We start from the raw sequence: 55,073 nt of genomic DNA, 5'->3' as shown, positions 1-55,073 counted from the left end.
GGCTGAGGGTTTCGACGCGCCCGGCGATCGTCGCGGGCGGCGGTGCGCGCCGCGGTCGCGCCGAGGCATCCCTGCTCTCCCTCGCCGAGAAGCTCGGCGCCCCCGTGGTCTGCTCACCCGGCGGCAACGGCGCGTTCCCCTGGACGCACGAGCTGTCCCTGCAGTCGTGGGTGGAGGACCGTCACGTGACCGAGGTGCTCGAGGACGCGGACGTGCTCCTGGTCGTCGGGTCCTCCCTCGGCGAGGTCACCTCCAACTACTTCACCATGGAGCCGCGCGGGCGGATCATCCAGATCGACGCCGAACCGCGCGTGCTCGAGTCGAACCGGCCTGCCCTCGGCATCCGGGCGGACGCGGGCCAGGCGCTCGCGGCCCTCGACGAGGCGCTGCAACCCCTGGCGCGGAATCGCGAGCCCGGGTACGACGCCGTCGCCCTGGTCGCGGAGACTCTCGCGAAGGTCGCGGCGCGGCTGGAAGGCCAGGACCTCGGCAAGGAGCTCGCCTTCATGCGGGACCTCCGTGAGGCGGTCCCCGCAGGCATGCAGACCTTCTGGGACATGACCATCTCCGCCTACTGGGCGTGGAGTTGCTGGGATGCGCGCGAGGGCCAGTTCCACTCCGCACAGGGCGCCGGCGGGCTCGGCTTCGGTTTCCCCGGGGCCATCGGCGGATCGGTGGGCCTCGCCTCCCACGGCCTGCCGGACCGCGTACTCGCGGTCTCGGGCGACGGCTCGGCGATGTACTCCATCGCGGAACTCGCCACGGCGCGGCAGCACGATCTCCCGGTAACCTGGCTGATCGTCGACGACGGCGGCTACGGCATCCTCCGCGAGTACATGGAGGGGGCCTTCGGCAAGGCGACGGCGACGGAACTCGCGAGGCCCGACTTCGTGGCGCTCGCCGAGTCCTTCGGCGTACCCGCACGGCGGGTGGCGCCCGAGGACGTCGGCGCAGCGCTCCGGGAGAGCCTCGCGGGGGAGGGGCCGAACGTCGTCGTCGTGGAGACGCTCATGCGGTTGTTCGCCCCGACCCATCTTGATCAGTAGGCTTCCTTTTTCAGCCGGGGAGTGGCAGGGTCGTAAAGCACTGTTCGAACCGCGGACCCGAGGAAGGATCACCATGACATTCAAGAAGGGCGACAAGGTCACCTGGAACACGTCGCAGGGCGAGACCGAGGGCAAGGTCGTGGAGAAGCACGACAAGGAGTTCACGTTCGACGACCAGAAGTTCAAGGCGTCGAAGGACGAGCCGTACTACACGGTCGAGAGTTCGAAGTCGGGCAAGCAGGCTGCCCACAAGGAGAGCGCGCTCTCGAAGAAGTAGCCGATCCGGCGCTGAGAACGCCGAACGGGGCTCCGCATCAGCGGGGCCCCGTCCTGCGTTCAGGGGGGCTCGCTCCAGCGAACCATCCTCAAGCGGATCACTTCAGGGGGTCGTGGCCCCAGTTCATGAGCGAGTAGCGCCACTTCGAGGACTCGATGTCCTCCTTGGTCGGCTTCTGGGCGAGATGCCGGTGCACGTACCCGACCACCGTGTGCATGTGCTTGACGTCGTCGTCCGTGAGGTCGTCCCGCTTGGTGTTCAGGATCACGATGATGCGTCTGCCGGACTTGTGGCCCACCGATTCGCCCTCGCCCGATTCCTTGTAGCCGACGGCCTTGGATTCCTCGGTGTCGAGCCACGTCTCCAGCTGGGAGGCGCTCATGTTCACGGACTCCTTCCACTTCGGCCAGACGTCGTCGAGATCCTCTGAGTGGTCGGTCATGGTGGCGGACCTTTCGTAGCACTTGCACGGACATGTTCACAACCGGACGTCATGCCGGGATTGGCAATAGCGTAATCCTAAGCAGGCTGATAGATGTAGAGGGTAGGTCGAACCAACGTCTAAGGAGCTCTACATCATGGCAGGAAACCTTTTGGCACGATCCGCGCACGATCTCGGCGCTGCAGCCTGGTTCGGTGGCACCTTGATGGGCGCTGTCGGACTGAACGGTGCCACCGGTAAGGCGAAGGACCCCAAGGAGCGCACGCGCCTCTCCGCGCTCGGCTGGGCCAAGTGGACCCCCGTTCAGATCGCAGCCTTCGCCGTTCACGGCCTCGGCGGGGTTGCCCTCATCGGAGCGAACAAGGGTCGCGTCGCGGCCCAGGATTCCGTCGGCTCCAACACGGTGTGGAAGTCCCTCGTGACCGTCCTGGGCATGGCCCTCTCGCTCTACTCGGGCATCCTCGGCAAGAAGGTCGGCGAACTCGCCGAGCAGGGTGGCGAGGGCGCGACCGAACCCCGTCCCGGCGCGAGCGATGAGCTCGCGAAGGCGCAGTCGCAGCTCAAGGCCACGCAGTGGCTGCTCCCCCTCATCAGTGGCATCGTCATCGTGATGGGCGCGAAGCAGGGCGAGATGCAGCGCCCCGAGAACGTCAAGAAGGGCCTGCTGAAGAAGTAGTCACATCCAGCAGCGTTCCCCGGGACCCCTGCCGATCGTCACCGAACCGGTGTCGGACGGCGGGGGTCCCTGTCGTTGTGATCGCGCAGCGTCGTGGACGCTGCGTGCCCATCGGGATCACTGCATCGTGAAGGCCCGCGCCACCGAGCCGTGCACGGCATCGTTGCGGATGAGCGCCGCGAGGAAGGCGTTGCGGGAGCGCATCAGGGGCCCGGGCAGCGGCCGCCCGAGCGCCATGTTGAGGTGGGCCTTCCGCCGTGCGACGATCGCCTCCGCCTTCCGCTCCTTCTCGTAGCGTGCGAGCGGCCCAGCGACGTCCTCGCCGTCACGGAGCGACGCCGTGATGATGGGCACCAGCCGCTCCGCGTCGAGCCAGCCGAGGTTCATGCCCTGCCCGCCGATGGGACTGACCTCGTGGGCGGCGTCGCCCACGAGAACCGTACGGCCCGCCACGAAGCGTTCCGCGAGTCGTGACTGCACCTCGAAGGCGCTGAGCATCGAGGTGGTCGACGGGTCCACGGACACGCCCGTCCGGTCGTGGATGAGGCTGGTCAGCGCCTCCGCCGTCGGCCGCTCCTGCGGGCAGCCCATGCGGACCACCCAACGCCGGATCCCGCCGGGCAACGGGAAGGATTCCACGATCCCGCCGGTCTCGAGGTAGAGCACCGCGTCGTCGCCGTCGGCGGTGTCGTCCTGGAAGTCGCCCATCACGTAGCAGTCCGGATACCTGCGCGAGGGGGCCCGGATGCCGGCGTCGTCCCTCACCGAGCTGCGCGCGCCGTCGGCGGCGATCACGAGGCGTGCCTCGAGCACGTGGTTCTCGCCCTGCACGCGCGTCACCACCAGCACGTGGTCTCCGGTGTCACGCGTCGTCGCAACCGAGGTACCCCGCTGGAGCGTGCCCGGGAAGTGCTTCTCGAGGTGCAGTTCGAGGACCTCCTCGGTGACCGCCTGCGGTACCGCGAGCACGTACTTCTCCTCCCCGGGGAGCATCGAGAAGGACACCGTGCCCACGTGGCGGCCCGCGCTGCGTGCCACGCCGTCGCGGATCAGGACACCGCGCCGCCGTAGCTCGTCGGCTATCCCGCCGCTCTCGAGCGCCCGCAATGCCGGCGGGTGGATCCCGATGGCGCGCGAGTGGCTGCTGCGCTCGGTCCGGCGCTCCAGGACGACGGCGTCCAGGCCCGCCTGGCGGAGCAGCACCGCGGTGTACAGGCCCACCGGGCCACCGCCGACCACGACGACGTCATGCATGGGGAGCCCCCTCGGATCGCTTGTCGAGGACGAGGAGGTTGATGAACGGCCTGGCCGTCCGGACCTCCCAGCCGCGCCGGGCCGTGACTGCACTGCGCAGTTCACCGGGCGTGTAGCTCCGGCGGATCGAGGTGAGGCCGTCCTCGCGGATGTAGGAGCCGGGCAGCGGCAGCGTCCCGGCGGAGAAGAGCGCGTATCCGACGGGGTGGCGGGCGATGTCGCTGTGCACCGCGATGTGCCGCGTGAGCTGCTCGGTGTCTTCGAGGAGGCCGTCGAGTTCCGCTGCGTCGAGGTGGTGCAGCACGTGGTTGGACACCACGGCGTCGAACACCGCGTGGTCGGCCACGAGCTCGGAACTCAGCGCGCGGCGGAACGTGACGCCGGGCAGTGGTGGCAGCGCCGCGGCGTAGGCATGGGCCCGTTCGTCGGGATCGACGGCGGTGATCTCCAGCCGCAGGCCGTCGAGCTGTGCCCAGCGCGCCAGGGTCCTCGGCAGGTCGCCGCCGCCCGACCCGATGTCGAGCAGCGTGTTGACGCCGCTGGGGGAGAAGGCGGGCCGCAGCAGGGTGGTGTACGTGCGGCGCCACCCTGAGACGACGGCGTTGACGAGACCGAACTGGGCGTAGGTGCGGTCGAGTTTCCCCGGGTCGCAGTCGGGCCGGTCCATCTGCTCGGTGGCGTGCGTGTCACGCCGGGCGAGGAAGCCGCGTGGGCTCATGCGCCGGCTCTGCTGAGCACGGCCCCGAGATCGTCCGGCACCACGACGTCCTCCGCCGCAACGTCCGTGCGAGCGGTCGGGCTGCCCGTGACCGGCGCACCGATCCGCGTGAACAGGGCGGTCTCCACGGTGAGGCCCGGGCCGAACGCCATGGAGCACACGCGGTTGTTCCCGTCCGTGGTGGGCTGGTCGAGGATGTTCCTGAGGACGAACATCACGGTGGCGCTGCTCATGTTGCCGTAGTCGCGCAGGGTCTCGCGGGCCGGCACGAGCTGCTGCTCCGTGAGCCCGAGCTTCGCCTCCACCTTGTCGAGGATGCTGCGGCCGCCGGGATGGATGGCCCAGTGCTCGATGTCCGTGTAGTCGAGCCCCGTCAGCGTCTCGTCACGGGCGAGCAGCGGCGCGAGGGCTCCGACGATGTGCTCGTCGATGATGTGGGGCACGTAGGTCCCGAGGACCATCTCGAAGCCCTCGTCCCCGATGTTCCAGGCCATGGACTCCTCGCCCACCGGGGTGAGGACGGTCTCGAAGTGGTCGAGGCTGAGCGCGGGTGTGGTCAGGGGCAGGTCGCGTGCCGTCACGATCGCGGCAGCGGCGCCGTCGGCGAACAGGGAGGACCCCACTATGGTGTCCGGGTTGTTGGAGGACCGCACGTGGAGCGAGCAGAGCTCGGCGGACACCACCAGGACGACGGCGTCGGGGTCCGCCTCGCAGAACGCCTTGGCGGAGCGGAGCGCCGGGAAGGCCGCGTAGCAGCCCATGAAGCCCAGGTGGTAGCGCTGGACGGACGGCGCGAGATCGAGTGCGCGGACGATCTTGTAGTCCGGGCCGGGGGCGAAGAAGCCCGTGCAGGAGACGGTGACGACGTGCGTGACGTCGGCGGCCTCGATGCCTTCCGCGGCGTCGAGGGCCTTCCGGGCGGCCTCGACGAACAGCTTGGTGCCCTCCTCCGCGTACACCTCGTTGCGTACCTTGGTGCTGGGCGTGAGGATTCGCATGTTCTTCTGGTCGAAGAACACCGGCTCCTCGGACGCGGTCTCGACCGTGAGTTCCTTGACAGCGGTGTAGCGCGTCTCGATTCCCGAGCTGTCGAAGGCCGCTCCCACGAGCCGCCGGCCGAGCCGCGTGAGGTCCGGTTGTGCCGCGAAGACGTCGCGTACCTGGGGCTGCACCATCGCGGTCTCGGGTACGGCTGTTTCTAGGGACCTCAGGATCACTGTCATAGGTCCATTACTAGAGGACTCACGGCGCAAACACAACGACAGTAGGCACGGCGCAAACACAACGACAGTAGGCTTAGTACCTCCGGCCCCACCCACCAGGAGCATCATGGACAACGAGCCCAGCGGCACCCTCGACCAGGACGATCCGAGAGGCCCCGCAGTGGACGCCTCCACGGAGCTTCAGGAGTACCCCGGCTTCACCGAGCGGATGGATCCGCGCCCCGACCACGGCGAGGACAGCTACACGGGGAGCGGACGGCTCGCCGGTCGGCGGGCGTTCATCACCGGCGGCGATTCAGGCATCGGGAGGGCGGTTGCCCTCGCCTTCGCGCGCGAGGGCGCCGACGTCGCCATCGGGTACCTCCCCGAGGAGGAGGAGGACGGCGCCAGCTGCCTCGAACTCGTCCGCGCGGAGGGGCGCACCGCGCTCGCCGTCCCGGGGGACCTGCGCGACGAGGCCTACGCGCCGTCGGCGATCCGGGCGGTCCTCGACGGACTCGGCGGGCTCGACATCCTCGTCAACAACGCCGGCTTCCACATCGCCCAGCCGAACGGACTGCCGGACGTGGATGCCGACCAGCTGCGCCGCACGTTCGAGACGAACGTCTACGGGACCATCTGGCTCACGCAGGCCGCCCTGCCGCACCTCGAGGCCGGGGCGTCGATCATCACCACCACCTCCGTTCAGGGCTACCACCCGACCACGAGCCTCATGGACTACGCCGCCACGAAGGCCGCATTGAACAACCTGACCGTCAGCCTCGCCGAACTGCTCGGCGAGCGTGGTATCCGCGTGAACGCCGTCGCGCCCGGTCCCATCTGGACCCCCCTGCAGCCCGCGACCACCACGAGCGAGAAGCTGGACTCCTTCGGGGAGGACACCCCGCTGGGGCGCATGGGGCAGCCGGCCGAACTGGCAGGTGCCTACGTGTTCCTCGCCTCGAACGACGCCCGCTACGTCTCCGGGGAGATCCTCGGCGTCACGGGAGGCAAGCCCCTGGGCTGAGTGCTGCAGTTCGGACGGAGGAGCCACCAAGCCGGAAGGGCCTGTGCCACGAATCACAGCCATCATCACAGCCAGCAGCGCCGGAGGTCCGTCCGGTGCGGTCCACCGACGATGGGTCGAGCGTTGACACTCCCACAAGCACTCACGAGAACACCGGAGCGTGCCCTGACCGTCCGGCGCCGGGGTTCCACCGCCGCTCTCGGGCTCGTGGCCCTCCTCGCGCTCGCCGGTTGCGGATCGGTCGAGGAGAATCCGCTCGGGGTCAACACGGACAATGCACCGCAGGTGCAACCCGCCGGGCCCGCGACGGCCGACGGCGGTGCGGCTGCGGCGCCCATCGGCGCCGACCTCGGTGAGGATCCGCTCAACGTCGGGATCGACGGGGCGGACCTCTGCGGCGTACAGCCCGATGACAGCCGGTTGCGCTACACCGTGATGCTCCACAACCCCACGCTCGAGACGTTCACGTTCGGTGAGATGGCGCTCGGCAATCCCGAGGGGCTGAACGTCATCTCCTCGATGGTCCAGACGGCCAATCGCGAGGGCCACAACCACCCGGACGCCCCGGGCAGTGCCCACGAGGAGCACACAGCCGCGCCGACTCCCACGGCGGCACCGGAGCCCATCGGCCCGCCGGTCCCCGCCGCGGGGTACCAGATGAAGCCCGATGCGCACGTGAACATCATCGTGACCGTCGAGCTGGCCGAGGGAGTCACGCATGGCAGCGCCGACAACATCGTGGTGGCGTACTCCACACCGGACCGCGACTACGCGGTGCCGCACAACCTGGGGATCGACGTCGACGCGACCTCCTGCAGCTGACGCCGAGTCGGCCGACGCGGAGTCGGCTGACGCGGAGTCACCTCAGCCGGCGCCCACGACCAGCATGGTGACGGCGAACACGAGGCCCGAAACGATCAGCGTCACCATCGTGTAGCCGAGGATGTCCCGCATCTTCAGCCCGGCGATCGCCAACAGGGGAAGCGCCCAGAAGGGCTGGATCATGTTGGTCCACTGATCGCCGTAGGACACAGCCATGATCGCCACGGCGGGATCCACGCCCAGACGACTGGCGGCGTCGAGCATGATCGGGGCCTGGACGGCGAACTGACCGCCGCCGGAGGGGACGAAGAAGTTGACGAGCCCGGCGGACAGCAGCGCCAGCAGGCCGAAGCTCCCAGGCGTCGCGATGCCGACGATCCCGTCCGAGAGGATCCCGATGAGTCCGGTGGAGCCCATGATGCCCATGATGCCGGCGTAGAGGGGGAACTGCAGGAGGATCTCCCCGACGTTCGCAGCGGCGTTCTTCGTGAGTGCGATCAGTTCGAACGGGCTGCGCACCAGGAGGAACAACAGGGCGAGGAACGTCCAGTTGACGATGTCCAGCGTCGCCGTCCCGCCCTGTACGTAGTGGATCACCAGATACGCGACCAGCGCGAGACCTACGAGGCTGGTCAGGATGCGGCTGGCGTCGAGACGGTCGGCGGGCGTGAGCACCTCGTCCTCGAGGTGGACGTCGTCCGTGGTCCGGGCGTCGAACGGCAGCTCCGTGACGGCGTCGGTGCCCTTGGGTGCGACGAGCGCCAGCGCTCCGGCGACGAGCACGATCGTGGCGACTGCGGCGGTGATGTTCCACCAGGAGAAGGTGGTCTCGGAGACGGGAACGGTGCGGCCCACCTGTTCCGCGATGAAGGAGCCCTCGGTGGCCGCGGTCAGCGGGCCGGAGCCGGAGTAGCCCATGTGCCACACCACGAACCCGGAGAAGCCCGAGGCCACCAGCAGGGGGAAGTGCAGGCGAAGGCCCTTCTCCCGGGCCTGCGCAGCGACCTCCTTGGCGAGCAGTCCACCGATGACCAGTCCGAGCCCCCACGTGATGAGGGACGCGACGGCCGCGACGACGAACACGAACACGTAGGCCTGCACCGCTGTCCGCGGGACGGCGCCCAGGCGCGTGAGCAATCTGCGCACGGGTCCGGTGTGCGCGAGTGCGTGGCCGAGCAGCAGGATCAACGCCATCTGCGTCATGAAGGCCAGGAGGCCGGCCAGGCCGTCACCCCACCCGTCGATCACCTCGACGGGTCCGGCATCCGTGAGCAGGAGGGCGGCGATCGCCACCACGAACGTCAGGACGACGGCGAAGACCAGAGCGCTGGGGATGAACCGCTCCACCAGGGTGTTGACCGGGCGCATCACGGCCGACACCGTGGATCGGCGCGGGGCGGAGGGGGACTTCATGGCGGGCATCGTGGAGACTCCTCGAGTGACGTCGTCGTCTGTCGGCATCGCCGGGACGCCGATGCCGCGCTCCACTGTAGTGCTAGGGCCCTCAACGCAGAACGCGGCACCCGGCCTCGAGGAACATGCCTCGTCGGCCGGATGCCGCGTGGTGACCCTCAGCGCCGTCGGCGCTTCGGGTCAGGAGGAGCGCGAGCTCACAAGCCTCGGATCAGGCCGGGAGCTGCAGGACCGCACCGGTGAAGATGAGGTCCTGGTGGATCACGGTGTCGGCGTTGGCGGCGAACAGGGCCTGCCAGCCACCCTCGACGCCGAGCTTCGTGGCGATCGAGCTGAGCGTGTCGCCGGACTGGATGGTGTAGGTCTCGCCGCTCAGGGCGACGGGAGCCTGGGCCACCGGTGCCTGGACGACCGGTGCCTGGACGACGGGAGCCTGCTGGACCTGCTGCACCTGGACGGGTGCCTGCTGGACCTGCTGGACCTGAACGGGAGCCTGCGCGGCTGCACCCTGCGAGCCGCCGACGGCGGTGGACGACCCGGAGGTCAGACCGAGCTTGGCGGAGCAGGCGGGCCAGGCGCCCCAGCCCTGCATCTGCTGGAGGTTCGCGGCGACGCGCTTCTGCTCGGCGACGCTCGCGGCGGCGGGCGAGCCCGTACCGCCGGCTGCGTTCCAGCTGGACTGCGAGAACTGCAGGCCACCGAGGTAGCCGTTACCCGTGTTGATGCTCCAGTTCCCGCCGCTCTCGCACTGCGCGAGCTGGTCCCAGGTGTCTGCGTTGGCTGCACCGGCTGCTGCGCCGAGGCCGAGGCCGGTGAGGGCCACTGCTGCGAGTCCGCGACGGGCGCCTGTGCTGAAAGAGGTTGTTTTCATGGGGTTACGATGCTCCGAAAGGCCACCCGCACTAGGTCCGTCCCCGGACTTCTTCGCGCCGCTGCTCACCTTGACGTTCTAGAGGTCATGGTTCGGCAGCCGCCGGTTGAGCAACGAGCGGTGGAGGGCGGTGCCGGGCATTCATCGCTGCCTGATTTTCTGCAGCTCATTCGCTTCCCCGGACGGGGAACTCGTCCCACCGTAAAGCAATTCTGATTTGATGCCAAACCGGTACGGCGCGCCGCTTGACATCGCTCGAAGATGAGGGAAAAGAGCTGGCGAATATGAACTTCGTCTGCCACACTGACGCTTCTCCGAGCGCCAGAGCCGAGATGAACGCGCGGAAAAGGCCCGGATCCTGCGGATCCGGGCCCTCTCGGAGCTCCCTCCCGCGGTCGCGCTCGGGGGCGGTCAGGTCGTGGTCAGGCCGCTACGTAGCCGTGCGGATCGAGGACGTACTTGGTGGCCGCTCCGGCGTCGAACTCCTCGTAGCCGCGCGGCGCCTCGTCGAGCCCGATCGACTTTGCGTTGACCGCTTTCGCGATATGAACGCGGTCGTGGAGGATCGCCATCATCAGACCGCGGTTGTACTTCATCACCGGGCACTGACCGGTGGTGAAGGAGAGCGACTTCGCCCACCCCGTCCCGAGGCTGATCGAGAGCGAGCCCACCTTCGCGGCGTCGTCCACTGCTCCCGGGTCCCCGGTGACGTAGAGCCCGGGTATGCCGAGTGCCCCGCCCGCCGCCGTCACGTCCATGAGCGAGTTCAGCACCGTCGCGGGAGCCTCCGTGCCCGAGCCGGACCCGTGTCCGCGCGCTTCGAAGCCCACGGCGTCCACGCCGCAGTCCACCTCCGGCACGCCGAGCAACTGCTCGATCTGGTCGCGTGGATCGCCCTTCGAGACGTCCACGGTCTCGCAGCCGAAGCTCCGGGCCTGCGCCAGGCGGTCCTCGTTGAGGTCGCCGACGATCACCACGGCGGCGCCGAGCAGCTGTGCCGACACGGCGGCGGCCAGGCCCACGGGCCCCGCACCCGCCACGTACACGGTGGACCCGACGCCGACACCGGCGGTGACGGCGCCGTGGAAGCCCGTGGGGAAGATGTCGGACAGCATGGTGAGGTCGAGGATCTTCTCGAGCGCCTGGTCCCGGTCCGGGAACTTCAGCAGGTTCCAGTCGGCGTAGGGGACCAGCACGTACTCGGCCTGCCCGCCGACCCAGCCGCCCATGTCCACGTAGCCGTACGCGCTGCCCGGCCGGTCCGGGTTCACGTTGAGGCAGATGCCCGTCTTGCGTTCCTTGCAGTTGCGGCACCGGCCGCACGCGATGTTGAACGGCACGGAGCAGATGTCACCCACCTTGATGAATTCGACGTCGCGCCCCACCTCGACCACTTCACCCGTGATCTCGTGGCCGAGCACGAGGTCCGCGGGCGCCGTGGTGCGTCCTCGGACCATGTGCTGGTCCGAGCCGCAGATGTTGGTGGTCACCGTCTTCAGGATCACGCCGTGGTGGACCGAGCGGCCCACGTTGGCCGGGTTCACCCCCGGCCCGTCCTTGAGTTCGAACGTGGGGTAGTCGATGTCGATGACCTCGACCTTCCCCGGTCCCTTGTACGCAACAGCTCTGTTACCGCTCATGGAACTCGCCTTTCGTGGTGCGTCGAACCGCCCGGTGGACCCGGGCGTCGGAACCCGCGGGCTTCGCCGTCGTGCCTGCTGTGCCCGCCGATGGGGCCAACGTACAGGCTGGCGAGCCACGGCGATACGGCCCTCGGCGAGGCGGTCGTCTTGTGCGCCGGACGGGCGGGGAAGAGTATGGGCTCATGACACGGACCGCGCTCGTCACGGGTGGCACCTCGGGCATCGGGGCCGAGTTCGCCCGCCGGCTCGCCGCGGACGGGCATGCGCTCGTCCTCGTGGCGCGCACGGACGAACGCCTGCGCAACGTGGCGGAAGAGCTGCGCGAGCGCTTTGGTGTCGACGTCGAGACGATCACCGCGGACCTGCTCGACGACGCCGGACGGGCCCGGGTGCAGGAGCGCCTGGCCCGCACGGACCGTCCGGTGACGGTGCTCGTGAACAACGCGGGCTACGGGGTGGCCCTCCCGTTCGCGGACAACACGCTCGACGACGAGATCCGGCACCTCAGGATCCACGTCGAGGTCCCCCTGGCGCTGGCGCACACGGCGCTGGCGACCATGAGGGCGCACGGCTCGGGCACGATCATCAACGTCGCGAGCGTGGCGGGCTTCACCCCGCGGGGCACCTACGGTGCGGCGAAGGCCGCGATGATCAGCTTCAGCCGGTGGGCGAACATCACCTACCGGGCCGACGGCGTCCGGGTGACGGCACTGTGTCCGGGCTTCGTCCGCACCGAGTTCCACCAGAGGATGGGCGTGGAGACGTCGTCCATCCCGTCCTTTCTGTGGCTCGGGGCGGCCCAGGTGGTCGCCGAAGGGCTTCGCGATGCCGCGGCCGGCAAGGCGGTCTCGATCCCCAGTGCGCGGTACCGGGTCCTCGTGGCGCTCGCCCGCGTGGTGCCGGCGTCGATCGTGGCGCGCCTCGCGCAGCGGGGTCGCTGAGGAGCGCCGCTGATCCGGGTCGCCGAGGAGCGTCGCTGGGCCGCATCGCTGAGCCGCACCGCGTCGTCGGGCCGCGTCCGCTGATACACGGCGCCGCTCCGCGCCACCGTGTCCCGCCCGCTCAGGAGCGGTGCGCTGCGCTGTCCCAGCCGTCGGGCTCCTGCGACTCCTCCGGGCGGGACTGCCCGCCGTCGTCGTCCGCGCCGGTACCGGTACCGGTGGCGTCCTCCGCGGGGGAGTCGGCCCCGGTGAAGGCGGCGGGAACAGCTCCGGCCTCGTGGGTGGACTGCTCGTCGCGGATGGTGGCAGAGCCGTGGCCGGCGGCGCCCGCCGACGGATCGAGGACGTGCTCCCGCCGGTCGGCAGCGGGGTGGCCGTCGCTCGGACGGGCGTCGGTGGGCTCGGTCATGGTGCTCCTTCGGGTCCCGGTGGGGCCGGCCGGTGCCGGGCGGCCCACCGCACGTGCCGCCCGGAAATGGGGGTGGCGTGGGCAACACTGTGGAACAGGTTCCCATGTTCCTGATCTTCCCGGACGCACGGCGTGTTTCAAGCCCTGATCCGCGCCGGATCCGAGGCGGTCAGTGTGCTTATGATGGGGGACCGCAGATGAAGAAGCCCCTTACAAGGAGGTAGGACGATGGCTGGATACTTCAAACTGGTGGACGCTCACGACGACGGTTTCCGGGTGAAGCTGACCGCCCCCGACGGAACCCTCGTGGCGGTCTCCACCTTCTATGCCTCGAAGCAGGAAGCGATCGCCGGGATCGAGATGATCCGCGAGATCGCAGGCACCGGCCCGATCGTCGACCACAGCCGCCAGGTCTCCCCGGAGCAGGACGAGTTGCTGTTCGGCGCGGATGCCCTTCCCGAGGAGTCGATCGCCGTCCAGTCCCGGAGGTGACGCGCCGTACGCTCGGTGTACGACTGTATACAGTGCGGGTAGGCGTGGCTTAGTATGAAGGTATTCCACAACCTCTGAAGGGAGCCAACGTCATGTCGACTGCGGACTCATTCGGTGCGAAAGGCGTCCTCGACGTCGCCGGTGCCGAGTACGAAATTTTCCGACTGGGCGCGGTTGACGGCGCCGACAATCTTCCGTTCAGCCTCAAGGTACTGCTGGAGAACCTGCTGCGCACCGAAGACGGTGCCAACATCACGGCCGACCACGTGCGCGCCCTCGCCCAGTGGGACGCGGACGCCGAGCCGGACACCGAGATCCAGTTCACGCCGGCCCGCGTGATCATGCAGGACTTCACGGGCGTCCCCTGCATCGTGGACCTCGCCACCATGCGTGAGGCCGTCGCCGACCTCGGCGGCGACCCGACGCGCGTCAACCCGCTTGCGCCCGCCGAGATGGTCATCGACCACTCCGTGCAGATCGACGCCTTCGGCAACGCCGGTGCGCTCGAGCGGAACATGGAGATCGAGTACCAGCGCAACGGCGAGCGCTACCAGTTCCTCCGGTGGGGCCAGACGGCGTTCGACGACTTCAAGGTCGTTCCCCCGGGGATGGGTATCGTCCACCAGGTCAACCTCGAGTACCTGGCGCGCACCGTCATGACCCGCGAGGTGGACGGCGTGCTCCGTGCCTACCCCGACACCTGCGTGGGTACCGACTCGCACACCACCATGGTCAACGGCCTCGGCGTGCTCGGCTGGGGCGTGGGCGGCATCGAGGCCGAGGCGGCCATGCTCGGCCAGCCCGTCTCCATGCTCATCCCGCGCGTCGTCGGCTTCAAGCTCACCGGAGAGATCCCCGCGGGAGCCACGGCCACGGACGTGGTGCTCACCATCACCCAGATCCTGCGCAAGCACGGCGTGGTCGGCAAGTTCGTCGAGTTCTACGGCCAGGGCGTGGCGTCCGTGCCGCTCGCGAACCGCGCCACGATCGGCAACATGAGCCCGGAGTTCGGATCCACGGCCGCCATGTTCCCGATCGACGACGTCACCCTCGACTACCTGCGCCTCACCGGCCGGCCCGCCGAGAACGTGGCGCTGGTCGAGGCCTACGCCAAGGAGCAGGGCCTCTGGCACGACCCCTCCCGCGAGATCCGCTTCTCCGAGTACCTCGAGCTGGACCTCTCGACCGTCGTGCCCTCGATCGCCGGCCCGAAGCGCCCGCAGGACCGCGTGGAGCTCACGAAGGCCAAGAGCCAGTTCCGCGAGGACCTGCGCAACTACTCGGACGACCCCGACCTGACGTTCGCGCCGGGCGGCACCGTCGACGAGTCCTCGCAGGAGAGCTTCCCCGCGTCCGACTCCCCGAGCTTCACCCCGGGTACCACCGCATCCGTCACGGACGAGAACTCGGAGCCACGGGAGACCGTCGGCGCCGGTGCAGGTGGTTCACGCCCGTCGAAGAAGGTAGCCGTCAGCATGAAGGACGGCCGCGAGTTCGAGCTCGACCACGGGATCGTCAGCATCGCGTCGATCACCTCGTGCACCAACACGTCCAACCCGTCCGTCATGCTCGCCGCCGCCGTGCTGGCACGCAACGCGGTCGAGAAGGGCCTCGTGTCCAAGCCGTGGGTCAAGACCTCCGTGGCGCCGGGCTCGAAGGTCGTCACCGACTACTACGAGAAGTCGGGCCTGATCCCGTACCTCGAGAAGCTCGGCTTCTTCACCGTGGGTTACGGCTGCGCCACCTGCATCGGCAACTCGGGTCCGCTCGAGGACGAGATCTCGCAGGCCATCCAGGACAACGACCTCGCGGTCACGGCCGTCCTGTCCGGCAACCGGAACTTCGAGGGCCGCATCAACCCGGACGTCAAGATGAACTACCTGGCCTCACCGCCACTGGTGGTCGCCTACGCCCTGGCCGGCACCATGGACTTCGACTTCGACAACGAGCCCCTCGGCCAGGACGAGTCGGGCACGGACGTGTTCCTGAAGGACATCTGGCCGAACCCGGTCGAGGTGCAGAAGGTCATCGACGAGTCCATCGACGAGGACATGTTCACCTCTAGCTACGCGACCATCTTCGAGGGCGACGACCGCTGGAAGTCGCTGCCGACGCCCGCCGGCGACACCTTCGCCTGGGATCCCGAGTCCACGTACGTGCGGAAGCCCCCGTACTTCGAGGGCCTGCAGCGCGAGGCGAGCCCGGTCGAGGACATCGACGGCGCGCGTGTCCTGCTGAAGCTCGGCGACTCGGTCACCACCGACCACATCTCGCCCGCGGGTTCGTTCAAGTCCGACACCCCGGCCGGCCGGTACCTCACCGAGAAGGGTGTGGAGCGCAAGGACTTCAACTCCTACGGCTCACGCCGTGGCAACCACGAGGTCATGATCCGCGGCACCTTCGCGAACATCCGGATCAAGAACCAGCTGCTCGACGGCGTCGAGGGCGGGTTCACGCGGGACTTCTCGCAGGCCGACGCACCGCAGGCCGCGGTGTACGACGCCGCGGAGAACTACCGCGCGGCGGGCACCCCGCTCGTGGTCCTCGCGGGCAAGGAGTACGGCTCCGGGTCCTCGCGTGACTGGGCTGCGAAGGGCACCGCCCTGCTGGGTGTGAAGGCCGTCGTCGCCGAGAGCTACGAGCGCATCCACCGCTCCAACCTCATCGGCATGGGCGTGCTGCCGCTGCAGTACCCCGCGGGCCAGAACGCCGAGTCCCTCGGACTCACGGGTACCGAGACGTTCTCGGTCAGCGGTGTCACGGAGCTCAACGAGGGCCGCACGCCCCGCACCGTGCATGTGACCGCGGCGCCCGCCGACGGCGGCACGCCGGTGGAATTCGACGCCGTGCTGCGCATCGACACCCCGGGCGAAGCGGACTACTACCGCAACGGCGGCATCCTGCAGTACGTGCTGCGCCAGCTCGCCAGCTGACGTCCGGTTGTACCTGCGCGTTCCGGGCCGGGAGGGAAACCTCCCGGCCCGGCCCGTCTGACGGGCCACCGGCACCACTCCCATCCGTTCCGTCCCCACTGCGAGGAAATCCATGGTCGAGTCGACAGAGGCGTCACCGCGCGTCGACGGCGAGTCGATCTTCCGCGTGCTCCGCAGCGAGATCCTCGCCGGGGTGCACCCGCCGGGCACAGCGCTGCGGGAGGTGGTGATCTCCGAGCGGTTCGGGGTCTCCCGCACGCCCGTCCGGGAGGCTCTCAGCCGGCTGCAGCACGAACGCCTGCTCGAGCGCGCCGCACGGGGTCTGCAGGTACCGCAGATCGACCCTCAGGAGGTCATCCAGATCTACGACCTCCGCGTCATGCTCGAGGAGGAGGCCGCGGGCCAGGCAGCCCTGAACCGGGGCACGGCCGATCTCATGCGGCTCGAGGCGCTGCTGGAGCGTGACCGCGCCGTCGTCGATCCCGATGACACCGTGAGGGTCACCAACAACCTCGAGTTCCACACCACGCTCTGGGCCTCCGCGCGGAACCCGATCCTGATGGACCTGCTGCAGCGGTTGTCCACGCACCTCATCCACACGCCGCGGTCCACGCTGTCCGTGGGGGACAGGTGGCAGGAGGTCCTCGTGGAGCACGAGGAGCTCATCAGCGCCATCGCGGAGCGTCGCAGTGATGACGCCCGGACCATCGCCCGGCGGCACCTGGAGACCGCTCGGACCCTCCGCCTCGAGCTGTTGCGCACCACCGCGGCGGACCGGCCGTGACGGAGGGGCGCCCGGAGCGCAGCCGCCTCCTGCTCGACGTCGACACCGGCATCGACGACGCCGTCGCGCTCCTGTACCTCCTGGCGACCCCCGGGGTGAGCATCGAGGCGATCACCTGCACGGCGGGGAACGTGGGCGCCCGTCAGGTGGCACTCAACAACCTCGCCCTCCTCGAGTTGTGCGGAAAGGCGGGCGTCGAGGTGGCGATCGGTAGCGAGGTACCCCTCGAGGTGCCGCTCGTGACCACGGAGGAGACGCACGGCGACCAGGGCATCGGGTACGCCGTGCTGCCGGAACCCCGCGGCCGTGTCTCCGGCAGGCATGCCGTGGACGTGTGGGTGGAGGCCGTGCGCTGCCATCCTGGTCTGATCACCGGGGTGGTGACCGGACCGCTGACCAACCTCGCGCTGGCCCTGCGGGCCGAGCCCGAGCTGCCCCACCTCCTCAGGGGCCTCGTCATCATGGGCGGGGCCTTCCACCACCCCGGGAACACCACCCCGGTGGCGGAGTGGAACATTCACGTGGACCCGCACGCGGCCCGGGAGGTCTTCGCCGCCTACGAGGGCCTGCCGGTCGAGAAGCTCCCGATCGTCTGCGCGCTCGAGACCACCGAGCGGATCGAGTGCACGCCCGCGCACATCGACGCCCTCGCGCGCGCTGCCGGTGCGGGACCGGAGCTGCTCTCACCCGAGGACCCGCCGGGGCTCCGCAGCGGGAGCGACAACGACGTCGTCGCCTGTGTGTCCGATGCCCTCCGCTTCTACATGGAGTTCCACCGCGCGTACGACCAGGGGTACATCGCGCACCTCCACGACCTCTTCGCCGTCATGGTCGCCACGGGCGAGGCCTCCTTCGAGGAGAGGCTCGCGACGGTGGACGTCGAGACGTCCTCGCCACTGACCATCGGCCAGACCGTCGCGGACACCGTGGGCATGTGGAAGCGCAGACCGAACGCGAGGATCGTCACGGGGAACCAGCCTGCCCCGGTGTTCGAGCTCATGGTGCAGCGACTCGCGGACCTCGCGCGCATGCACGGCTGACCCGGCCCGACCCCGCTTCCACCCCGACGCGAGCCAGTCTCTGCCCGTCTCCGCCCTGTCCCTACCTGCCTCCGCCCCGCCACCGCGCGGCTGCGCCGGGTGAGCGGCCGGTACACTGGGGCTGCCCGCGTAGCTGCCGGCCGGCACCGAGGTGACATGAGGTGCGCTGACCTCACCCCGACGCGCCCTAGGACCACCGTGACACCCCTGACCCTCGCAGCCGATCCCGCGACACAGCGGCCGCGCCGACTGCTGATCATCCTCGGTGCCGTTCTCATCGCGGCCACCTACCTCTTCCTCGTCACCGTTCAGCCCGCGGAGATCGCCGGCGGCATGGGCAGCACCGCCTCCCTCGTGGTGCTCTTCGGATTCCTCGGCGGCGGCGCCCTCCTCGTCGCGGGCATCCTGCCGACGCTGAGCACCAGCTCGCTCGTCGTCATGCCCATCGGCATCGCCCTGAACATCGCGATCGGTCAGATCGCCGGCTCGCTCGGCATGCAGATCTACCTGGATGCCATCGGGACGGTGCTCGTGGCCGTCCTCGCAGGGCCCGCAGCCGGAGCCGCGACGGGCGCCATCAGCAACGCACTGTGGGGGCTCTTCAACCCCTTCGCCCTGCCCTTCGCGGCCGGCGCGGCGCTGATCGGCGTCCTCGCAGGGCTCGCCGCGAAGTACGGAGCCTTTCGCCACGTGTACCTGGCGCCCGTGGCCGGGCTCGTCGTCGGCGCGGTGGGCGGGCTCATCGCCGCCCCGGTGGCCGCGTTCATGTTCGGCGGGGGCGGCACGGTGGGAACCAACGCGATCATCGCCGTCTTCCGGTCCATGGGTGACAAGCTGCTCGTCGCCGCCACCAAGCAGGGCCTGCTCTCGGACTCCGTGGACAAGATCGTCGTGTTCGTCGTCGTCGCCCTGATCGTCTATGCCCTGCCCCGCCGCGCCGTCCGCCAGTTCCCCTTCGCGAGGACCCACCGCGTCCTCGGCGTCCGGAGCGGTGACCGCGCGGTCGGGCACGACGCCGGAAGCCCCGCGACCTGACGCATGCCACGACGAAGGAGCTACAACCCGCTCACGGAACTGCTCGCCGCAGCTCTGGTGGTGGTGCTCGTCCTCGTCGTGAACCGCTGGCAGTTCTCCCTGGCGGTGCTGCTGCTCGTCGTCCTCCCCGCGATCCTGCTCTCCGGCCGACCTCGGCAGATCGGCGTGGCCGTCGCCGTCGTCGCCGGTCCGCTCCTGATCTCGACGCTGCTGCTGCACGGCCTGTTCTTCCCCGAGGGCACTGACGTGCTCCTCGATCTCGGCGTGGCCCGGGTCACCGGTGAGGGTCTCACGTTCGCCGCCCTCATGGGTCTGCGCATGAGCGTCTTCGCGGGGATCTTCCTGACGGTCGCCATGACGCTCGACGTCCCGCAGCTCCTGGCCACCATGACCCACCGGGGCGTCAGCCGGAAGCTCGTCTTCATCATCGGGTCCGCCGTCGGGCTCATCCCGCACGTCGCCCTCCGCGCAGGGCAGATCACGCGCGCGCAGCAGGCACGCGGTCTCGTGGTGGGGCGCGGGCCGCTGACCCGCGCCCGCGCCCTCCTGGCCGTCACCACGCCGCTGGTGATCGGGCTGCTCGTCGACGCCTCGGAGCGTAACCGCATGCTCGCTGCGCGCGGTTTCTCCTCACCCGGGGTCCGCACGAGCTACGTCGCTGACACCGACTCGCGGCGTCAGCGGATGGCACGCCGGGTGATGCTCGTCGCGGTCGGGCTGTTCTCCGTGCTCTGGCTCGGACGCGAGGTCATCGGATGATTTCCCTCGTCAGCGAGTCCTTCGCCTACGACGACGGCGTGCCGCTCCTCGTGGACCTCGGGCTCTCCGTGCAGGCGGGGGAGTACGTGGTGATCGCCGGTGCGTCCTCCTCCGGGAAGACGACGCTCGCCCGCCTCCTCGCGGGTCAGGCGGGGTCCGAGGCCGGCTGCACGTTCCGTGGGAGCCTCACGCTCGACGGCGAGACCATCCGATTCACCGGCAGCCCCGGGGATCCGCGGATCGACCCCGCCGCCTGGAGTGCGCGCGTGGGGTTCGTGGCCCAGGGCTCCTGGGGGCAACTGTCCATGATGTCGGCCACCGTCGCCGAGGAGATCGCCTTCGGATCCGCCAACCGTGGAGTGGCTCCGGAGGACCTGAGGACCCTCGTCGCGGAGATCGCTGCGGCCATGAACCTCACGGAGCTCCTCGACCGGGATCCGCGCCGGCTCTCCGGAGGCCAGCTCCAGCGCACCATCATCGCGGCGGCCGTGGCCCAGCGCCCGCGGGTGCTGATCCTCGACGAGCCCTTCCAGGGGCTCGACGGCGCCGCCGCGGCCGGAGTCGCCGAGGCCCTCGAGATGCTGCGCGCCGGGGGCACCGCCGTCGTCGTCTGCGAACCGACCCTGCCCCGGACGGCGCCCTCGGACATCCGGGTGGTGGCCCTCGCCGACGGCCGCGCCGTGTTCACCGGACCCCTTGCCGAGACGCGCTGGGCGGGACTGCGCCGGTACGGCATCGGGACGGCGGGGGAGCCACCGCGCCTCCCCGCCCGTCCGCTCACCCGTCCGGCTGTCCTTTCCTCACAGGCCGGGTCCGCGGATCCGCAGACCGTGCCCGACGGATCGGCGCCGGGAGAGGTGGCGGTGGCGATGCGGTCCGTCAGCTTCACCTACCCCTCCGAGCGCGGACGGCTGCTCCGACCCGAGCGACGCAGAGCGGCCGGGTCCGACAGGGCGGTGGAGTCCGACAGGGCGGCGGGGTCCGACAGGGCAGGCGGGTCCGGAGGAGCGGCCGGGCTCCGCGACGTCGATCTCTCGGTCCGCACGGGCGAGGTCGTGGCGGTGCTCGGCGCCAACGGATCCGGCAAGTCCACGCTGCTGCAGCACCTCAACGGGCTGTGCAGGGCGGACGCCGGGACCGTCGTCGTGGACGGCGTCACCATCGCCCGGCAGCCGACCGGCATCCTGGCCCGGCACGTGGGGTACCTCATCCAGGACACCGACCAGCAGCTGTTCGAGCGCACCGTGCTGCGCGAGGTCTCCTACGGTCCGCTGCTCGCGGGCGAGCGCCGCGCTGCTGCCTCACTCCGGGCGTCAGCAGCGCTCGAGCGGGTGGGGCTGGCTGCGCTGGAGCAGGTACACCCCTACGAGCTCGGGTTCGTCCAGCGGCGCCTCGTGGCCCTCGCCTCCATCATGGCCACCGGCCCGCGCGTGTGGGCGCTCGACGAACCGACCGCGGGCCTCGACGATCCCACCCGCACCCTCATGGCGGAACTCGTCCTCGAGCATGCGTCGACGGGCGGCGCCGTGGTCATGGCCACGCACGACGACGCCTTCGCAGACACCGTCGCCGGCCGCAGCATCCAGCTGGAGCGCGGGCGGGTCATGCCGTCCACGGCGACCGCCGACCTCCCGTGGGAGGCACGGGGCACCTAGGGTTGGGGCATGGACACGCTGAGGGAGAGATTCCGCATCATCCGCTCGGCGGGCGCTGATCTCGTCGTCTTCGAGTACGGCGTGGAGCCCGAACCGGGCACACCGAGCCTGCTGTTGGTGCACGGCTACCCCGACGACCACCGCGTCTTCCTGCCCGTGATCCGTGAACTCGCGTCGACGCATCATCTGATCACCTTCGACACGCGGAACGCCGGCCGGTCCAGGACGCTGGGCGGCTCGGGCTTCACCCTGCCGGAGCTCCTCGACGACCTCTTCACGGTGCTCGACGCCGTGGGCGCGCCCGACGGCGTCCGGCTCGTGGGGCACGACTGGGGCTCCATCCAGGGATGGGCCGTGGTGCAGGACGAGCGGGCCGACGGGCTGGTCGTAGAGTTCACGAGCATCTCCGGTCCGGACCTCCGGCACTTCTCGCAGTGGCTACGGGCACGCCTCCGTACTCCGCGCCTCGTGCCCGAGGGCGTCGGTCAGGTGCTCCGGAGCTGGTACGTCGCGGCCTTCCAGCTGCCGGTGCTGCCCGAGCTGTTCTGGCGCGCGGTGATGACCCGCCGCTACGAGTTCGCCGCACGGCGCAACGTCGGCAAGGATCCCATCCGGGGGCTGGCCCTCTACCGCGCGAACCTGGGCGGCGCCGTCAGGCTCCCACGGCGTCGGCGCGTGACGCTGCCCGTCCACGTGATCGTGCCGCTGAAGGACCCGTTCCTCTCGCCCCGGCTCGTGGACGGGCTCGAGGACTGGGTGCCCGACCTCACGGTCACCACCGTTCCGGGGGGCCACTGGTGGATCGCGTCGAGGCCGCGGGCGTTCGCCGAACTGCTGGATCCGGCACTCATCGGACGCGACGACGACTGAGCCCGCGTCGACGACGACCGCCTGCCCTGCGACGAGCGGTCCGGGCTGGCAGCAGGCCGTCTGGAGGCGGCCGGGCGCGCCTAGACGTCGAGCAGGCCTCGGATGTCCTCCGCGGTCAGCGCCGAGCTGAAGACGGCGTCGTCGTCCATCACCGAGGTGAACAGCTTCGCCTTCTGCTCCTTCAGCTTCATGACCTTCTCCTCGATGGTGCCCTTGGACACCATGCGGTAGACCATGACGTTCTTGGTCTGGCCGATGCGGTGGGTCCGGTCCACTGCCTGGGCCTCGGACGCAGGGTTCCACCAGGGGTCCAGCAGGAAGCAGTAGTCCGCCTCCGTGAGGTTCAGCCCGAATCCACCGGCCTTGAGGCTGATGAGGAAGACGGGCGCGTCGCCCTCCTTGAAGGAGTCGATCACGTCACCGCGGCTGCGGGTGGATCCGTCGAGGTAGGCGTACGGGATGCCGCGGGCGTCGAGCTGCTCGGCGGCCTTCTTCAGGTAGGACGTGAACTGACTGAACACGAGCGCCCGGTGGCCCTCGGCGATGATGCCCTCCAGGTTCTCGAAGAGCACTTCGAGTTTGGCGGAGGGAACGCCCTCGTGCTCGGGGTCGACGAGCGAGGCGTCGAGGCTGAGCATCCGCAGCAGCGTCAGGGACCGGAAGACGATCATCCGGTTGCGGTTCATGTCCTCGATCAGGCCGAGGAGCTTCTGCCGTTCGCGCTGCAGGTAGGTCTCGTAGATGTGCCGGTGCTCCGGGTGCAGCTCCACCTCGAGGACCTGCTCCTGCTTCGGCGGGAGGTCCGAGGCCACGGCCTCCTTGGTGCGGCGCATCATGAGCGGGCGGATGCGCTTGCGGAGCCGGACGAGCGGCCGGTTGTCGCCGATCTTCTCGATGGGCGTGCGGTAGTCCTCGGTGAACTTGCGGGCCGAGGGGAAGAGGCCCGGCGCCACGATGTCGAACATGGACCACAGCTCCATGAGGTTGTTCTCCATGGGCGTGCCGGTGATCGCGAGCTTGAACGGGGCATCGAAGTCCTTGGCCGCCTGGTGCACCTTGGACGCGCGGTTCTTCACGAACTGGGCCTCGTCGAGCACCAGACCGGACCACGTGGGCTCCTGGTAGGCCGGGAAGTCGAGCCGGAACAGCGTGTAGGAGGTGATGACGACGTCGGCGCCCCTCACCTGCTCCCGTACGGGCACGCCCGAGGCGCCCTGGGTGTCGGTGACGGTCACCACCTTCAGGCCGGGCGCGAACCGCCGGGCCTCGTTGCCCCAGTTGGGTACCACCGAGGTGGGCGCGACGACGAGGAACGGGGCGTCGATCCCGGTGGTCTCCTGCGCGTGGACCATGAGTGCCAGGGCCTGCAGGGTCTTGCCGAGCCCCATGTCGTCGGCGAGGACCCCGCCGAGCTGGTGCCGCCACAGGAAGGCGAGCCAGCTGAAGCCGTCCGCCTGGTAGGGCCGCATCTCTGCCTGGAGCCCGGCGGGCGCCGGTGTTGCCTCGACGTCGGAGAGTTCCAGGAGACCGCTGACGGCGTCGCGCCAGGACTGCGCCTGCTCCGTCTCCTCGGCGAGGTCCTCGAAGTCCGCCCAGAGCCCCGCCTGGTAGCGGCTGATCTGCAGGCCCGACTCGGGATCCCACTCCGCCAGGGAGCGGGCTTCCTCGATCAGTTCACGGAGCTGGTCGAACACGGGCTGCTCGAGCGAGAGGTACGTGTTGTCCACGAGCTTCAGCTTCTTGCGGCCCTGCGCGAGCGCCCGGAAGATCGAGTCGAAGGGGATGGTGCGGCCACTGACCGTGACCATGACCCCGAGGTCGAACCAGTCCCGGTTGTCCGTCTCGACGGTGCTGACCCGCAGGGTCGGCATCTCCGTCAGCTCCCGGTAGTCGGGTTTCTCGCCGACCACTTCGATGGAGATACCCGGGAGCGCGGCGAGCTCGGGCAGCACCTCCTCCGCGAACTCGACGGCCTGCATGTCCTGGAGCGTGGCCTGCCGGAGCGGCATGCTCCCGAGTACCCGGCGCGCGGCGACGGAGAGGGCGTCCTCGGCGTCGGCGTCGCGGTAGCCGTCATCGCTGCCCGGCCCGCCCCTGCGCAGGGGCCGGCGCTGCACGGCGTCGCCGAGCGGGTAGTCGAAGTGCCAGTCGAGCGACACCGAGCCCTCAAGGCCGTAGGCCGTGACGAGCACGAGGGACGGCGGCTGGATCTCGGGGAGCTCCACGCTGCCGTCACTGCTGTCCACGTCGATCGACTGCCGCAGCTTCGGGTAGTAGTCCTGCAGGAAGAGCGACTTCTCCTCCTCCGGCACCACCACGGGCCGCCCACGCTGCAGCAACTCGATGTCCTTCGCCGTCAGTCGGCGGGACGTCGGCGCGAGCGTGATCGTGTCATCCGGCGCCACGGTGTAGATGCCGTGCGTGCTGATCACGTGGGCGGTGTCGGAGGGGTGCGGCTGCCCGTCGATGTCCAGCGCAGGGCACAGCTGCAGCGACCCGTCCTCGGTCTCCGTCGCGTCCAGCTTGAGGATCGCGCGACCGGCGAGCGCGATGGTGACGGACTTCTTCGATCCGACGAACGCGATGCCGAGGCGCTCCGCCTCCTCGAGCAGTTGCCAGAGGAGGGGGTTGCTGAAGTCGTCGAGGTAGAGCCAGGAGTCGTTGTTGCCGAAGTAGTTGACGCCGGTGCCGCGGTGCAGCGCCGGGAACTGGGAGAACCAGCGGTGCTGGTCGGCGTCCAGTTTCAGCCCGTACGTCTGGTAGCTGATGCTGCCCCAGGACAGGTTGTTCTTGATCCACTTGCCCTTGCCGTTCTGGCTCACGGGCCGTACGCCGAGGCGCGTGTTGAGCGTGCGCTGCCCCTGGCGCTCGGCGGCCGACCCCCACCGCTGGACGGCGACCTCCGGGGTCCGGAGTTCAAACTGCAGTCCCAGCGGTGTCAGGGCCGCCGGCGCGGCCGGCTCGAGGTCCCCCTCCAGCAGATCGAGGAGGGACGCCTGCCAGCCGGCGGGCGCCGTCGTGCGTGGTGCGGGGTTGGCCCCGAGCTCCTGCTCGTGCTTCGCGAGGACGTTCTCGGTGTTGCTCTGCAGGGCTGTGGCCGCCACGTGCTTGCAGTCCGCGCCGATGGGGCAGCTGCAGAAGTTCTCGAGGGGGCGGAAGCGGCCGTCACCCTTCACGCCGAGGCGGAGCTTGGTGCGGTACTCGGAAGGGGCGGAACCGCGGACCTTGCCGGTGAGGATCTTGGAGTCGGCGTCCCAGGCGAGCGAGCTGACCGCGCCGTCCTTCGCGTAGGTCTGCCCGCGCTGGAACGCCGCACCGCCCACGATCCTGATGATGTCGGTGACATCGACCATGGGGTGAGGCGAAATGGGCATAATTTCATACTCTCACGCGGGGGAGACGCCGCGCCCCGGCCGTGCCCCTGCCCGCGGTATCCGTGGGAGGGTTGTTTTACCCTGGATCGGGCACCCCGCCCGCGGCCCGGGACGCGGGATGACAACGGAAGAGGTACGGCGTGTTCGAAGCTCCGAGCATCATCTTCGCGGCAGCCGGCCTCGCCGTCTTCGCCGCAGCCCTGCTGCCCCGACTGCTGCAGCGCGCGCCGGTGTCCATGCCGATGGTGTTCCTCGCCGCGGGGATCCTCATCTTCAGCTTCGCTCCCGACCTCCCGGATCCGGACCCGCTGGCCTACGGCGACGTCACCCTCCACCTCAGCGAGGTGTGCGTCATCATCTCGCTGATGGGTGCCGGTCTCGCCCTGGACAGGCCCGTGGGGTGGCACCGCTGGTCCACCACGTGGCGCCTGCTCGGCATCGCCATGCCGCTGTGCATCGTCGCGCTCACGCTGATGGGGATGTGGATCCTCGGGCTCGGCGTCGCGTCCGCCCTCCTCATCGCCGCCGCACTGGCTCCCACCGACCCGGTGCTCGCCTCCGAGGTGCAGGTGGGGGAGCCCTCGGAGTCGGAGGAGGAACTCGACGGCGAGGACGAGGTGCGTTTCGGTCTGACCTCCGAAGCGGGCCTGAACGACGGGCTCGCCTTCCCGTTCGTGTACCTGGCGATCCTCCTCAGCACCGTGGGTCTCAGCCCGTCCGCGTGGTTCCCCGAGTGGATCCTGCTCGACGTCCTCTGGCGCATGATCATCGGCTGCGCCTTCGGGTTCGGCATGGGGAAGCTGCTCGGGCGGGTCTTCTTCCGGACGCCGCTGAAGAGCATCCGCCTCGCCAACTACTCGGAGGGCTTCGTGGCGCTCGCCGCGACGTTCCTGACCTACGGCCTCACCGAGGCGGTGGAGGGCTACGGCTTCATCGCGGTGTTCGTCTGCGCCGTCACGATCCGCATGGGAGAACAGACCAACGGCTACCACGGCGTGCTGCACAGCTACATCGAACAGCTCGAGCGGCTCCTGACCGTCGTCGTGCTGGTGCTCCTCGGGGGAGCGGTGGCGCGTGGCCTGTTCGAGGGCCTTCAGATGCTGGAGATCGTGGTGGCCGTCGCGTTCATCCTCCTGGTGAGGCCTCTGACGGCCTGGATCAGCCTGGCCCGCGGCAAGACCGGTCCGCGGGAGCGCGGCGTGCTCGCGTTCTTCGGGGTACGCGGCATCGGTTCGATCTACTACCTGAGCTACGCGCTCTCGAAGGGCGAGTTCGCCGCCGACGAGTCCGCGCTGTGGCGCATCGGCGGGCTCGTGATCGTGCTGTCCATCGTGATCCACGGCATCACCGCGGCTCCCGTGATCAACGCGCTCGACCGTGCACGCGAGAAGCGGGCGCGCGAGCAGGGTGACGAGGCGCAGGCGCCGAACACCGCCGTCTGACACGCTGGACGGACATCGCCGTGGCTCCGGCGATGAACGGGAGTTCCACCGCGGGTGCCGTCAGTGCCGCCGAGCCGCTTCCCGCTCGAGCACGGCGCGAACCGCCAGCCCGCCGACGAGCGCCCAAAACGCGCCGCCGATCCCACCGATCGACAGGCCCGAGGCTGCGAGGAGGAACGTGACGGCCCCGCTCATGCGGCCCTCGGCCTCGCGGAAGGCGGAGGTCACCGCCGTCGCCATGGTGCCGATGAGCGCCAGGCCGGCAACGGCCTCCACGAGCCCCGGGGGCGCCGCGCCCACGACGACGACGAGCGCCCCCGAGCCCGCTGCCAGCACCAGGTAGGTCAACCCCGCCGTGAGCGCGGCTACCCACCGGCGGTCCTTGTCCGCTCCTGCCCCCTCGCCCGCGGAGAGGGCCGCGGACAGGGCGGCGAGGTTCACCGCGTGCCCGCCGAAGGGCGCGGCCGCGGCCGTCCCGAGGCCCGTGACGGTGAGCGCGGCCCGCCACGGCGCGCGGTAGCCGAAGGAGGACAGGACGGCGACGCCGGGAAGGTTCTGTGACGCCATCGTCACGACGTAGAGCGGCAGGGCTATGCCGATGACGGCACCCAGCTCGAACGTCGGCAGGGTGACGGAGAGCGAGGGCGCCAGGGACGCCGGGTCGATCACCGCTCCGGTGCGGAGGAGATCGACGGCGATGATCACTAACGCTGCGACGAGCGCCAGCGGTACCGCCCAGCGGGGGACCACGGCGGAGGCGACGAGCCAGACCAGGATCACCGGCAGGACCAGCAGCGGGATGGTGCCGAGCGAGCGGAAGGGTGCGAGGCAGAGGGGCAGCAGGACGCCCGCGAGCATGGCCTGCGCGAGGTGCTGGGGAATCCGCGCGACGAGGCGTCCGAGCCAGGGCACCGCCCCGGTCAGCAGGATCAGGAGCGCCGTGACGAGGAAGGCCCCCACCGCGGCGGCCCAGCCGCCGTCGGGCACGGTGGCGCCGGCGAGCAGCGCCGCCCCGGGGGTGGACCACGAGAGCGTCACGGGGATCCGGTAGCGCAGCGCCAGCAGGACGATCCCCAGGCCGACGACGGCGGTGAGCGCGAGCAGCCCCGACGCGGCCTGCTCGGCTGTGGCCCCGGTGGCCCGTAGCCCCGCGAGGACCACCGCGAACGACGACGTGAAGCCGACGAGCGCCGTCACCATGCCGGCGAGGACCGGTTCCTGCAGCGGACGCCCGGCGTGGCCGGGATGCACGGATGACGTCATGCGGGGGATCTCATGCCGGAGGCCTCACTCCGGCGGCCCCACGGGGTCGACGTCGGTCCATCAGGTCCATCAGGTCCATCAGGTCCATCAGGTCTGTCAGGTCCCGCGGACCTGCTCGAGGCGACGCTGGACGGCCTCGAGCTCGTCGCTCAGGGCCTGGAGCCGCGCGGTGTTCTGCTCGACGGCGAGGAGCCGGACGAGGTGGTCCTGGCGCTCGCGGAGCTCTGGTTCGGTGGTCGGAAGGTCGTGAGTGGCCATGGGGCCAGTCTGTCAGAAGGGCCATGACAGGCCGCTGCCCGGGAACGACCGCCGGGAAATAGAAGCTCCGGTGGCGTCGTTCCCCCCAGAGGCGTGCGGCGTGCCCGTGCGCGCACCGATGTCGAGAGGTTCCCCCATGACTCTTCCCCTGTCCATCCTCGATCTCGCGCAGGTCGCCGAGGGTTCAACGCCCGCGGAGACGTTCGCCGCGAGTGTCACCCTGGCCCAGCACGCGGAGGCGTGGGGCTACCGGCGCATCTGGTACGCGGAGCACCACAACATGGGCAGCATCGCCTCGTCGGCCACGAGCGTGCTGATCGCGCACGTCGCCGCGAGGACGTCGAGCATCCGCCTCGGCTCCGGGGGCGTGATGCTGCCGAACCACTCGCCGCTGACCATCGCCGAGCAGTTCGGCACGCTGGAGAGCCTGTACCCGAAACGGATTGACCTGGGGCTCGGCCGCGCGCCGGGGAGTGACCAGACCACCGCGCGTGCTCTCCGCCGCGATCCCATGGCCGCCGAGAGCTTCCCCCAGGACGTCCTCGAGCTGCAGGGCTACCTCACGGGAGACTCCCGCGTGCCGGGCGTCCAGGCCACGCCGGGACGCGGGACGAACGTGCCGCTGTACATCCTCGGCTCCTCCCTGTTCGGCGCGCGTCTCGCCGCCGCGCTCGGTCTCCCGTTCGCCTTCGCGTCCCACTTCGCGCCGCAGGCCCTGCACGACGCCGCCAGCATCTACCGCCGCGAGTTCACCCCGTCGGCCCAGAACGACACACCACACTTCATCGCGGGCGTCAACGTGATTGCCGCGGACGACGCGGGCGAGGCGCACCACGAGTTCCACGAGGCGATGCTCCGGCGCGTCACGCTGCTCCTCGGGCGCGGGCAGACGTTCACCCGTGAGGAGCAGGAGGCGATCCTGGCCTCGCCCGGCGGTCAGCACATGGCGGAGATGGCGCGCTACAGCGCCGTGGGGACGCCCGACGTGGTCCGCGACTACCTCGAACGCTTCGCGGCGCAGGTGGGGGCGGACGAGCTGATCGTCGCCACGCAGGCGGGCAGCACGGCCACCTGGCTCCGCTCCTTCGAGCTGCTCTCGGACGCCATGCTGCTCACGGCAGGGGCCCGAACGGCGGCGTGAGCCGACCCGGACGGGACGATCACATGGGCTCTCGGCGAACAAGTTGTGGTCTCTGCTTGCCATGACCCACCTTCGTTTGGTTAAGTGGGGCGTGGTTGTAGTGTTGCGCATTTGTATTTCACGCTGTCCAGCCCTTAGGGGCCGGATGCGTCTCTGAAAAAGCGGACAAGCACGCCGCGACTGGGGCGTTCCGAAAGTCGGATCGCGTCTGAATTTCAGAAGGATAAACAAAAATGGCAACAGGTACCGTGAAGTGGTTCAACGCTGAAAAGGGCTTTGGATTCATTGCTCCCGACGACGGAAGCGCAGACGTGTTCGCACACTTCTCCGCCATCAACGCAAGCGGCTACCGCTCGCTTGATGAGAACCAGAAGGTCAGCTTCGACACCGAGCAGGGCCCCAAGGGTCCTCAGGCGTCGAACATCCAGCCCCTCTAAGGCTCGGATCTTCTCCTAGATTCTTTTCGCGGAAACAGGTCGGACTTCGGTCCGGCCTGTTTTTGCGTTAACCGGCGCCAGTGTGATGGCCCGGGGTGCCCCGGTGTCAGTTCAGGCGCCCGCGCTCGCACAACCCGATGAACGCGCCGAGTTCGGCCAGTGCCGCCGGGGTGGTCGGCAGGTGGTGCGTGAGCCACGGTGACCTGATGATGACGGCCCGCCACTGCCCACGCGACACCGCGACGTTGACCCGGTTCCTGTTGAGCAGGAACCCGATGCCGCGAGGGGCCTCCGCCGCGGAGGACGTCGCCATCGTGACGAGCACGACGGCGGCCTGCTGACCCTGGAACCGGTCCACGGTTCCCACGCGCACCTTCCGCAGGCCGGCCGCCGCGAGTGCACGCTGCACCAGGTGCACCTGCGCGTTGTAGGCGGCGACCACCAGGATGTCCTCCTCGCCGAGGGGCCGCGGCGACGACGCTCCGCCGGTTGCCCCGCCGGTTGCGTCGGTCGCATCCCCGGACGTCCACGGCAACCCGAGGTGTCGGCGCACCTGCCGCACCACTTCCGCGGCCTCCTCGGGCGAAGAGGTGGTGTTGGACGCGTGCTCCACCTCGACCAGGGCGATCCCCGGGCCCACGCCGTCCAGGTGCCGGCCGCGCGCCGCGGAGGCCGTGGTCAGCCGCCCGTCGTAGGCGAAGGTCGAGACGGCGTCGCACAGCGCGGGGTGCAGGCGCCACGTGTCGGCGAGGAAGTACCCGAGTGTGGGCGGCAGCGTGGCGTGGCCGTCGGACAGCCAGCTCAGGGCCGACTGATCCACCGGTTCGGGATGCGTGCCCTGCGAGACCTGGGGGAGCTGTTGCGGGTCCCCGAGGAGCAGGAGCCTGGTGGTGGCCTGCGCGACGGCCAGGGTGTTCGCGAGCGAGAACTGCCCCGCCTCGTCGATGACGAGCAGGTCGAGCGAGGCCGGCGGGATGCTCGAGCCCGTCATCGTCCAGGCCGTCCCACCCACGAGGCAGCCTCCCTCGGAGGCGAGGAGGTGGACGATGTCGGCGTCCGCCCTGCGCGTCCACGGCACCTCCTCCGCGCCCTTGAGCTTCTTCGCGACGACGTGCTCGGGGACGCCCGCCTCCAGCGCGCGGCAGAGCAGGTTGTCGACCACGGCGTGGGACTGCGCCACCACGCCGACCTTCCAGCCGTGGCGGACGAGACGCGCGATGACGTCGGCTCCCACGTGGGTCTTGCCGGTACCGGGGGGCCCCTGCACGGCGAGGTAGGAATCCCGGAGTGTCAGCAGGGCCGACGTGATGGCCTGCGCGTAGCCGTCCGGTCCGGGTGGCACCTCGGGGAGCGGGGCGCCGTCGGCGAGCCGGGGAGGCAGCCGGCGGAGGAGATCGAGAGCAGGGCCGTCAGGAACCCCGGGCAACGTCTGACCCACCCGGTCCGCGAGGGCGATCAGTGCCTTCTCGAGGGAGCCCGTCGGGAGGGGCCGGTCGGGCGCCAGGGCCACGGGGAACTCACCGCGTGGCTCGCCGCCCTTCCGCAACTTCTCACGGATCAGGAGCCGGAGGGCACCGCGCTCCTCGGTGAGCCCGGTGACCGCCACGTCGTACCACCCACCGCGGCCCACACCGCTGCTGTCCTCGTCATCGGTGCCCGGGGGCGTGGGCGCATCGTAGATCGCGAAGTGGGTGGACCCAACCTGGGCCTCCACCCCGGGCTGCAGGCGCGTACGTGCGGCGAGCACGCGTACGGGGTTGGACCGCGGGGTGGGTCGCTCCCAGTCCTGCTCCACGCGGACCTCGTCGAGGACCAGGACGTCCCGCGATTCCTCCCAGTCGTGCGGCGGCGCTGCGAGGCGGTCGTAGTGGGACCACCAGAACTGCTTCCGTTCGCGCCGGTGGTAGCCCACCGCGGCGGCGACCATGGCCACCGCCCGCCGGTCGGCCTGCAGCGCCTGCTCGGCGGGGAGTCCGGCGAGGTGGTCGAGCAGGCGGGCCTCCTCCGCCCTGGGCCCGTACGTCGAGGCGTCCTCCTCGGCGAGCGACGTATCGGCGTCGTCGACCTCCCCGGAGACCGGGGAGAGCCGGCCGGACCCGGGGACCAGCGCCAGCAGCCAGTCGCGCAGCCGAAGGGTGGAGAGGCAGTCGTAGCGGTTGTAGTCGCTGATACCCGCCAGCACCCGCGCGGCCAGTGGTTCCTCACCGGCATCGCGCGCAGCGCAGTAGGCGGCGTACGCGACGACGGAGGCGCCTGCGTCTGTGACGTCACCCGACCGCAGCCGGTCACCCATGTAGAGGGGTTCGAGCTTCTTGATGCTGTAGGAGCGTTCGCTGATACGCAGGCTGTGCCGGACTGTCTCGTACAAGTCCACCAGCACGCCCTCGCGCAGCAGGGTGTTCACGGCGTCCTCCCCGATGACGTGCACCAGGGACAGGCGCCGCAGGGCGCTCTTCTCGTACGCGGCGTAGTGGTAGACGTGCAGGTCCGGGTACCGCTGCCGGCGGGCCGCCACGTACTCGAGGAAGTCGACGAGCGCCGCGCGTTCCTCGGAGCGGCTGTGCGCCCAGAACGGACGGAACGGTGGTTCCGCGTCGCGGTCCTCGGGCTGTTCGACGACCCCGAAGAGGTATTCGAGCCCCCAGGTGCCGTCCACCGGGTCCTGCCACAGCGGGTCCCCCTCGAAGTCGAAGAAGATGTCCCCGTGGCTGGGCGCGGGCAACGAGGCCACGGTGGCGCCGGGCAGCAGACGGTAGGAGACGGTGTGCTCCACGGCGTCGGCGTCCTGGTAGGTCACGGCGCCGTCCACCTCCCCGAGGCCCACCTGCAGGCGCGCCTGCTCGTGGAGGCGCTGCAGGGGAGCGTACTCCGGGCGGGGGTCCATGGCGGCGAGCGCGTCGATGGTGCTGATGCCCTGACCCCTCAGCTTCGCGCGGCGGTCACCCGTCATGCCCGCGACCAGCAGGAGGTCGCGCGTCGCCGTGACCTGCTCGGAGCAGTAGTCGCAGCGGCCGCAGGCACCGACGTCGGGGCTGTTCCATGCCACGCGGTGCGGCTGCTGCCGGTGTCGGGTGACCAGGTCGAGGAAGCGTGACCGCCGTTGCCGGAACACGGGCAGCAGGTCCGTGAGGCTGTGCATGCCGCGGGAGCGGTCGCCGAGTACCAGCGTGACCTCCGGTGACGTGGGGATGCCGGCGGTGATCAGCTGATCGCCGTACGCGGCGAGCTGGAGCAAGGCACCCACCTTCGCGTGCCGGGCCAGCTTCGTGTCCCAGACCGCGTAGGAGGAGTCCGGTTCGCGGACGAGGAAGTCGGAGCGGCCGTGGAACGTGCCGTCGAAGAATGCCGCCTGGAACACCACTGAGGCTCCGGAGCGGAGGGCGCCGAGGGATTCCTCGTGCTTGGCGGTGAGCGTGGCACGGTCCATCGAGACAGCAGTCTCGACCTCGTACACGCCGCCGCTGGTGCCGGCCGACCAGGAGCCGTGCTCGGCGACGAGCTCCTCGAGGACACGGTGCTCGTGCACGTCGCCGAGGGAGGCCGCGCGCTGCAGCATCTCGTCCGGCGCGAACACCGCCTTCGGCGCACGGCCCAGTTTCTCGTCCAGGACGCGCAGCAGCCGGTACCCGCACTCGGACGCCGTGACGAGGTCCGTCGCCGAGAACACGAGATCGGCGTGCGCGGGCGCGGCACCGGCGGCCGGTACGGCCGGTTCGAGGAGGAACATGCGGGCGGGCCCTTCAGCAGTGCGGGAGGTAGGAGACATGGGGGAGGTGCGGACGCTACGGGACCACTGAACCACGGGACGCCGACCTTCCTGTGACCAGCGTCTCAGGGATTCACCGTGCGCTTTGCCCCGCGGGCGACGACTTACCCGTGTACGACGCATTCAGTCCCATCGACAGAGAAGGAAACGCATCATGGCCGAGACAGTGACCGCCCAGAAGTCCACCCCGAGCACGGAGTCCGCCGCCGTCCGCAAGGGCCCGCTGCAGACCGAGAAGGGCGACACCACCATCGCGGAGACCGTCGTCCAGAAGCTCGCCGGTGTCGCCACCCGCGAGGTACCCGGCGTCTTCGCCATGGGCAACGCGGCACGCCGCGCCTTCAACCAGATCACCGAGCGCATCCCGGGCTCGCAGACCAACGTCAGCGGTGGCGTGAGCGTCGAGAAGGGCGAGCGCCAGACGGCGATCGACGTCAGCATCGTCGTGGACTACGGCAGCTCGATCGTCGAGGTGAGCGAGAACATCCGCCGCAACGTCGTGAACTCCGTGGAGCGCGCCACGGGGCTCGAGGTCATCGAGGTGAACGTCAACGTCACCGACGTGCACCTGCCGGGTGACGAGGACGACGCCGAGACCTCGGGTCGCGGCACCGAGCTCGAGTAGCACCTCCGTGCGGCGGGCGCTCCGTCCGCCGCACCTTCCTTCCCCTCTCCCATCAGACAGGACAGCATCATGTCGCGCAGCACCATCGGATTGTTCGTAGGTCTCCTCCTGGGGATCGTCGCCGTGTTCGGCGGGTTCCTCCAGTTCATCGCCGTCGTCTTCTTCGGCGCGGTGGGCCTCGCCATCGGCCGCTACCTCGAGGGCAAGCTGGACGTGCAGGACCTCCTGAACCGCCGCAGCTCGAACGGGTGAGCGCCATGAGGACCACCACCGATCCGCAGGCGCCGGATGCGGCGCAGCGCGGACACCTCGTCATGAAGGAGAAGGTGCTGCGGAAGATCGCCAGCCAGGCCGCCTCCGAGCTGCCGTTCATCGGCGGCAGGTCCGGCGGGGTCCTGGGGCTCGGAGCCTCCGGTGACCTGGACGCCAGGCCCAGTGCCGACGTCGAACTCAACGGCACCATCGCGTACGTCTCCCTGACGGTCGCGATGCAGTACCCGGCGCCGCTCCGTGCGGGGTCCGAGGCGCTCCGCCGCCACGTCACGGACGTCCTCGAACGCACGACGGCGGTGCACGTGGGACGCATCGACGTCACCATCGCCTCGCTCGAGAACGGTTCCGCCGGCAAGGGAAGGACGCTCGCATGAGTACCGCATCGGCACACAAGCTGCCCCGCCGGCCCAGCCGGACGCTCCCGGCCACGCTCACAGCCATCGTGCTCGTCGCCGCCGGGGCAGGCCTCGTCTGGCTCGGGGTGTCCGCGCTCACGGGGGACACCTCTCTTGCCGAAGGCGCCCTCTCGACCACCACGGCCGTGACGTGGGGCTCCACCGCCCTCTACGCCGCCGCGGCGGTGGCCGCGGTGATCGGCCTGGTACTCCTGCTGGCGGCGTTGCTGCCGGGGCGGCGCACCGCGCTCACAGCGGGAACCACCTGGCACGGTATGGACGGCACCACGACGGTCATGGGACGCTCCGCCGTCGAGCGCCTCGCGACGGCCCGCGCCGAGCGGGTGGACGGCGTCTCGGCCGCCCGCGCCCAGCTCCGGGGCGGAAGACTGAAGCTCTCCCTGTCCACGTACCTCGTGTCCACAGGTGAACTCCAGGCCACGGTCAGGGACGTCGTCCAGTCTTCGGTGGACGATCTCGGCCTGAAGCCCGCGCCCAGGGTCAGGGTGCGCGCCAGGACGGAGCACCATGACTGACCTGACCCCGGACCCCACCACCGCGCATCCCGGTACGCCGGACATCATCCCCAGGCACACCCTCGGAAGGAGACGATCATGAGGCAATCACCCGCACGGCTCAACAGGTTCTGGCTCGCCGTCATCGGCCTCGTGCTCCTCATCGGAGCGGCAGCACTCCTCGCAGCCACGCTGGGCCTCCTCGGCTCGGTGGTCCAGGGCGCGCCGACCCCCTCGAGCGGCACGCCAGTGATCGGGTTCGACCCCGTGGCCACGGCAGCCGCACCCGCACTGCAGGGTGGGCTGGTCGCCGCAGGCGTGATCCTCGCGGTCCTCGGACTGGCGTGGCTCGCCGCACAGGTGCCCCGCCGCCGTCGTGCCCGGGTGTACCGGCTGCACGCCGCCGATGACAACGGCCTCGTGACGCTGAACCCGGCCCTCCTCGAGGGGACCCTGAACGCCGATGTGGAGCAGCTGCCGGACGTACAGAAGGCGAGGAGCGTGCTCCGGGGAAGTGCCGGGGCGCCGGACATCACCATCCGCGCCACGCTGAACCACAGGGCCGAGATCGCGGAGACCGTGGCCTCGATCCGTGGAGGCGCCGTGGAGCGCCTCGCGTCGTCGCTCGAAGCCGTGCCGCGCACGGTGGCCATCATCATCGACGTCTCCACGGCGTCGAGAACCAGGAACGTTACGCAGTAACGCATCGCCGGGGATCCCCCCGGGGACGAGAACGGAACAGGGAAGGACGCATCATGAGCTTCATCGACAAGGCGAAGAACAAGGCCGAGGAACTCGCGGGCAAGGCCAAGGAGGCCGCCGGCGACGCCACGAACAACCAGGACCTCAAGGCGGAGGGCCAGGCCGACCAGGCCTCGGCCACCACCAAGCAGGCCGGCGAGAACGTCAAGGACGCCGCGTCCGACGTGAAAACCGCCTTCAAGGGCAAGTAGTCCCGCGGAAAGGGCCCCGGAGCATCGGCTCCGGGGCCCTCTTCATGTCCGGCTCCGTAGCCTTCTCCGTGCCCGCTCTGTTCCCGGCTCTCTTCCCGGCGATCAGGAGGCGGGGCGGCTGATGGGAGGATGGAACCACCATGCAGAGCCGACCAGGAGGACCGATGAACCCCCGCACCCTGTTCAGGACCGTTGCCGTCGCGGAAGCGATCACGTGGGCGTTCCTGCTGCTGGGCATGTTCTTCAAGTACGTCACGCGCACCACCGAGGCGCTGGTGCCACCCGCCGGTGCGGTGCACGGCTTCGTCTTCCTCTGCTTCGTCCTGACGGTCGCATTCGTCTGGATCAACCAGCGCTGGTCCCCGGTGACGGGCCTGCTCGGCCTCGCCTCCGCCGTCGTCCCCTTCGCCACCATCCCCTACGAGCGCTGGATCGAACGGAAGGGCCGGCTCGCCGGTTCCTGGCGCCTCGCCCCCGGCGGTGAGCACCCCCGCAACCTCCTGGAGCAGCTGCAGGCATGGGTGCTCCGAGCGCCCCTGACGGCCGTGTTCGTGGCGATCGTCGGGGTCTCCGTGGTGTTCACGGTCCTGCTGCTCATCGGCCCGCCCGGGTCCGCGAGCTGACCGCCGTGAGTGATCTCGCAGGCAGCTCCGACGACGAGCGCTTCTTCCTGCACAGCGGCCGCCGCTGGCGGAAGACCGACCCCTCCCTGCCCGACGACGTGAAGGCGCGCCTGATGTCCCACCTCGGGCGCGGACGCTCGGGAGTGCGCAACAGTGCGAAGGGCGACGACGGCGCGGCACTGCCACGGGCACGCCGCACGGTGCAGCTCGCGAAGGAGGGGCTGGGGGAGCGCGGCACGCCGTGGTGGGAGCAGACCGCCGCCCAGCGGAGAGCCCGGTGGACGGGCGCCCTGGAGCAGCTCGAGGCCCTGCAGGCGAGGAACCAGGCGCCGCAACCGCCCGCGGAGCAGGTGCAGGACGACGGCGATGCCTGACCGTCCCTCGGACGAGGATCTGCGCGCGGAGATCCTGCGCATCGCCGAGCAGCGGGGCTGTGATAGGACGCTCTGCCCGTCCGATGCGGCACGCAGCATCGGGGGAGACGCCTGGCGCGACCTCATGCCGGCGGCTCGGCGGATCGCCTTCGGGCTCGCGGACGAGGGCCTCGTCGACGTCACGCAGAAGGGTGAGCCGGTGGAGGCCGACGTGCGCGGGCCCATCCGCATCCGCTGGATCGACGGCGGAACCGTGCCGTGACCCCCGTTCCTCCTCCGCTGGGTCTCGCGGCCGTGCCCTACGCCTACGCGTCCACCGTTGCGCCGTCGTCGAGCCTTGTCTTCTGCGCTGGTGCCTGTCCGCTCACAGATGCCGGCGACGTGGAGGGTGATTCCTTCGCGGAGCAGGCCGTGCTGGCGCTTCGGAACCTCGAGCGTGTTCTGCAGCTGTCGGGTGGTGGGCTCGCGGACGTGGTTCAGTTGCGGGTGCTCGTCGCCTCGGCGGATCGACAAGGACTCGTCGAGGCCTGGGACGCGTTGGTCGGTGTGATGGGGGCAATGCCGCCGAGCACGCTCATGGGTGTCACCGTGCTGGGCTATCCCCGTCAGAAGGTGGAGCTCGAAGCCGTGGCGGTGGTTCGAGGCTTTACGCCGGATTGCCGGCCCGCCTCCGATTGCTCGACGCCGAGCGTCTCGGGGACTCGCAGCTGGTAAGGCTGCACTACGCGTTCGACGGCAGTACCGGCGCGTGACCTCGTGTCCTCGGGCGAGGGTGGGCAGAGTGAAGCGACGGCAGGTGTCCGGATCGACGGGATCAGGCGCGCGACGGGCGCTCCCGATAGGCGGGGTCAGCGCTCCTGATGCGCGTCGACGAGGTCGAGCTCCGATTCGCTCGATGAGTCGATGGGAGCCGGTCGGTAGCGGTAGGTGATGTTCTCATCCTGGACGATGAAGGTCTCCATGCCGCTGCGGGACCAGTGCAGCACGAGCAGGCCGTAGCGTTCGGCAAGTTTCGCCAGTGTCGGGAAGGTGGTGACATCGATGACCGGCCGCCCCTGCGGTGCCGGCATGGGATGCACGCGCACCAGCAACGCGGCATAGCGGCGCCGGATTGCTGCGGCTTCGTCCTCCGGAGTGATCCGGCGGGCCAGGACCGTGAGGATAGTTCCGGTGATGATGGCTGCGGCCAGCAGTACTGCCGAAAGAACGCGAGCTGCTGCAGCGCTGATGCCGACCCCGTTGACGCCGACCGTCCGGGACACGAGCGCCGTCTGCTGCGCGCCGGCGGTGTCCGTGACGGACAGGCTGTCTGCGCCCCCGGGGAGGGTGAGCGCCAGGGGCGCCAGGTCGAGGTTCAGCGCGGGCCGGAACGTTGCTCCCGTTTCGGTGGCCACTTCGGGCACCAGGGCGACCGAGACGGGGCCCATCGGCAGGCCCGCGGCAACCGCACCAGCCTCGGCCCTCGCCTCGAGTGCGTCGAGGTCCAGTTGGATGGTTCCTTCGTGCTCGCTGCCGGTGAAGGTGGCGGGCTCGGAGAGGGGCACGGTCGACTGCCAACCACCCTGCATCGACAGCTCGGCGAGCACGGTCACGGTTCCGGCATCGCCGGAGTAGCTGTAGCGGACATCGACGGTATCGGCACGCGTCCGGAAGATCGGGTCCGGTGACGTTGCGGTGGTGGCATCGTAGGCCGGGCTCTCGCCGACAGCGGCGGTGTAGGAAAAATCCATGCGCGTGCCGGCTTCGACCAGCGCTGTGGACGGGACCTGCAGGGGGGCTGACCAGCCCAGCGCGCCGAGGGTGACGCCGACGACGGCGGACGCGGCGCAGAGGGCGGCAGGAACGCGTAGCGGTGCAGGAAGCATTCCCAGGGGCTGGTACGCGGTTGATGGGCTGGCGGAGTGCTGGGCCATGGCTGCTTTCCTTCGCTTGCGCTGTTTCCGTGTGGTCACGGCGCTGCCGGCGGTCACGAGGCCGAAGGCCACCAGGCCGAGGACCGGAGGGCTCGTGAGGGTCCGGAGCCACACGCCGCCCTGGGGGATGTGGAGGACGGCCCGGCCCACGAGGTCTTCACCGCTCGGTTGGATCGGGTCGATGGACTGGTTGTTGTCGCCCTGGAAGATGAACGCGCTGCTGTCGCCGTCGATGATCCGGTGAAGGGCCACCTCATCCTTGTCAGGGAGGTCGTAGGCGGCGATGTCACCCACGCCGTACGAGGCTGCCCGGGCGACGACGACGAGATCGCCCTCGTGGTAGACCGGGTTCATGCTGACGCCGTGCGTGATGACCACTGCGGCTTGACCACTGACCAGCACAAGCGCTGCGCATGTCGCCACGGCAGCGAGCAGTACCAGCCCTACATTGCTCATTCTCTGGATCAAGGGTGAAGCCACTGCTAACCCCCAGGGGCTCGGCCAGTTCGTTCTGCAGGTCACGACCTGGGGGCAACGGAATGGGCGACCGGCCCTCGGAGCCGGCCACCCAGTGGACCGCTACTAGCTGACGGTGACGGAAGCGCTCTCGACCCCGGTCTGGCTCGTACCCGCGGCTGCGTCACAGACTGACTTGTTGCTGGTTGCGTCCACCGCCGAGCACGTGAAGACTGCGGCGGTGCCGCCGGTCAGAGCGAGCGTGACTGCCTTGGTATCGGCGCCTTCAGCGAAGGTCAGCGTCACCTTATTGACGGCCGTCTTCGTGGTGTCATCGACGAATCCGTACTGCAGATTGGTGAGGGTTGCGCCGGTGACAGCCTGCGACACCGTGCCGCCGACGAACTGGCTCGCGCCAGCCGTAGTGCTGAGACCGGTGCCGGTGAAGGCGGAACCGGCAGCGACAGCGAGACCGGTGACGGACAGGGCGGTGATGATCTTTGCGGACTTACGCATGACAGGGCCTCTTCCTGGTGGGAATCCGGCACCCGGGACGGGGCACCGTCGTGGCTGTAATTCCAGCTACAGCCACATGTCGAGGAACAGGATCCACACGATCTGTGGACTGGTTTCCCTCAACGAGCACCAACGTAGACGCGACTTTGCCTAGCGTTCACTTTCCTTGCCCTAGCCTGCGCTGATCCTTGTCGACCGGCACAGAATCAGCGTTGATCCTTACCTCACGATCGTCATTGGTGGCGCAAAAGCTCGGAATTCGACCAGCCCTTCGCCGCGCGAGGAACGGAGGACCAGCGGCACGGCTGTGCCACGCAGTGCGCACGACGACGGTGGCACTCGAAGTGAGTGCCGCCGTCGTCGTTCGTTGTCCCGGGGTCGCGCGGTCAGCGCGCCGCCAGCTCGGGGTAGTGGAGTTCGGTGACGTCCGGGTGGGCACGCAGGCGGCCCTTCAGCATGTTCGAGCCGTAGGAGGAGAGCATGGGGTTGTCGGGATCGTCGGAGAGTCCGCGCGCCGCGGCGCGGAGGTCCTCGGTCAACGGCACCGGCTCGATCACGGCATCGAGCCGCGGCGACCAGAAGAACGGGATGGCGTAACGGTCCACCCCGGGGGCGGGCGCTGTGACGCGGTGGATGGTCGCGGCGAGGTAGCCCTCGGTGGCGACCTCGAGCATCTCGCCCAGGTTGACGACGAGCGCCCCCGGGATGGGCGTCACCGGCACCCATTCGGTGGTTCCGTGCGGCAGCACCTCGAGGCCGCCCACCTCGTCCTGCAGGAGGAGTGTCACGAAGCCGTAGTCGGCATGGGAGCCCACGCCCTGGGAGCCGGCACCCTCGACGACGCCGCCGACGTAGTGCACGAGTTTGGCCATCCATGCAGGAGTCCCCTCGAAGGGCTCCGCGAAGTAGTCCTCGGGGAGGTGGAGGGCCACGGCGATCGCGGAGAGCAGTTCGGCGCCCACCGAGGACATCAGGGCCGCCCACTCCATGGCTCGGTGCTCGAGCTCGGGAAGGGTGTGGCGGGGCCACAGGTTCGGGCCCTGCAGGAGCCAGAACGGCTCGTCCGCGGGGTAGTCCGCTACGGGTTCGCGCTCCGGGGAGAAGTCGATCTGCTCGCGGGCGTCCGGGCGGCCACGGGTGATCTCCGTCCCGAGACCCGCGTAGCCGCGGAAGTGGGGCGAGGTGCGGTTGTGGATGGCCAGGCGTTCCTCGAGGGGGAGGTCGAAGAAGCGGCGCGTGATGGAGAACAGGTCGTCCACCTGGGTGGGGGCGGCGCCGTAGTTCACGATGTGGAAGAAGCCGACCGTGTGCGCGGCGTCGCGCAGGGCCTCGATGAAGTCGGGGGAGAAGGTGCCGTCGGCGGATCGCGCCGTGCTGAGGTCGAGGGTGGGGATGCTTCCCTGTGTGTGCTGCATTCCGGCGAGGCTACGCCCGGTGGCCGGGCCTCCTCACGTTTGCATTACGCCGTATTGCACTTGCCGGGGTACTGCCCGTGAGCGGGGGTGCCTCGCGGTGGGACAGGGAGGTGTACCGTCCCCGGTGCCGGTGATCAACATACGGAGACGGCGCATGCACGCCGCCGGTGCAGCGCCTAGGTTGGAGGAGTACCCGACCCCGCACCGGAAGGCATCCCCATGATTTTCATCGTCGTCAAGTTCACCGTGAAGCCGGAGTGGAGCGAGCGCTGGATCGAGCACACCCGCGACTTCACGGAGGCGACCCGCCAGGAACCGGGCAACCTGTGGTTCGAGTGGTCGCGCAGCGTCGATGATCCCCACACCTTCGTGCTCGTCGAAGCCTTCCAGGACGACGCCGCCGAGGCCCACGTGAACAGCGCCCACTTCTCGCAGGCCATGCAGGACATGCCGCAGGCGCTGGTGGAGACACCGCAGATCATCAGCGAGCGCATCGCCGCGGAGGGCTGGGGCCGCATGGGTGAGCTGACTGTCGCCTGATCCGGACGCGGTCCGGGGGTTCCGTCCATCCGTCCTCGTCCTCAACGGCGGATCGAGCGCGGGCACGTCGTCGATCGCACGCGCGCTCCAGGAGATCCTCCCGGGACCATGGTTGACCTTCGGGGTGGACACGTTCATCGACGCCCTTCCCGGACGAGGCGAGCACGCTGCATCCGGTATCACGTTCCACCGGAATGGGAGTATCACCTTCACCGAGGAGCACAGGCGGCTCGAACGCTGCTGGTACGCGGGACTCCGCGCGATGGCAGCCGCCGGAGCTCCCCTGATCCTCGACGAGGTGCTGCTCTCCGGCGGCGCGGGGCAGGAGCGGCTCCGCTCGCTGTTCGGGACCGAGGGCATCGTGTGGGTGGGCGTGCACTGCGACCCCGAGGTCGCTGCTGCACGGGAGGCCGACCGCCCCGACCGCGTCGCGGGCATGGCGAGGCGGCAGGCGCTGAGCGTGCACGACGGCGTGAGCTACGACCTCGCCGTCGACACGACGGATCGCTCGCCGGAGGCGTGCGCGGCGGACATCGCACGGTTCCTCGGGACCGCCCCGGCTTCCCGGGGGACGATCGCGGACCCCGGACCGCGCCTCCCGCCCGTACAGTGACCGCATGCCCGTCACAGCAGACAGTGCCTCCTCAGCTCAAGAGCTCCCGCCGTCGGCCCTGACCGGAGGCGGGACCGACGACGCCGTCCGGCCCACCGCCGAGCACACCGCTCGCGGCGTGGTCACCCTCCGGTACCTGACCGCGACGGACGAGCCCGTCATCGCCGATGCGCAGCAGGAACTCGCGGCGGAGGGCTTCGAGTTCCTCCTCGGGTACCGGCCGGGGAAACCCTGGGAGCAGTACCTCGACGAACTGGACCAGGAACGGCGGGGCCAGGATCTGCGCCCCGGCCGTGTCGCCGCGTCCTACTTCGTGGCCGAGGTGTCCGGCCAGGTGGTGGGCCGCGTCTCGATCCGCCACTCCCTCAACCCCTTCCTGGAGGCGGTCGGCGGACACATCGGCTACGCGGTGCGCCCGCACGCCCGTCGCCGCGGCTACGCGACGCAGATCCTGGACCTGTCACTCGTGGAGGCACACGATCTCGGGATCGGGAGGGCACTCGTGACCTGCGATCCGGACAACGACGGATCGCGAACCGTCATCGAGCGGTGCGGTGGGGTGCTCGACGAGGACGCCGGGCCCTTCCCCGGTGCGCCCGCGAAGCTGCGCTACTGGATAGCCACCGGCCGGTGATTCCATCCGTGGGGAGCCCGTTACGGAGGTGCATCCGCGCGGCGAAACGTGGCGTTCACGGGGAAGGTCGTCAGCCGCGCGACGCCGTAGGGGGTAGCGGCTGCTCGAGGATGTAGTCGTCCTCGAAGCGCTCACCCAGACGGAACCGCTTCGACCCCACGCGGCGGAACCCGTGCTTCTCGTAGAACCTGATGGCGCGCGCGTTCTCCTGGTTGACCCCGAGCCACACGCCCGCGTAGCCCGAGTCGGCGGCCACACCGAGGGTCGCGGCCATGAGGGCCGCAGCCGCACCGCGACCGTGCTGGTCGGGATGCACGTAGAACTTGCTGAGTTCGACAGTCGGGGTGAGGGACAGCGCGGAGAGCACATCGGCGTCCCCGGGCTGATCGAGCACCACCATGCTCCACCCGCTGATCGTCGACCCGCTGATGTCCGACCCGCTGACGCCTGTCGCGTCGCGGAGGCAGAGGATGGTGTGCCCGGGACGCGCGACCAGGTCCGTGAAGCGCTCCGGTGAGAGATGCGTGCTGATGTGGTCGGCGATGTCCTCGGGCCGCGAGCCCGCGGGGCAGGCGAGCGGGAAGGTGATTGCCGCGCAGGCGGCGAGGGCTTCGGCGTCGTCCGCTGTTGCCCGTGAGATCTCGATGGTCATCCGTCCAATCTAGGGGAGCACAGCAGAAGGGTCCGGACCGTGAGGTCCGGACCCTTCCGGGAACAACGGGTGTGCGTCAGTCGAAGACGGGCGCGCCGTTGCGGGTGAGCTCCCAGTTCTCCTCGAAGAAGGAGGCGGGGTCGATACTGCCTTCGGCGATCAGGTAGTCGATGAGCAGCTGACGGATCTCCGTGGTCTGGTTCACCAGCACGGGAGCCGTCGCGATGTGCGGGAAGTTCCCGCCGCCGGACTGCCGGTAGTTGTTGGTGGCCACGGCGAAGCGCTGCACCGGATCGATCGGCGCATCGTTGTAGCTGAGGTTCACGATGCGCTGGCCCACCGGCTTGCTGATGTCGATCTGGTAGGAGACGCCGGACATCATGTCGTAGTTGTAGTCGGGCGTGCCGCCCGCGTTGGTCAGGGTCGCCGGGTCGACGGGCGCTCCGGCGGCGGTCTGGGTGAAGTACCGCGCCGAGTACTCGAGGTAGTCCTTGACCTGTGCGCCGGTCAGCTCGACGCCGAACAGGGTGTTCGGGAAGACGTACAGCCCGGCCATGTCACGGATGGTGACGGGCCCGGCGGGGATGACGGCCGCCCGGTTGAACGGTGCCACGATGGAGAGCACGGGCAGGTCCGCGTTCGGCGTCCCGTCAAGGGCCCTGTCCACGGCCTGGGCCTGAACCGTGTTGACGAAGTCCATCACCGCGGTGTCGCGGAAGCGGGAATCGGCCGCGGACATCGTCTCGGTCGCGGTGCCGATGGCGGTGTTGACGTAGTCGATGGTGGTGCGGTGCTGCTCGGCGGCGATCGCGGAGATCGTCGGATCCGCCTCGACCGTGTTGCTGTTCAGCAGCTCGGAGTTCGCCGACACCACGTCCCACTGGCCGCGGACCTTGGCGAGTTCGAAGTCCATGACGGAGAGGCGCTGGCCCCAGTTCTTCGGCTCGGTCAGGAGGACCTGCTCACCGGTCTGCTTGTTGGTCACGAAGGTCTCGGCGATCTCGCGGTGCTCGTGGCCCGCGAGGATGGCGTCGATGCCCGGCACCTGCTCCGCGATGAGCGTCGAGGCGTTCTCGACGGGGAGGCCCGCGCCGTAGGACGAGGTTCCGGACGGGCCGGAGTGGGAGCTGACGACGACGACGTCGGCGCCGGCGGCGCGCATCTCCGGCACGTACTTCTTCGCCTGCTCCACCATGTCGAGGAAGCGGAGCTCGCCCTCGACGTTGTTCTTGTCCCAGATGGCGCTGCCCGGCGTGGTGAGGCCGAGGATCCCGACCTGGATGGGCTTCTGGCCCTTCACCTTGACGGTCTTCAGGACGTACGGCGTGAAGGCGTCCTCGCCCGTGGTCCAGTCCTTGACGTTCGCGCCGAGCACCGGGAAGTCCAGCTGGCCCTCGTAGGCGCGCAGCAGTGACACGCCGTAGTTGAACTCGTGGTTGCCGAGCGTGGTGGCGTCGTAGTCCATGGCGTTCATGGCCGCGGCCATGGGGTGCGTCTCGCCGGTCTCGTCGACGGGCTCGACGTTCGCGAAGTAGTCGGTGAGGGACGTGCCCTGGATGGTGTCGCCGTTGTCGATCAGCAGCGTGGAGTCGGCGCCGCGATCGGCGCGCACCTGGTTGACGAGCGTGGAGATCTTCGCCAGGCCGACGTCGTTGCCGGCCGCGTCCGTGTACTCCGCGTTGGTGAAGTAGTCCCAGTTCTCGATGTAGCCGTGGAGGTCGCTGGTGCCCATCACGGTGATCGTGGTGGTCGACGTCGTGGGGCCCTTGGCACCGCCGGGTGCGGCGGTGGCTGCGGGCGCGAGGGTCAGCGCTGCGGCGCAGCCGATGGCTACCGCCGCGATGGCGCGGCGGGGGCCGTTGGTGAAGCTTTGTGACACGGTCAATCAACTCCTGGTGTGGGTGCGGTGGCGTCAGCATACAGAGAGCAGGTGACACACTGATGACGGCAGTCTTGCGGCGGGTGAACAGTGCCCGCGCGCCCCGAGAACGCGGGCCCGGCCTTCAGGGCCGCCGGCCGGGAAGGACCACGATGACGACGGATCCGGAGAGCAGCTACCACGAGGACGTCCTCGGGCAGGGCTACGGAGCGCGGACCCTTCCGTTGACGGCCGACGACGAGGGCGACGTGCTCGCGACGCTGGTCCGCCGTTCCCTCCCGGGAGGCTCGCGCCGCGCGGTGCTCTACGTGCACGGTTTCGTGGACTACTTCTTCCAGGACCACCTCGCGGACGCATGGCTCCGTGCAGGTTTCGACTTCTACGCCCTGGACCTCCGCAAGTACGGGCGCTCGCTCCGCGATCACCAGACCCCCAACTACGTGCTGAGCCTCGAGACCTACGACGAGGAACTGGACGAGGCCGCGCGGATCATCCGCGAGGAGGAGGGCCACGACGTCCTGGTGGTCATGGGCCACTCCACCGGCGGGCTCATCACCTCGCTCTGGGCGCACCGCCGGCGTGGGCGCGGCGTGGTCGACGCCCTCGTGCTCAACAGCCCCTGGTTCGACCTCAACGCGAGCTTCTTCACCCGCACCCTCGGGACGGCGGCGGTGGACCGCCTCGGCGTGCGCCGGCCGCGCGCCGTCGTCGGGAAACTCGGCAGCGCCTACGGGCACTACCTGCACCGTGAGACGGGCGGGGCGTGGGAGTACGACCTCGCCTGGAAGCCGCACGGCGGCTACCCGGTGGTGGCGGGCTGGTTGCGCACCGTCCGACGCGGGCACGCGGACGTGCAGCGGGGTCTCGCCATCGACTGCCCGGTCCTCGTCGCCTGCTCCGACGCCAGCTCCACCCCGACGAGGGAGCCGGAGCGCGTCTCCTCCACGGACGTGGTGCTCGACGTCGCGCACATCGCCGGACGGGCGCACCGGCTCGGCGCCCACGTGACCCTCGTGCGCATCGCGGGCGGCATCCACGACCTCACGTTGTCCCCGGAGCCCGCGCGCAGCGCCTTCTTCGCCGAGCTGGAGAGGTGGCAGGAGGCCTACGTGCCGCACGTGGTCCCCGCGTGAGCAGCATCAGGAGCGTCGCGCACGACGACGACTAGGGGCTCGAGGCGCTCGCGTCGCTGCGTACCGCCTGGGCGCTCGAGAACAGTGCGCCTTCCGACGAGCCGTGGGCGGCGGGCGGGACGGACGGCTCCTCCGACTCCTCTGCCGAGTCCTCCAGCGGGTCCTTCACCGCGGCGTTCATCGCGTGGGCCCGCACGTCCGACCGCGCGCTGTTCCTCGCGTCCGACGACGAGGGGGCAGCGCGTGGGATGTGCAACGTCGCCGTCTTCCACCGCATGCCGAAACCCGGCTCGTCGCCGTCCTGCTGGGCCTACCTGGCCAACGTGTACGTTCTACCGCAGCATCGTGGCGCCGGGCTGGGCGGCCTGCTCGTCGACGCAGCGGCACAGCATGCCCGCGGAGTCGGTGCGGTGCGCCTCGTCACGGCGCCGAGTAGGCGCTCACGTCCGCTCTATGCGCGGCACGGCTTCGTGGGAGCTGACGAGCTGATGGTCCGGCCGATCGCGTGATACCGCGCGGGCACTCCCCCGAGCGTCATGACGGTCCTCCGGCCCGGTCGGCCCGGGTCACGGCGTAGGTGAGGAACGCGAACTGCCCCTGCTGTTCCACCCCGCGCAATCGCAGCTGATCGGACTCCACCCGCAGCGGCAGCAGCGGGGCGCCCGTCGGCAGGGTCACCGGCGCCACGGCGACCCTGATCTCGTCGAGCAGCCCCGCGGCCAGGAACTGGCCCGCGAGGTCACCGCCGCCCACCACCCAGATGTCACGGCCGGCCGCGGCCTCCACCATGGCCCCGAACGCGGCTGCGACCCCGCCGGAGACGAAGCGGACGTCCGCGCCCTCGGGTACGGGGAGCTCGCGCGTGGTGAACACGAACGTGGTACGCGTTCCGTAGAGGTCCTGCCACTTCGTGGGATCAGCGAGCAACCCCTCGTGCTCGAGCACCCACTCGTACGTCGTCGAGCCCTCGACCAGCACGCCGATGGTCTCGACGAAGCGCTCGTGGTCCTCCGGAGGCGGGGGCTCGACGTCGAACAACCACTCGAGCGAGTTGTGGTCGTCGGCCAGGAAGCCGTTGAGGGTGGTTGCGGTGTGGAAGATGACGCGCGGCATGCGTCATTTCACCATGCGGGTCCGACATCCTGCCCGGCCCCGCATGCACCCGGGAGGATGTGACCGCAAAAGGACGCCATCAGGCCTTCAGGTTGCCGATGAACGCCCTGACCAGCGCGTCGAACTCCTCCTCCCGTTCGATCTGCGGCATGTGCCCGCAGCGCTCGAACAGGTGGAACTCGGCGTAGGGGAAGATGCGCCGGGCGTGCTCGAGGTGGGACGCAGGGAGCACGCGGTCCTCGTCGCCCCAGACCACGAGCGTGGGCTTCCGCTGTGCCGCGACGGCGGTCAGCAGCCGGGTACGCCAGCGACGACGCACCCCGCGGACCGTGCCGAGGTGGCTCGCGACGGAGAGCAGCACCTCCGCGTACACCGGGTTCGCCGAGACGGCGTGCGCGTGGTCGAGGCGCTCCTCGGTGACGAAGCGCTTGTCGAAGAACAGTGCGCGCTCGGTCCGGTAGGCGGCCTTCCGCGACGTGTCCCGCATGAGCCGCCTGCCGAGCGGCCGGATGGCGAGCAACCGCAGCGCGAGCGTCACCTCCTTGCCGAAGCCGGCGCTGTTGGCGAGCACCAGACTCCGGACGCGCTGCGACTCGAGCGCGCTGATCTTCAACGCGATCGCACCGCCGAGCGAGTTACCGACCAGGTGCACCGGGCGGTGCTCGCCGAGGGCGTCGAGGGCGGCGAGCACGAAGCGGGCGAGCGATTCCAGCGAGTACCGGCCGGCGGTCCGCTCGGACAGACCGAAGCCGGGGAGGTCGAGCGCGATCACCCGGTGATCCGGAGCGAGCCGCCCGTGGAGGCCCGCCCAGTCCTCGAGGCTCCGGCCGATCCCGTGGAGCAGCACCACGGGCGGCATGGTGCGGTCACCCTCGTCACGGCAGCGCACCCGGACGCCGTCCACGGCGAGGTAGCCGTCGTCGAGCACGGGTGCCGGGTAGTTCACCGCCGCGCCTTCCGCACGAGCCGCACGACGGCGGTGGCCCGGCGCTCGAACGCCCCGAAGGACATGGGTGCCACGCGGGCGACGACGTCGGGCAGCTTGGCGCTGAGCCCGATGAGCAGGCGCGCCCTGCGCGCCTTCACCGCCTCCAGCATCAGCTCGGCGGCGCGATCCGCGGGGAAGGTGAGCAGCTTCGTGAAGTCCTGCTTGGCGCGCTGCACGTCCGCCTCACTCAGGTTCCCGCCGATGCGCGCGTTCAACGCGATGTTCGTCCGGATGCCACCGGGGTGCACCGAGGTGACGCCGATGCCGCGGGGGAGCAGCTCGTTGCGGAGCGACTCCGTGAAGCCGCGGAGCGCGAACTTGCTGGACGAGTACGCGGTCTGGCCGGCCGGGCCCACGAGCCCGAAGAGGCTGGACAGGTTCACGATGTGACCGCCGGGAGCCATGCGGGGGAGCAGACGGTGCGTGAGAAGGACCGGCGCCGTGAAGTTGATCGCCATGACCCAGTCGAAGTCCGCCATGCCGATCTGGTCGAACCGGCCCGCCAGGGCCACCCCGGCGTTGTTGACGAGCAGTTCCACACGGTCCGTCGCCGCGAGCAGGTCCGTGGCGAGACGCTCCACGGCGTCCCGCTCCGAGAGGTCCGCCACGAACGTGGTGACCCGGGTGTCCGGGTAGGCGGCGCGGATGGAGGAGGCCACGGCGTCGAGCCCTGCTGCATCGCGGTCCGCGAGGAGCAGGTGGCTGCCGCGCTCTGCGAGCCCCCGGGCGAGGTGCTCGCCCATCCCGGCTGCGGCTCCGGTGACGACGGCGGTGGCGCCGGTGAACTGGAAGGGCTGGATGCTCACGCGTGGATCTCCTCGGGGTCGAGCTCGGGTGCGGGGACGGTGTCGTATGGGGCGGTGGGCGCATCGAACACCATGTTCCGGGCGACGTTGCCGCGGAGGGCGCTGGGGGCGTCGAGCAGGTAGTTCTGCCGCATGATCCACGGCGGCCGGTCGCCCTGCTTGGGGAACGCGGACACGGCGCGCTGCACGTACCCCGACGTGAGGTCGAGGATGGGCCGGGCCGTCATGCCGCCGTCGGCCGCCGGAGCGCCGTACCGGTGACCGTGCCGGTCGAGGTAGCGGATGAACCGGCACACGTAGCGCGAGCTGAGGTCGGCGCGGAGCGTCCACGAGGCGTTGGTGTAGCCGACGCAGAGCGCGAGATTCGGCACGCCGCTGACCATGAGCCCCCGGTACACCCAGGAGTCCCCGAGGTTCACGGGCGCACCGTCCACCGTGAAGGTCGCGCCGCCGAGCGGCAGCATGGAGAGCCCCGTAGCGGTGACGACGACGTCGGCCTCGAGTTCCTGCCCCGACGCGAGGCGGATGCCGGTGGGCGTGAACGTGTCGATGGTGTCCGTGACCACGGACGCGCTGCCGGACTTCAGGGCCTTGAACAGGTCGGCGCTCGGGGCGACGCAGAGGCGCTGGTCCCACGGGTTGTAGGCGGGCGTGAAGTGCTTCTCGACCATCGCCTCGTCGCCGAGGATGCGGGCGGTCTGGGTGCGGATGAGCTTCTTGGCCGTCTCGGGCCTGCGCCTGCACAACTGGTAGAACGCCTGCGTGAAGAGCACGTTCTTGGCGCGCGCCACGTGGTGGGCGAGGCCCGCGGGAAGCCGACGGCGGGCGGCGTCGGAGAACGCGTCGCGGCTGGGGACGGCCGTGACGTAGGTGGGGGAGCGCTGCAGCATGGTCACGTGCGCGGCCTCCTTCGCCATGGACGGCACGAGCGTGACGGCGGTGGCGCCGCTCCCGATCACGACGACGCGCTTGCCGGCGTAGTCGAGGTCCTCGGGCCAGAACTGCGGCCGGACGATCTCGCCCTCGAAGGACCCGATGCCAAGGAAGGATGGCTCGTACCCTCGGTCGTAGTTGTAGTAGCCGCTGCAGAGGTAGAGGAAACCGCACGTGAGCCGGCGTCGCTCCGCCGGGGCGTCGTCGTCCCTCTCCTCGAGTTCGAGCGTCCACCGCGCATCCTCGGAGGACCACGCGGCGCTGACGAGCTTGGTGCGGAAACGCAGGCGGTCCTTGATCCGGGGGTCCTCGGCGGTCTCCTGGACGTACTTCAGGATCGAGGAGCCGTCGGCGATGGACTTCGCCTCCGTCCACGGCCGGAAGGGGTAGCCAAGGGTGAACATGTCGCTGTCCGAGCGGACGCCGGGGTAGCGGAAGAGGTCCCACGTGCCGCCGATGGCGCCTCTGGCTTCGAGCACGGCGAAGCTCTTCCCGGGCAGTTCCGTGGCGACCCTGTAGGCGGCGCCGATGCCGGAGAGACCGGCGCCGACGATGACGACGTCGAGGTGTTCGGGAGCGTTCATGCCTCCAGTATTCCGCGCGCCGCCGCTCGGCGACTTGACTCAGTGCGACACATGTTTACCCTTGTGCGACATGAGCTCCGTGATCCGATCTGCCGGCATGCGGGGCTTGCGCGCCGTCGTCGAGCAGTTCGGGGGCGACGCCGGAGCGCTCGCCGCGCACTACCGCGTGCCGCCCGAGGCGCTGGACAGCGACGACGTCCTCGTACCCGACGTCGCGATGGCGCGGCTCCTCGAGGGTGCGGCGCGCTCGCTCCCGTGCCCTGACCTCGGGTTGCGGATCTCCGAGTACCAGGACATCGACATCCTCGGGCCGCTCGCGGTCGCGGTGCAGAACTCGCCGACGGTCGGCGCGGCCCTCGACTGCGCGTCGCAGTTCCTCTTCCTTCACAGCCCGGTGCTGCGGTTCACCCTCGTGCCGGACCCCGAGGGGCGGGCGGGGGAGGTGGGGCTCTGCTACGGCTCCTCGGAGGGCACACCCCCGCGTCAGGCCACGGACGCCATCCTCGCGTTCTCGCACCGCATGATCAGGTTCCTCGTCGGCGGACCGTACGGGCTCCACTCCGTGCACCTCTCGCACCTGCCGAAGGCGCCGGCCTCGCGCTACGTCGAGTTCTTCGGCGCGGAGGTGCGCTTCGGGCAGCCGGCGTCCCTGCTGCGCGTGCCGCGGAGCCTGCTCGACCGCCCCCTGGTGCAGGTGGACGAGACGCTCCGCGAGATCGCGCTCGACTACCTGCGGAACCACTTCCCGGAACCGGGCCGCGTGGTCGCCCCGCAGGTGCGCCAGGCCATCGACGGCCTGCTCGGCTCCGCGCCGCCGCGCATCTCCTCCGTGGCGCGGCTCCTCGGGATGCACCCCCGGACCCTCCAGCGCAGGCTCACGGCCGAGGGCGCGACGTTCGAGTCCCTGCTCGACGACGCCCGCCGCGACACCGCGCTCCGCCTCCTGACCCGCACCGACCTGCCGCTGCAGCAGGTCGCGGGGCTCGTGGGTCTCGCGGAGCAGTCGGCCCTGACGCGATGCGTGCGGCGATGGTTCGGGGTGACGCCGAGCGCCCTCAGGGCCGGCGGTATCGAGCCGGGATCCCCGCCGTCGGACACCGGCAGCTGACCCTCCAGCTACTCCCGACAGCTGCTGTGCCACAGAAACGGGTCGCGGTCCACCCGGCCCGCCGCCGACCCGTTCGGAGCGGTGACTCGCTACGGTGGACAGGTCAGGTGATGGGGTCACGGGCGCGAGTAGGTGGCGGGAGTGGGTGCGGCATGGTCGAGCATTTCGACGATCAGGACCGGAACGACGGCGAGCACACCACCGCGGGCGATGACGCGACTCCTGAGCGTCAGGCCGATCTGGTCCAGCACGCCTTCACCTTCGACGCCATGGATCGCGTGGGGATCACCGTGGGGGAGCTGTGGCTGCACTACCTGAGCATGGGCGGTGACGTCGACGAGTACGAGGTCGACGCATACCTGCACGGACTGATGCCCCTTCCCGCCCTCGAACGGGACATGATCTCGCAGTCCGTCAACGAGATGATCGATGACCTCGCCCGCGGCCCCCGGGCTCCGTACAGCACGGGGCGGAGCAGGGACGGCAGCGGCCGCGACGACGTGTTCATCGATGACGCTGGCGAGGACGACGGCGAGGTGGACCTCGCCGTCTGGGGGCTGTCGGAGGACGACGACGACGCGCCTCCGGCGTCGGAGCCGGCTCGCGCTGAGCAGGTGCTCTCCGTGGTGTACTCCAGCGTCGCGACGCAGGACTTCGACGACGTGGCGCTCGCCGATCTGCTGTCGACCTGCCGCCGCACGAACCAGCGCGAGCAGCTCACCGGTCTGCTGCTGTACCGCGGTGGCCGCTTCGTGCAGGTGCTCGAGGGCCCCGCCGCGGCGGTCAGGCAGCGCCTCGCCGTCATCAGAGCCGATCCCCGCCATGCCCGTCTTCGGGTCATCATCGAGGAAACGCGGGACCACCGTCAGTTCCCGGGGTGGGCCATGCGACACGACGTAGTCAGCCCTGCCCTGTCCCGCGACGTCCCGGGCTTCGAGAGGACGTTCGTGGATGCGACCGACGACGCGGATCCTGCAGTCACGCGCCGGGTGATGCTGAACCTCGTGCGGTGGTTCGAGGACCGCGCCGTTCCGCTCGGCTGACACCCGGTCCAGGGCTCGAAGGGTCCGCGGCGCGGCGTCAGAACTCGAGACCGTCGACGCTGTTGCTCGGGAGATAGCTTGATCATCACGCGCAACTTGTGACGCCTGGTCCGCCCTGCCGATCGCTGATCCTGAACCCGATCACGCCGATGGGGATGTCCTCCTCGGTCGCGAGCCCGATCTCGTCCAGGTTCCGGTCAGCGTCGAAGAACGCATCACGTTGGTTGGAGTGGACCTACATGGCCCCCAGACCCTCGTTCTTCCCCGAACGGGTCCTTGACGTAGACGGGTTCGACCGTCGACCAGGCGATGAGGCACGGGCCTTCCCCGAACTCCTACTGCAGCTCATCCGCCTCCAGCCGTTGGTAAGGGCCAAGATGGTCACCATGATTCAGTGGATGGTCAGGGCGTGTCCACGGTGAGCCTTGGCCTGTTCCGAGGTGATCGAGGCCCGACGGTCGGTGGCGCGGGAGCAGGAGATGAGGACGCCGACGGCGGAGAGCAGCGCGATCATGGACGAGCCGCCGTAGGAGAGGAAGGGCAGGGGCACGCCGATGACCGGAACCATGCCGGTGACGACCGCGATGTTGACGATGGCCTGGCCGATGATCCAGACGAGGATGCCACCGCAGACGTAGGTGGAGTAGAGGTCCTTCGCGAGTTTCGCGATGCGGTAGATGGAGTACCCGAGGACGGCGAGGAGCAGGATCACGAGGAGTGCGCCCATGAGGCCGAGTTCCTCGCCGAGGACGGCGAACACGAAGTCGTTGTGCGCCTCGGGGATCCAGTTGACCTTCAGGCGGCTCTGTCCGAGCCCGACGCCGAACACGTCGCCGCCCGCGAGTGAATAGCGGGCTTGGGCGCCCTGGTAGCCGAGGCCTTCGGCCATGCCGTCTGCCGTCGGGTTGAGCCACGCGTCGACGCGCTTCATCCGGTTGGGGCTGGAGGCCACGGCGATGATCGTCACGGCGAGACCCACCACGGTCCCGGCGACGAAGA

Annotated in this window: 57 protein-coding genes (2 of these 57 only partly in view); 34 read left to right on the top strand and 23 right to left on the bottom strand. The window is 69.8% G+C overall.

Annotated elements, in window-relative coordinates:
• Window positions 1–1,046: the 3' portion of a thiamine pyrophosphate-binding protein gene (locus tag AC4D12_RS14060; protein WP_490950554.1), read on the top strand. 646 nt of this gene lie to the left of the window's left edge; the window shows 1,046 of its 1,692 coding nt (coding positions 647–1,692); its start codon lies off the left edge, out of view; it ends in the stop codon at window positions 1,044–1,046.
• Between the two features lie 73 nt (window positions 1,047–1,119).
• Entirely contained in the window at window positions 1,120–1,323 is a 204-nt protein-coding gene (locus tag AC4D12_RS14055) for a hypervirulence associated TUDOR domain-containing protein (protein WP_490950553.1), read from the top strand.
• A gap of 97 nt (window positions 1,324–1,420) precedes the next feature.
• Here AC4D12_RS14055 and AC4D12_RS14050 read toward each other — a convergent pair whose 3' ends face one another.
• On the bottom strand, window positions 1,421–1,765 hold the full coding sequence (locus AC4D12_RS14050; protein ID WP_490950552.1) for a DUF3140 domain-containing protein: 345 nt from the start codon (window positions 1,763–1,765) through the stop codon (window positions 1,421–1,423).
• Window positions 1,766–1,901: 136 nt separating this feature from the next.
• Here AC4D12_RS14050 and AC4D12_RS14045 point away from each other — a divergent pair, with 136 nt between their 5' ends.
• On the top strand, window positions 1,902–2,441 hold the full coding sequence (locus tag AC4D12_RS14045) for a hypothetical protein (RefSeq protein ID WP_490950551.1): 540 nt from the start codon (window positions 1,902–1,904) through the stop codon (window positions 2,439–2,441).
• Window positions 2,442–2,558: 117 nt separating this feature from the next.
• On the opposite strand, the gene AC4D12_RS14040 is transcribed toward AC4D12_RS14045, so the two are convergent.
• The 3 genes from AC4D12_RS14040 to AC4D12_RS14030 are packed head-to-tail and all read right to left on the bottom strand — an operon-like array spanning window position 2,559 to window position 5,741.
• Window positions 2,559–3,695 carry an FAD-dependent oxidoreductase gene (locus tag AC4D12_RS14040; RefSeq protein WP_490950550.1) on the bottom strand — a complete coding sequence of 379 codons (1,137 nt, stop codon included), beginning with the start codon at window positions 3,693–3,695 and terminating at the stop codon, window positions 2,559–2,561.
• On the bottom strand, window positions 3,688–4,413 hold the full coding sequence (locus AC4D12_RS14035; protein ID WP_490950549.1) for a class I SAM-dependent methyltransferase: 726 nt from the start codon (window positions 4,411–4,413) through the stop codon (window positions 3,688–3,690). Before AC4D12_RS14035 ends, AC4D12_RS14040 begins: the two co-directional genes overlap by 8 nt.
• Window positions 4,410–5,741, bottom strand: a complete 1,332-nt coding sequence (locus AC4D12_RS14030; RefSeq protein ID WP_490950661.1) for a type III polyketide synthase — start codon at window positions 5,739–5,741, stop codon at window positions 4,410–4,412. Before AC4D12_RS14030 ends, AC4D12_RS14035 begins: the two co-directional genes overlap by 4 nt.
• Before the next feature lies 1 nt (window position 5,742).
• On the opposite strand from AC4D12_RS14030, the gene AC4D12_RS14025 reads away from it, so the two are divergent.
• Together AC4D12_RS14025 and AC4D12_RS14020 are read left to right on the top strand one after the other, a co-directional pair.
• Window positions 5,743–6,642, top strand: coding sequence for an SDR family oxidoreductase (locus AC4D12_RS14025; RefSeq protein ID WP_490950548.1), 900 nt, complete (start codon window positions 5,743–5,745; stop codon window positions 6,640–6,642).
• 123 nt (window positions 6,643–6,765) lie between these two features.
• Entirely contained in the window at window positions 6,766–7,464 is a 699-nt protein-coding gene (locus tag AC4D12_RS14020) for a hypothetical protein (RefSeq protein ID WP_490950547.1), read from the top strand.
• A gap of 42 nt (window positions 7,465–7,506) precedes the next feature.
• Here AC4D12_RS14020 and AC4D12_RS14015 read toward each other — a convergent pair whose 3' ends face one another.
• From AC4D12_RS14015 to fdhA, 3 genes are all read right to left on the bottom strand, one after another.
• On the bottom strand, window positions 7,507–8,886 hold the full coding sequence (locus AC4D12_RS14015) for a short-chain fatty acid transporter (RefSeq protein ID WP_490950546.1): 1,380 nt from the start codon (window positions 8,884–8,886) through the stop codon (window positions 7,507–7,509).
• Between the two features lie 202 nt (window positions 8,887–9,088).
• Window positions 9,089–9,748: a transglycosylase family protein gene (locus tag AC4D12_RS14010; RefSeq protein WP_490950545.1), complete on the bottom strand. Its 660-nt coding sequence runs from the start codon at window positions 9,746–9,748 to the stop codon at window positions 9,089–9,091.
• Between the two features lie 422 nt (window positions 9,749–10,170).
• Window positions 10,171–11,388 carry a formaldehyde dehydrogenase, glutathione-independent gene (fdhA, locus tag AC4D12_RS14005; RefSeq protein ID WP_490950544.1) on the bottom strand — a complete coding sequence of 406 codons (1,218 nt, stop codon included), beginning with the start codon at window positions 11,386–11,388 and terminating at the stop codon, window positions 10,171–10,173.
• 185 nt (window positions 11,389–11,573) lie between these two features.
• Between fdhA and AC4D12_RS14000 the strand changes: the two genes are divergently transcribed.
• The gene (locus AC4D12_RS14000; RefSeq protein WP_490950543.1) at window positions 11,574–12,332 is read left to right on the top strand and encodes an SDR family NAD(P)-dependent oxidoreductase; all 759 of its coding nucleotides are present in this window, start codon (window positions 11,574–11,576) and stop codon (window positions 12,330–12,332) included.
• Between the two features lie 121 nt (window positions 12,333–12,453).
• Here AC4D12_RS14000 and AC4D12_RS13995 read toward each other — a convergent pair whose 3' ends face one another.
• The gene (locus tag AC4D12_RS13995) at window positions 12,454–12,741 is read right to left on the bottom strand and encodes a hypothetical protein (protein WP_490950542.1); all 288 of its coding nucleotides are present in this window, start codon (window positions 12,739–12,741) and stop codon (window positions 12,454–12,456) included.
• A gap of 228 nt (window positions 12,742–12,969) precedes the next feature.
• On the opposite strand from AC4D12_RS13995, the gene AC4D12_RS13990 reads away from it, so the two are divergent.
• From AC4D12_RS13990 to AC4D12_RS13955, 8 genes are all read left to right on the top strand, one after another.
• Window positions 12,970–13,233, top strand: coding sequence for a YegP family protein (locus tag AC4D12_RS13990; protein ID WP_490950541.1), 264 nt, complete (start codon window positions 12,970–12,972; stop codon window positions 13,231–13,233).
• 92 nt (window positions 13,234–13,325) lie between these two features.
• A complete protein-coding gene (locus AC4D12_RS13985; RefSeq protein ID WP_490950540.1) occupies window positions 13,326–16,166 on the top strand; it encodes an aconitate hydratase in 2,841 nt (946 codons plus the stop codon).
• A gap of 112 nt (window positions 16,167–16,278) precedes the next feature.
• On the top strand, window positions 16,279–16,950 hold the full coding sequence (locus AC4D12_RS13980; RefSeq protein ID WP_490950539.1) for a GntR family transcriptional regulator: 672 nt from the start codon (window positions 16,279–16,281) through the stop codon (window positions 16,948–16,950).
• Window positions 16,947–17,990: a nucleoside hydrolase gene (locus tag AC4D12_RS13975; RefSeq protein ID WP_490950538.1), complete on the top strand. Its 1,044-nt coding sequence runs from the start codon at window positions 16,947–16,949 to the stop codon at window positions 17,988–17,990. The genes AC4D12_RS13980 and AC4D12_RS13975 overlap by 4 nt, the downstream gene beginning before the upstream one ends.
• Before the next feature lie 198 nt (window positions 17,991–18,188).
• Complete coding sequence (locus AC4D12_RS13970) at window positions 18,189–19,025, top strand: ECF transporter S component (RefSeq protein WP_490950537.1); 837 nt, start codon at window positions 18,189–18,191, stop codon at window positions 19,023–19,025.
• 3 nt (window positions 19,026–19,028) lie between these two features.
• Window positions 19,029–19,784: an energy-coupling factor transporter transmembrane component T gene (locus AC4D12_RS13965; RefSeq protein ID WP_490950536.1), complete on the top strand. Its 756-nt coding sequence runs from the start codon at window positions 19,029–19,031 to the stop codon at window positions 19,782–19,784.
• Window positions 19,781–21,439 carry an ABC transporter ATP-binding protein gene (locus tag AC4D12_RS13960; RefSeq protein WP_490950535.1) on the top strand — a complete coding sequence of 553 codons (1,659 nt, stop codon included), beginning with the start codon at window positions 19,781–19,783 and terminating at the stop codon, window positions 21,437–21,439. Before AC4D12_RS13965 ends, AC4D12_RS13960 begins: the two co-directional genes overlap by 4 nt.
• Window positions 21,440–21,448: 9 nt before the next feature.
• Complete coding sequence (locus AC4D12_RS13955) at window positions 21,449–22,309, top strand: alpha/beta fold hydrolase (RefSeq protein ID WP_490950534.1); 861 nt, start codon at window positions 21,449–21,451, stop codon at window positions 22,307–22,309.
• A gap of 80 nt (window positions 22,310–22,389) precedes the next feature.
• Here the strand turns inward: AC4D12_RS13955 and AC4D12_RS13950 are convergent, their stop codons facing one another.
• On the bottom strand, window positions 22,390–25,662 hold the full coding sequence (locus AC4D12_RS13950; RefSeq protein ID WP_490950533.1) for a DEAD/DEAH box helicase: 3,273 nt from the start codon (window positions 25,660–25,662) through the stop codon (window positions 22,390–22,392).
• A 161-nt stretch (window positions 25,663–25,823) separates the two neighbouring features.
• Between AC4D12_RS13950 and AC4D12_RS13945 the strand changes: the two genes are divergently transcribed.
• On the top strand, window positions 25,824–27,125 hold the full coding sequence (locus AC4D12_RS13945) for a cation:proton antiporter (RefSeq protein ID WP_490950532.1): 1,302 nt from the start codon (window positions 25,824–25,826) through the stop codon (window positions 27,123–27,125).
• 60 nt (window positions 27,126–27,185) lie between these two features.
• On the opposite strand, the gene AC4D12_RS13940 is transcribed toward AC4D12_RS13945, so the two are convergent.
• The gene (locus AC4D12_RS13940; RefSeq protein WP_490950531.1) at window positions 27,186–28,388 is read right to left on the bottom strand and encodes a benzoate/H(+) symporter BenE family transporter; all 1,203 of its coding nucleotides are present in this window, start codon (window positions 28,386–28,388) and stop codon (window positions 27,186–27,188) included.
• Between the two features lie 96 nt (window positions 28,389–28,484).
• Window positions 28,485–28,646: a hypothetical protein gene (locus tag AC4D12_RS13935; protein WP_490950530.1), complete on the bottom strand. Its 162-nt coding sequence runs from the start codon at window positions 28,644–28,646 to the stop codon at window positions 28,485–28,487.
• Between the two features lie 136 nt (window positions 28,647–28,782).
• Here AC4D12_RS13935 and AC4D12_RS13930 point away from each other — a divergent pair, with 136 nt between their 5' ends.
• Window positions 28,783–29,787 carry an LLM class flavin-dependent oxidoreductase gene (locus AC4D12_RS13930; RefSeq protein ID WP_490950529.1) on the top strand — a complete coding sequence of 335 codons (1,005 nt, stop codon included), beginning with the start codon at window positions 28,783–28,785 and terminating at the stop codon, window positions 29,785–29,787.
• A gap of 233 nt (window positions 29,788–30,020) precedes the next feature.
• Window positions 30,021–30,224, top strand: coding sequence for a cold-shock protein (locus tag AC4D12_RS13925; protein ID WP_026533290.1), 204 nt, complete (start codon window positions 30,021–30,023; stop codon window positions 30,222–30,224).
• Window positions 30,225–30,330: 106 nt separating this feature from the next.
• Here AC4D12_RS13925 and AC4D12_RS13920 read toward each other — a convergent pair whose 3' ends face one another.
• Window positions 30,331–33,951 carry a TM0106 family RecB-like putative nuclease gene (locus tag AC4D12_RS13920; protein WP_490950528.1) on the bottom strand — a complete coding sequence of 1,207 codons (3,621 nt, stop codon included), beginning with the start codon at window positions 33,949–33,951 and terminating at the stop codon, window positions 30,331–30,333.
• A 193-nt stretch (window positions 33,952–34,144) separates the two neighbouring features.
• On the opposite strand from AC4D12_RS13920, the gene AC4D12_RS13915 reads away from it, so the two are divergent.
• From AC4D12_RS13915 to AC4D12_RS13870, 10 genes are all read left to right on the top strand, one after another.
• Window positions 34,145–34,615: an Asp23/Gls24 family envelope stress response protein gene (locus tag AC4D12_RS13915; protein ID WP_490950527.1), complete on the top strand. Its 471-nt coding sequence runs from the start codon at window positions 34,145–34,147 to the stop codon at window positions 34,613–34,615.
• Between the two features lie 69 nt (window positions 34,616–34,684).
• Complete coding sequence (locus AC4D12_RS13910) at window positions 34,685–34,867, top strand: DUF2273 domain-containing protein (RefSeq protein WP_490950526.1); 183 nt, start codon at window positions 34,685–34,687, stop codon at window positions 34,865–34,867.
• 5 nt (window positions 34,868–34,872) lie between these two features.
• Entirely contained in the window at window positions 34,873–35,262 is a 390-nt protein-coding gene (locus tag AC4D12_RS13905; RefSeq protein WP_490950525.1) for an Asp23/Gls24 family envelope stress response protein, read from the top strand.
• Window positions 35,259–35,819 (top strand): DUF6286 domain-containing protein, encoded by a 561-nt coding sequence (locus AC4D12_RS13900; RefSeq protein ID WP_490950524.1) that lies wholly within the window; start codon window positions 35,259–35,261, stop codon window positions 35,817–35,819. Before AC4D12_RS13905 ends, AC4D12_RS13900 begins: the two co-directional genes overlap by 4 nt.
• A 78-nt stretch (window positions 35,820–35,897) precedes the next feature.
• Window positions 35,898–36,500, top strand: a complete 603-nt coding sequence (locus tag AC4D12_RS13895; RefSeq protein WP_490950523.1) for a hypothetical protein — start codon at window positions 35,898–35,900, stop codon at window positions 36,498–36,500.
• Between the two features lie 53 nt (window positions 36,501–36,553).
• Window positions 36,554–36,751 carry a CsbD family protein gene (locus tag AC4D12_RS13890; RefSeq protein ID WP_490950522.1) on the top strand — a complete coding sequence of 66 codons (198 nt, stop codon included), beginning with the start codon at window positions 36,554–36,556 and terminating at the stop codon, window positions 36,749–36,751.
• 164 nt (window positions 36,752–36,915) lie between these two features.
• Complete coding sequence (locus AC4D12_RS13885) at window positions 36,916–37,374, top strand: DUF3817 domain-containing protein (RefSeq protein WP_490950521.1); 459 nt, start codon at window positions 36,916–36,918, stop codon at window positions 37,372–37,374.
• Window positions 37,375–37,379: 5 nt separating this feature from the next.
• Complete coding sequence (locus tag AC4D12_RS13880; protein ID WP_490950520.1) at window positions 37,380–37,748, top strand: 2-polyprenylphenol hydroxylase; 369 nt, start codon at window positions 37,380–37,382, stop codon at window positions 37,746–37,748.
• A complete protein-coding gene (locus AC4D12_RS13875) occupies window positions 37,741–38,010 on the top strand; it encodes a DUF3253 domain-containing protein (protein ID WP_490950519.1) in 270 nt (89 codons plus the stop codon). The genes AC4D12_RS13880 and AC4D12_RS13875 overlap by 8 nt, the downstream gene beginning before the upstream one ends.
• A gap of 32 nt (window positions 38,011–38,042) precedes the next feature.
• On the top strand, window positions 38,043–38,462 hold the full coding sequence (locus AC4D12_RS13870) for a RidA family protein (protein WP_490950518.1): 420 nt from the start codon (window positions 38,043–38,045) through the stop codon (window positions 38,460–38,462).
• Between the two features lie 134 nt (window positions 38,463–38,596).
• Here the strand turns inward: AC4D12_RS13870 and AC4D12_RS13865 are convergent, their stop codons facing one another.
• The 3 genes from AC4D12_RS13865 to AC4D12_RS13855 form a co-directional block, all read right to left on the bottom strand.
• Window positions 38,597–40,117, bottom strand: coding sequence for a signal peptidase I (locus tag AC4D12_RS13865; protein ID WP_490950517.1), 1,521 nt, complete (start codon window positions 40,115–40,117; stop codon window positions 38,597–38,599).
• Window positions 40,118–40,243: 126 nt separating this feature from the next.
• Window positions 40,244–40,633, bottom strand: a complete 390-nt coding sequence (locus tag AC4D12_RS13860; protein ID WP_490950516.1) for a hypothetical protein — start codon at window positions 40,631–40,633, stop codon at window positions 40,244–40,246.
• A gap of 386 nt (window positions 40,634–41,019) precedes the next feature.
• A complete protein-coding gene (locus AC4D12_RS13855; protein WP_490950515.1) occupies window positions 41,020–42,048 on the bottom strand; it encodes an isopenicillin N synthase family dioxygenase in 1,029 nt (342 codons plus the stop codon).
• 219 nt (window positions 42,049–42,267) lie between these two features.
• Here AC4D12_RS13855 and AC4D12_RS13850 point away from each other — a divergent pair, with 219 nt between their 5' ends.
• The 3 genes from AC4D12_RS13850 to AC4D12_RS13840 are packed head-to-tail and all read left to right on the top strand — an operon-like array spanning window position 42,268 to window position 43,835.
• Window positions 42,268–42,588, top strand: a complete 321-nt coding sequence (locus AC4D12_RS13850; protein WP_490950514.1) for a putative quinol monooxygenase — start codon at window positions 42,268–42,270, stop codon at window positions 42,586–42,588.
• The gene (locus AC4D12_RS13845) at window positions 42,578–43,201 is read left to right on the top strand and encodes a chloramphenicol phosphotransferase CPT family protein (RefSeq protein WP_490950660.1); all 624 of its coding nucleotides are present in this window, start codon (window positions 42,578–42,580) and stop codon (window positions 43,199–43,201) included. The genes AC4D12_RS13850 and AC4D12_RS13845 overlap by 11 nt, the downstream gene beginning before the upstream one ends.
• 4 nt (window positions 43,202–43,205) lie before the next feature.
• Entirely contained in the window at window positions 43,206–43,835 is a 630-nt protein-coding gene (locus tag AC4D12_RS13840) for a GNAT family N-acetyltransferase (RefSeq protein WP_490950513.1), read from the top strand.
• Window positions 43,836–43,905: 70 nt separating this feature from the next.
• On the opposite strand, the gene AC4D12_RS13835 is transcribed toward AC4D12_RS13840, so the two are convergent.
• Window positions 43,906–44,487 (bottom strand): GNAT family N-acetyltransferase, encoded by a 582-nt coding sequence (locus tag AC4D12_RS13835; protein ID WP_490950512.1) that lies wholly within the window; start codon window positions 44,485–44,487, stop codon window positions 43,906–43,908.
• A 76-nt stretch (window positions 44,488–44,563) separates the two neighbouring features.
• A complete protein-coding gene (locus tag AC4D12_RS13830) occupies window positions 44,564–46,366 on the bottom strand; it encodes a bifunctional metallophosphatase/5'-nucleotidase (protein WP_490950511.1) in 1,803 nt (600 codons plus the stop codon).
• A 152-nt stretch (window positions 46,367–46,518) separates the two neighbouring features.
• Between AC4D12_RS13830 and AC4D12_RS13825 the strand changes: the two genes are divergently transcribed.
• Window positions 46,519–47,499, top strand: coding sequence for an alpha/beta hydrolase (locus AC4D12_RS13825; protein ID WP_490950510.1), 981 nt, complete (start codon window positions 46,519–46,521; stop codon window positions 47,497–47,499).
• Between the two features lie 31 nt (window positions 47,500–47,530).
• On the opposite strand, the gene AC4D12_RS13820 is transcribed toward AC4D12_RS13825, so the two are convergent.
• On the bottom strand, window positions 47,531–47,776 hold the full coding sequence (locus AC4D12_RS13820; RefSeq protein WP_490950509.1) for a hypothetical protein: 246 nt from the start codon (window positions 47,774–47,776) through the stop codon (window positions 47,531–47,533).
• Here AC4D12_RS13820 and AC4D12_RS13815 point away from each other — a divergent pair.
• Window positions 47,679–48,008, top strand: a complete 330-nt coding sequence (locus tag AC4D12_RS13815; RefSeq protein ID WP_490950659.1) for a GNAT family N-acetyltransferase — start codon at window positions 47,679–47,681, stop codon at window positions 48,006–48,008. The genes AC4D12_RS13820 and AC4D12_RS13815 overlap by 98 nt on opposite strands.
• A 25-nt stretch (window positions 48,009–48,033) precedes the next feature.
• On the opposite strand, the gene AC4D12_RS13810 is transcribed toward AC4D12_RS13815, so the two are convergent.
• The 4 genes from AC4D12_RS13810 to AC4D12_RS13795 all read right to left on the bottom strand — a co-directional run bounded on the left by AC4D12_RS13810 (window position 48,034) and on the right by AC4D12_RS13795 (window position 51,923).
• Window positions 48,034–48,612 carry a dihydrofolate reductase family protein gene (locus AC4D12_RS13810; protein WP_490950508.1) on the bottom strand — a complete coding sequence of 193 codons (579 nt, stop codon included), beginning with the start codon at window positions 48,610–48,612 and terminating at the stop codon, window positions 48,034–48,036.
• Between the two features lie 79 nt (window positions 48,613–48,691).
• Window positions 48,692–49,558, bottom strand: coding sequence for an alpha/beta fold hydrolase (locus tag AC4D12_RS13805; RefSeq protein ID WP_490950507.1), 867 nt, complete (start codon window positions 49,556–49,558; stop codon window positions 48,692–48,694).
• Entirely contained in the window at window positions 49,555–50,406 is an 852-nt protein-coding gene (locus tag AC4D12_RS13800) for an SDR family NAD(P)-dependent oxidoreductase (protein ID WP_490950506.1), read from the bottom strand. The genes AC4D12_RS13805 and AC4D12_RS13800 overlap by 4 nt, the downstream gene beginning before the upstream one ends.
• Entirely contained in the window at window positions 50,403–51,923 is a 1,521-nt protein-coding gene (locus AC4D12_RS13795; protein WP_490950505.1) for a flavin-containing monooxygenase, read from the bottom strand. The genes AC4D12_RS13800 and AC4D12_RS13795 overlap by 4 nt, the downstream gene beginning before the upstream one ends.
• A gap of 70 nt (window positions 51,924–51,993) precedes the next feature.
• On the opposite strand from AC4D12_RS13795, the gene AC4D12_RS13790 reads away from it, so the two are divergent.
• Together AC4D12_RS13790 and AC4D12_RS13785 are read left to right on the top strand one after the other, a co-directional pair.
• Complete coding sequence (locus tag AC4D12_RS13790; RefSeq protein WP_490950504.1) at window positions 51,994–53,031, top strand: AraC family transcriptional regulator; 1,038 nt, start codon at window positions 51,994–51,996, stop codon at window positions 53,029–53,031.
• Between the two features lie 152 nt (window positions 53,032–53,183).
• A complete protein-coding gene (locus tag AC4D12_RS13785; RefSeq protein WP_490950503.1) occupies window positions 53,184–54,074 on the top strand; it encodes a BLUF domain-containing protein in 891 nt (296 codons plus the stop codon).
• Between the two features lie 391 nt (window positions 54,075–54,465).
• Here AC4D12_RS13785 and ftsW read toward each other — a convergent pair whose 3' ends face one another.
• Window positions 54,466–55,073, bottom strand: partial view of a putative lipid II flippase FtsW gene (gene ftsW, locus AC4D12_RS13780; protein WP_490950502.1) — the end only. 655 nt of this gene lie beyond the right edge of the window; only the last 608 of its 1,263 coding nucleotides appear in the window; the start codon falls outside the window, past its right edge; the stop codon is at window positions 54,466–54,468.

The sequence above is a fragment of the Arthrobacter sp. TJ-266 genome (assembly GCF_058269115.1).
This window is presented reverse-complemented; position numbering and strand designations above follow the sequence as displayed.

Bases quoted from the DNA above. Each gene is read 5' to 3' on its own strand.
- AC4D12_RS13900 (WP_490950524.1), top strand. From the start codon at position 35,259: ATGAGTACCGCATCGGCACACAAGCTGCCCCGCCGGCCCAGCCGGACG.
- AC4D12_RS13905 (WP_490950525.1), top strand. From the start codon at position 34,873: ATGAGGACCACCACCGATCCGCAGGCGCCGGATGCGGCGCAGCGCGGA.
- AC4D12_RS13935 (WP_490950530.1), bottom strand. From the start codon at position 28,646: ATGGCCACTCACGACCTTCCGACCACCGAACCAGAGCTCCGCGAGCGC.
- AC4D12_RS14050 (WP_490950552.1), bottom strand. From the start codon at position 1,765: ATGACCGACCACTCAGAGGATCTCGACGACGTCTGGCCGAAGTGGAAG.
- AC4D12_RS13895 (WP_490950523.1), top strand. From the start codon at position 35,898: ATGAGGCAATCACCCGCACGGCTCAACAGGTTCTGGCTCGCCGTCATC.
- AC4D12_RS13850 (WP_490950514.1), top strand. From the start codon at position 42,268: ATGATTTTCATCGTCGTCAAGTTCACCGTGAAGCCGGAGTGGAGCGAG.
- AC4D12_RS13795 (WP_490950505.1), bottom strand. From the start codon at position 51,923: ATGAACGCTCCCGAACACCTCGACGTCGTCATCGTCGGCGCCGGTCTC.
- AC4D12_RS13995 (WP_490950542.1), bottom strand. From the start codon at position 12,741: ATGACCGAGCCCACCGACGCCCGTCCGAGCGACGGCCACCCCGCTGCC.
- AC4D12_RS13980 (WP_490950539.1), top strand. From the start codon at position 16,279: ATGGTCGAGTCGACAGAGGCGTCACCGCGCGTCGACGGCGAGTCGATC.
- AC4D12_RS13915 (WP_490950527.1), top strand. From the start codon at position 34,145: ATGGCCGAGACAGTGACCGCCCAGAAGTCCACCCCGAGCACGGAGTCC.
- AC4D12_RS13965 (WP_490950536.1), top strand. From the start codon at position 19,029: ATGCCACGACGAAGGAGCTACAACCCGCTCACGGAACTGCTCGCCGCA.
- AC4D12_RS13960 (WP_490950535.1), top strand. From the start codon at position 19,781: ATGATTTCCCTCGTCAGCGAGTCCTTCGCCTACGACGACGGCGTGCCG.
- AC4D12_RS13885 (WP_490950521.1), top strand. From the start codon at position 36,916: ATGAACCCCCGCACCCTGTTCAGGACCGTTGCCGTCGCGGAAGCGATC.
- AC4D12_RS13875 (WP_490950519.1), top strand. From the start codon at position 37,741: ATGCCTGACCGTCCCTCGGACGAGGATCTGCGCGCGGAGATCCTGCGC.
- AC4D12_RS13855 (WP_490950515.1), bottom strand. From the start codon at position 42,048: ATGCAGCACACACAGGGAAGCATCCCCACCCTCGACCTCAGCACGGCG.
- AC4D12_RS13790 (WP_490950504.1), top strand. From the start codon at position 51,994: ATGAGCTCCGTGATCCGATCTGCCGGCATGCGGGGCTTGCGCGCCGTC.
- AC4D12_RS13825 (WP_490950510.1), top strand. From the start codon at position 46,519: ATGACGACGGATCCGGAGAGCAGCTACCACGAGGACGTCCTCGGGCAG.
- fdhA (WP_490950544.1), bottom strand. From the start codon at position 11,388: ATGAGCGGTAACAGAGCTGTTGCGTACAAGGGACCGGGGAAGGTCGAG.
- AC4D12_RS13840 (WP_490950513.1), top strand. From the start codon at position 43,206: ATGCCCGTCACAGCAGACAGTGCCTCCTCAGCTCAAGAGCTCCCGCCG.
- AC4D12_RS14035 (WP_490950549.1), bottom strand. From the start codon at position 4,413: ATGAGCCCACGCGGCTTCCTCGCCCGGCGTGACACGCACGCCACCGAG.
- AC4D12_RS13910 (WP_490950526.1), top strand. From the start codon at position 34,685: ATGTCGCGCAGCACCATCGGATTGTTCGTAGGTCTCCTCCTGGGGATC.
- AC4D12_RS14055 (WP_490950553.1), top strand. From the start codon at position 1,120: ATGACATTCAAGAAGGGCGACAAGGTCACCTGGAACACGTCGCAGGGC.
- AC4D12_RS13835 (WP_490950512.1), bottom strand. From the start codon at position 44,487: ATGACCATCGAGATCTCACGGGCAACAGCGGACGACGCCGAAGCCCTC.
- AC4D12_RS13890 (WP_490950522.1), top strand. From the start codon at position 36,554: ATGAGCTTCATCGACAAGGCGAAGAACAAGGCCGAGGAACTCGCGGGC.
- AC4D12_RS13985 (WP_490950540.1), top strand. From the start codon at position 13,326: ATGTCGACTGCGGACTCATTCGGTGCGAAAGGCGTCCTCGACGTCGCC.
- AC4D12_RS13920 (WP_490950528.1), bottom strand. From the start codon at position 33,951: ATGTTCCTCCTCGAACCGGCCGTACCGGCCGCCGGTGCCGCGCCCGCG.
- AC4D12_RS14010 (WP_490950545.1), bottom strand. From the start codon at position 9,748: ATGAAAACAACCTCTTTCAGCACAGGCGCCCGTCGCGGACTCGCAGCA.
- AC4D12_RS13860 (WP_490950516.1), bottom strand. From the start codon at position 40,633: ATGCGTAAGTCCGCAAAGATCATCACCGCCCTGTCCGTCACCGGTCTC.
- AC4D12_RS13925 (WP_026533290.1), top strand. From the start codon at position 30,021: ATGGCAACAGGTACCGTGAAGTGGTTCAACGCTGAAAAGGGCTTTGGA.
- AC4D12_RS14030 (WP_490950661.1), bottom strand. From the start codon at position 5,741: ATGCTCCTGGTGGGTGGGGCCGGAGGTACTAAGCCTACTGTCGTTGTG.
- AC4D12_RS14015 (WP_490950546.1), bottom strand. From the start codon at position 8,886: ATGCCCGCCATGAAGTCCCCCTCCGCCCCGCGCCGATCCACGGTGTCG.
- AC4D12_RS13820 (WP_490950509.1), bottom strand. From the start codon at position 47,776: ATGCGGTGGAAGACGGCGACGTTGCACATCCCACGCGCTGCCCCCTCG.
- AC4D12_RS14040 (WP_490950550.1), bottom strand. From the start codon at position 3,695: ATGCATGACGTCGTCGTGGTCGGCGGTGGCCCGGTGGGCCTGTACACC.
- AC4D12_RS13955 (WP_490950534.1), top strand. From the start codon at position 21,449: ATGGACACGCTGAGGGAGAGATTCCGCATCATCCGCTCGGCGGGCGCT.
- AC4D12_RS13785 (WP_490950503.1), top strand. From the start codon at position 53,184: ATGGTCGAGCATTTCGACGATCAGGACCGGAACGACGGCGAGCACACC.
- AC4D12_RS13990 (WP_490950541.1), top strand. From the start codon at position 12,970: ATGGCTGGATACTTCAAACTGGTGGACGCTCACGACGACGGTTTCCGG.
- AC4D12_RS13865 (WP_490950517.1), bottom strand. From the start codon at position 40,117: ATGAGCAATGTAGGGCTGGTACTGCTCGCTGCCGTGGCGACATGCGCA.
- AC4D12_RS14025 (WP_490950548.1), top strand. From the start codon at position 5,743: ATGGACAACGAGCCCAGCGGCACCCTCGACCAGGACGATCCGAGAGGC.
- AC4D12_RS13810 (WP_490950508.1), bottom strand. From the start codon at position 48,612: ATGCCGCGCGTCATCTTCCACACCGCAACCACCCTCAACGGCTTCCTG.
- AC4D12_RS13940 (WP_490950531.1), bottom strand. From the start codon at position 28,388: ATGACGTCATCCGTGCATCCCGGCCACGCCGGGCGTCCGCTGCAGGAA.
- AC4D12_RS14045 (WP_490950551.1), top strand. From the start codon at position 1,902: ATGGCAGGAAACCTTTTGGCACGATCCGCGCACGATCTCGGCGCTGCA.
- AC4D12_RS14000 (WP_490950543.1), top strand. From the start codon at position 11,574: ATGACACGGACCGCGCTCGTCACGGGTGGCACCTCGGGCATCGGGGCC.
- AC4D12_RS13930 (WP_490950529.1), top strand. From the start codon at position 28,783: ATGACTCTTCCCCTGTCCATCCTCGATCTCGCGCAGGTCGCCGAGGGT.
- AC4D12_RS13950 (WP_490950533.1), bottom strand. From the start codon at position 25,662: ATGGTCGATGTCACCGACATCATCAGGATCGTGGGCGGTGCGGCGTTC.